The 57,671-nt window shown below is 51.7% G+C and carries 47 protein-coding genes (2 of these 47 cut by a window edge); 18 read left to right on the top strand and 29 right to left on the bottom strand.

Going from position 1 to position 57,671, the window contains the following annotated elements; translation table 11 throughout:
* The 9 genes from dam to hofM all read right to left on the bottom strand — a co-directional run.
* Positions 1–408 carry the beginning of an adenine-specific DNA-methyltransferase gene (dam, locus tag HEN33_RS04485; RefSeq protein WP_000742143.1) on the bottom strand. 429 nt of this gene lie to the left of the window's left edge, so 408 of the gene's 837 nt are visible here — the first part of the coding sequence; it begins with the start codon at positions 406–408; its stop codon lies off the left edge, out of view.
* Between the two features lie 106 nt (positions 409–514).
* Entirely contained in the window at positions 515–1,801 is a 1,287-nt protein-coding gene (damX, locus tag HEN33_RS04480) for a cell division protein DamX (RefSeq protein ID WP_176262944.1), read from the bottom strand.
* A 91-nt stretch (positions 1,802–1,892) separates the two neighbouring features.
* A complete protein-coding gene (aroB, locus tag HEN33_RS04475; RefSeq protein WP_000439850.1) occupies positions 1,893–2,981 on the bottom strand; it encodes a 3-dehydroquinate synthase in 1,089 nt (362 codons plus the stop codon).
* Positions 2,982–3,037: 56 nt separating this feature from the next.
* A complete protein-coding gene (aroK, locus tag HEN33_RS04470) occupies positions 3,038–3,559 on the bottom strand; it encodes a shikimate kinase AroK (RefSeq protein ID WP_000818618.1) in 522 nt (173 codons plus the stop codon).
* A gap of 400 nt (positions 3,560–3,959) precedes the next feature.
* Positions 3,960–5,198, bottom strand: a complete 1,239-nt coding sequence (gene hofQ, locus HEN33_RS04465; RefSeq protein ID WP_000815999.1) for a DNA uptake porin HofQ — start codon at positions 5,196–5,198, stop codon at positions 3,960–3,962.
* A complete protein-coding gene (gene hofP, locus HEN33_RS04460; RefSeq protein ID WP_001264139.1) occupies positions 5,110–5,514 on the bottom strand; it encodes a DNA utilization protein HofP in 405 nt (134 codons plus the stop codon). The genes hofQ and hofP overlap by 89 nt, the downstream gene beginning before the upstream one ends.
* Positions 5,504–5,944 (bottom strand): DNA utilization protein HofO, encoded by a 441-nt coding sequence (gene hofO / locus HEN33_RS04455; RefSeq protein ID WP_176262945.1) that lies wholly within the window; start codon positions 5,942–5,944, stop codon positions 5,504–5,506. Before hofO ends, hofP begins: the two co-directional genes overlap by 11 nt.
* Entirely contained in the window at positions 5,928–6,467 is a 540-nt protein-coding gene (locus tag HEN33_RS04450; RefSeq protein ID WP_176262946.1) for a PilN domain-containing protein, read from the bottom strand. The genes hofO and HEN33_RS04450 overlap by 17 nt, the downstream gene beginning before the upstream one ends.
* Complete coding sequence (gene hofM, locus HEN33_RS04445; protein WP_001353630.1) at positions 6,467–7,246, bottom strand: DNA utilization protein HofM; 780 nt, start codon at positions 7,244–7,246, stop codon at positions 6,467–6,469. The genes HEN33_RS04450 and hofM overlap by 1 nt, the downstream gene beginning before the upstream one ends.
* Before the next feature lie 119 nt (positions 7,247–7,365).
* On the opposite strand from hofM, the gene mrcA reads away from it, so the two are divergent.
* Positions 7,366–9,918, top strand: coding sequence for a peptidoglycan glycosyltransferase/peptidoglycan DD-transpeptidase MrcA (mrcA, locus tag HEN33_RS04440; protein ID WP_176262947.1), 2,553 nt, complete (start codon positions 7,366–7,368; stop codon positions 9,916–9,918).
* Positions 9,919–10,086: 168 nt separating this feature from the next.
* On the opposite strand, the gene nudE is transcribed toward mrcA, so the two are convergent.
* Positions 10,087–10,647: an ADP compounds hydrolase NudE gene (gene nudE, locus HEN33_RS04435; RefSeq protein ID WP_000045742.1), complete on the bottom strand. Its 561-nt coding sequence runs from the start codon at positions 10,645–10,647 to the stop codon at positions 10,087–10,089.
* 319 nt (positions 10,648–10,966) lie between these two features.
* Between nudE and igaA the strand changes: the two genes are divergently transcribed.
* From igaA to hslO, 4 genes are all read left to right on the top strand, one after another.
* The gene (gene igaA / locus HEN33_RS04430; RefSeq protein WP_176262948.1) at positions 10,967–13,102 is read left to right on the top strand and encodes an intracellular growth attenuator protein IgaA; all 2,136 of its coding nucleotides are present in this window, start codon (positions 10,967–10,969) and stop codon (positions 13,100–13,102) included.
* Between the two features lie 64 nt (positions 13,103–13,166).
* The gene (gene yrfG, locus HEN33_RS04425; RefSeq protein ID WP_001353628.1) at positions 13,167–13,835 is read left to right on the top strand and encodes a GMP/IMP nucleotidase; all 669 of its coding nucleotides are present in this window, start codon (positions 13,167–13,169) and stop codon (positions 13,833–13,835) included.
* 10 nt (positions 13,836–13,845) lie between these two features.
* Positions 13,846–14,247 (top strand): ribosome-associated heat shock protein Hsp15, encoded by a 402-nt coding sequence (gene hslR / locus HEN33_RS04420; protein WP_000660487.1) that lies wholly within the window; start codon positions 13,846–13,848, stop codon positions 14,245–14,247.
* Positions 14,248–14,271: 24 nt separating this feature from the next.
* Entirely contained in the window at positions 14,272–15,150 is an 879-nt protein-coding gene (hslO, locus tag HEN33_RS04415) for an Hsp33 family molecular chaperone HslO (protein ID WP_001135574.1), read from the top strand.
* Positions 15,151–15,294: 144 nt separating this feature from the next.
* Here hslO and HEN33_RS04410 read toward each other — a convergent pair whose 3' ends face one another.
* Positions 15,295–17,019, bottom strand: a complete 1,725-nt coding sequence (locus HEN33_RS04410) for a DUF4153 domain-containing protein (RefSeq protein ID WP_176262949.1) — start codon at positions 17,017–17,019, stop codon at positions 15,295–15,297.
* Positions 17,020–17,397: 378 nt separating this feature from the next.
* Between HEN33_RS04410 and pckA the strand changes: the two genes are divergently transcribed.
* Entirely contained in the window at positions 17,398–19,020 is a 1,623-nt protein-coding gene (gene pckA / locus HEN33_RS04405) for a phosphoenolpyruvate carboxykinase (ATP) (RefSeq protein ID WP_001298201.1), read from the top strand.
* Positions 19,021–19,072: 52 nt separating this feature from the next.
* Here the strand turns inward: pckA and HEN33_RS04400 are convergent, their stop codons facing one another.
* The 5 genes from HEN33_RS04400 to ompR form a co-directional block, all read right to left on the bottom strand.
* Entirely contained in the window at positions 19,073–19,645 is a 573-nt protein-coding gene (locus HEN33_RS04400; protein ID WP_241956675.1) for a hypothetical protein, read from the bottom strand.
* Between the two features lie 50 nt (positions 19,646–19,695).
* Entirely contained in the window at positions 19,696–20,226 is a 531-nt protein-coding gene (locus HEN33_RS04395) for a hypothetical protein (protein WP_000617565.1), read from the bottom strand.
* A 37-nt stretch (positions 20,227–20,263) separates the two neighbouring features.
* A complete protein-coding gene (locus HEN33_RS04390) occupies positions 20,264–21,547 on the bottom strand; it encodes an SMI1/KNR4 family protein (RefSeq protein ID WP_105288281.1) in 1,284 nt (427 codons plus the stop codon).
* Positions 21,548–21,710: 163 nt separating this feature from the next.
* Positions 21,711–23,063: a two-component system sensor histidine kinase EnvZ gene (envZ, locus tag HEN33_RS04385; RefSeq protein ID WP_001253705.1), complete on the bottom strand. Its 1,353-nt coding sequence runs from the start codon at positions 23,061–23,063 to the stop codon at positions 21,711–21,713.
* The gene (gene ompR / locus HEN33_RS04380) at positions 23,060–23,779 is read right to left on the bottom strand and encodes an osmolarity response regulator transcription factor OmpR (RefSeq protein WP_001157751.1); all 720 of its coding nucleotides are present in this window, start codon (positions 23,777–23,779) and stop codon (positions 23,060–23,062) included. Before ompR ends, envZ begins: the two co-directional genes overlap by 4 nt.
* Before the next feature lie 227 nt (positions 23,780–24,006).
* Between ompR and greB the strand changes: the two genes are divergently transcribed.
* From greB to rpnA, 6 genes are all read left to right on the top strand, one after another.
* Entirely contained in the window at positions 24,007–24,483 is a 477-nt protein-coding gene (greB, locus tag HEN33_RS04375) for a transcription elongation factor GreB (RefSeq protein WP_000856744.1), read from the top strand.
* A 96-nt stretch (positions 24,484–24,579) separates the two neighbouring features.
* On the top strand, positions 24,580–26,901 hold the full coding sequence (locus HEN33_RS04370) for a Tex family protein (RefSeq protein WP_105288280.1): 2,322 nt from the start codon (positions 24,580–24,582) through the stop codon (positions 26,899–26,901).
* 456 nt (positions 26,902–27,357) lie between these two features.
* Positions 27,358–27,585: a ferrous iron transporter A gene (feoA, locus tag HEN33_RS04365; protein WP_001200455.1), complete on the top strand. Its 228-nt coding sequence runs from the start codon at positions 27,358–27,360 to the stop codon at positions 27,583–27,585.
* 16 nt (positions 27,586–27,601) lie between these two features.
* Positions 27,602–29,923, top strand: a complete 2,322-nt coding sequence (gene feoB / locus HEN33_RS04360) for a Fe(2+) transporter permease subunit FeoB (RefSeq protein ID WP_000737014.1) — start codon at positions 27,602–27,604, stop codon at positions 29,921–29,923.
* A gap of 10 nt (positions 29,924–29,933) precedes the next feature.
* Positions 29,934–30,170: a [Fe-S]-dependent transcriptional repressor FeoC gene (gene feoC, locus HEN33_RS04355; protein ID WP_000157586.1), complete on the top strand. Its 237-nt coding sequence runs from the start codon at positions 29,934–29,936 to the stop codon at positions 30,168–30,170.
* A 201-nt stretch (positions 30,171–30,371) separates the two neighbouring features.
* Positions 30,372–31,250 carry a recombination-promoting nuclease RpnA gene (gene rpnA / locus HEN33_RS04350; RefSeq protein WP_069913701.1) on the top strand — a complete coding sequence of 293 codons (879 nt, stop codon included), beginning with the start codon at positions 30,372–30,374 and terminating at the stop codon, positions 31,248–31,250.
* Between the two features lie 28 nt (positions 31,251–31,278).
* Here the strand turns inward: rpnA and bioH are convergent, their stop codons facing one another.
* Positions 31,279–32,049: a pimeloyl-ACP methyl ester esterase BioH gene (bioH, locus tag HEN33_RS04345; protein ID WP_001060062.1), complete on the bottom strand. Its 771-nt coding sequence runs from the start codon at positions 32,047–32,049 to the stop codon at positions 31,279–31,281.
* Positions 32,050–32,086: 37 nt separating this feature from the next.
* Here bioH and gntX point away from each other — a divergent pair, with 37 nt between their 5' ends.
* The 3 genes from gntX to gntT all read left to right on the top strand — a co-directional run bounded on the left by gntX (position 32,087) and on the right by gntT (position 35,072).
* A complete protein-coding gene (gene gntX, locus HEN33_RS04340; protein ID WP_001355000.1) occupies positions 32,087–32,770 on the top strand; it encodes a DNA utilization protein GntX in 684 nt (227 codons plus the stop codon).
* Positions 32,771–32,828: 58 nt separating this feature from the next.
* Complete coding sequence (gene nfuA / locus HEN33_RS04335; RefSeq protein WP_000619389.1) at positions 32,829–33,404, top strand: Fe-S biogenesis protein NfuA; 576 nt, start codon at positions 32,829–32,831, stop codon at positions 33,402–33,404.
* A 351-nt stretch (positions 33,405–33,755) separates the two neighbouring features.
* Positions 33,756–35,072 (top strand): gluconate transporter, encoded by a 1,317-nt coding sequence (gene gntT, locus HEN33_RS04330; protein ID WP_001131758.1) that lies wholly within the window; start codon positions 33,756–33,758, stop codon positions 35,070–35,072.
* Positions 35,073–35,116: 44 nt separating this feature from the next.
* Here gntT and malQ read toward each other — a convergent pair whose 3' ends face one another.
* Both malQ and malP read right to left on the bottom strand, forming a co-directional pair.
* Positions 35,117–37,201: a 4-alpha-glucanotransferase gene (malQ, locus tag HEN33_RS04325; RefSeq protein ID WP_176262950.1), complete on the bottom strand. Its 2,085-nt coding sequence runs from the start codon at positions 37,199–37,201 to the stop codon at positions 35,117–35,119.
* 9 nt (positions 37,202–37,210) lie between these two features.
* Entirely contained in the window at positions 37,211–39,604 is a 2,394-nt protein-coding gene (malP, locus tag HEN33_RS04320; protein WP_000081880.1) for a maltodextrin phosphorylase, read from the bottom strand.
* A 624-nt stretch (positions 39,605–40,228) separates the two neighbouring features.
* Between malP and malT the strand changes: the two genes are divergently transcribed.
* The gene (malT, locus tag HEN33_RS04315; RefSeq protein WP_176262951.1) at positions 40,229–42,934 is read left to right on the top strand and encodes an HTH-type transcriptional regulator MalT; all 2,706 of its coding nucleotides are present in this window, start codon (positions 40,229–40,231) and stop codon (positions 42,932–42,934) included.
* Positions 42,935–42,976: 42 nt separating this feature from the next.
* On the opposite strand, the gene rtcA is transcribed toward malT, so the two are convergent.
* Positions 42,977–43,993, bottom strand: coding sequence for an RNA 3'-terminal phosphate cyclase (gene rtcA, locus HEN33_RS04310; RefSeq protein WP_105288277.1), 1,017 nt, complete (start codon positions 43,991–43,993; stop codon positions 42,977–42,979).
* A 3-nt stretch (positions 43,994–43,996) separates the two neighbouring features.
* Positions 43,997–45,223, bottom strand: coding sequence for an RNA-splicing ligase RtcB (rtcB, locus tag HEN33_RS04305; RefSeq protein WP_176262952.1), 1,227 nt, complete (start codon positions 45,221–45,223; stop codon positions 43,997–43,999).
* A 188-nt stretch (positions 45,224–45,411) separates the two neighbouring features.
* On the opposite strand from rtcB, the gene rtcR reads away from it, so the two are divergent.
* On the top strand, positions 45,412–47,010 hold the full coding sequence (gene rtcR / locus HEN33_RS04300) for a DNA-binding transcriptional regulator RtcR (RefSeq protein WP_176262953.1): 1,599 nt from the start codon (positions 45,412–45,414) through the stop codon (positions 47,008–47,010).
* Here rtcR and HEN33_RS04295 read toward each other — a convergent pair.
* From HEN33_RS04295 to glpE, 3 genes are read right to left on the bottom strand one after another with little or no spacing between them, the layout of a single operon-like run.
* Positions 46,992–47,750 carry a DeoR/GlpR family transcriptional regulator gene (locus HEN33_RS04295; protein WP_000815098.1) on the bottom strand — a complete coding sequence of 253 codons (759 nt, stop codon included), beginning with the start codon at positions 47,748–47,750 and terminating at the stop codon, positions 46,992–46,994. The genes rtcR and HEN33_RS04295 overlap by 19 nt on opposite strands.
* Before the next feature lie 16 nt (positions 47,751–47,766).
* Complete coding sequence (gene glpG / locus HEN33_RS04290) at positions 47,767–48,597, bottom strand: rhomboid family intramembrane serine protease GlpG (RefSeq protein ID WP_032185321.1); 831 nt, start codon at positions 48,595–48,597, stop codon at positions 47,767–47,769.
* A gap of 44 nt (positions 48,598–48,641) precedes the next feature.
* Positions 48,642–48,968, bottom strand: coding sequence for a thiosulfate sulfurtransferase GlpE (glpE, locus tag HEN33_RS04285; protein ID WP_000371928.1), 327 nt, complete (start codon positions 48,966–48,968; stop codon positions 48,642–48,644).
* Positions 48,969–49,157: 189 nt separating this feature from the next.
* Here glpE and glpD point away from each other — a divergent pair, with 189 nt between their 5' ends.
* Positions 49,158–50,663, top strand: a complete 1,506-nt coding sequence (glpD, locus tag HEN33_RS04280; RefSeq protein WP_088542085.1) for a glycerol-3-phosphate dehydrogenase — start codon at positions 49,158–49,160, stop codon at positions 50,661–50,663.
* 212 nt (positions 50,664–50,875) lie between these two features.
* Here the strand turns inward: glpD and HEN33_RS04275 are convergent, their stop codons facing one another.
* From HEN33_RS04275 to glgA, 5 genes are all read right to left on the bottom strand, one after another.
* On the bottom strand, positions 50,876–51,478 hold the full coding sequence (locus tag HEN33_RS04275; RefSeq protein WP_176262954.1) for a hypothetical protein: 603 nt from the start codon (positions 51,476–51,478) through the stop codon (positions 50,876–50,878).
* On the bottom strand, positions 51,478–52,470 hold the full coding sequence (locus tag HEN33_RS04270; protein ID WP_176262955.1) for a PstS family phosphate ABC transporter substrate-binding protein: 993 nt from the start codon (positions 52,468–52,470) through the stop codon (positions 51,478–51,480). Before HEN33_RS04270 ends, HEN33_RS04275 begins: the two co-directional genes overlap by 1 nt.
* 25 nt (positions 52,471–52,495) lie before the next feature.
* Positions 52,496–54,004, bottom strand: a complete 1,509-nt coding sequence (locus HEN33_RS04265; protein WP_140423077.1) for a PstS family phosphate ABC transporter substrate-binding protein — start codon at positions 54,002–54,004, stop codon at positions 52,496–52,498.
* A 126-nt stretch (positions 54,005–54,130) separates the two neighbouring features.
* A complete protein-coding gene (gene glgP / locus HEN33_RS04260; RefSeq protein ID WP_000993460.1) occupies positions 54,131–56,578 on the bottom strand; it encodes a glycogen phosphorylase in 2,448 nt (815 codons plus the stop codon).
* Between the two features lie 18 nt (positions 56,579–56,596).
* Positions 56,597–57,671, bottom strand: the 3' portion of a protein-coding gene (gene glgA / locus HEN33_RS04255) for a glycogen synthase GlgA (protein ID WP_001197646.1). Its footprint extends 359 nt past the window's final position; only the last 1,075 of its 1,434 coding nucleotides appear in the window; its start codon lies off the right edge, out of view; its stop codon occupies positions 56,597–56,599.

The following is a 57,671-nucleotide window of genomic DNA, read 5'->3' as shown; positions in this document are numbered from 1 at the left end:
GCCAAACGGCACGTTAAACTCACCGCGCAGATTGTAACGACACAGGCCGTTGTAACCGTAGCGGTTCAAATATAAAAACAGTACCGCCCGACGGAACGGATCCTGGCTTTTGTTGAACTCTTCGCGGAACTGATAGTAAACCTCGGCGCAATTTGTTTCGGGAACAAACAGCTCGCGTGCGGCCTGTACGTACTCATCAGTACGCATCTTCACAATGTTATAGAGACTGATCAGGTCGCTATTGATATCGGCAAGGATATAACGAGAAAAGTCGGTGTTGAGAAACACCGACCCGGCACCTACAAAAGGCTCAACCAGACATTCGCCCTTGGGCAAATGCCGTTTAATATCATCAAGCAGGGGATACTTGCCCCCTGCCCACTTCAAAAAAGCGCGATTTTTCTTCATGCTGACTAACTAATTACACCTTCTCCGGCTGTGGAGAAAGCTCCGACAGCATCCAGCGCTTCAGGCAACTCCCGCGATGATAAACCATTGCGGGAGATAACCTTGATTACTTCAGATCGGCCTGTACCTGACGCAGCGGTTTCGCCCACGGGTTTTTGGCCTGGACATCTGCTGGCAATGTAGATACCGCTTTTTTCGCCTCTTCTTTCGAAGCGTACACGCCAGAAACCAGGACATACCACGGCTGACCATTACGCGTCGTTTCATAGACAACGTAGTTTTTCAGATTCTCTTTCTTCGCCCAACCGTTCAGGTTGTCGTAGTTAGAGGAACTGCTCAGCTGCAGAGTGTAATGGCTGGACGGTGCCGATTTCAACGAACCAACATTACCTGCGGTCTTCCCTCCAGCGGCTGTTGTTGCCGTGGTTTGCGCCGGGGATGCCGTCTGTACTGGAGCCGTAGTTGCGTTCTCTTTTGGTGCTGGCGTAGAGGTCGCAGCCGGTGCCTTCGTGCTCGCCACAGGAGCAGCTGGTTCAGTACGCTTCGGCGTCTGTGCTACCGGCTTCGGTTCCGTTTTCACGGTTGCTTGCGGTTTTTTCGGTTCAATCACCACCTGCTGGCGAGCTGGACGCGTAGTGGCCGGACGTTCAGCGGTTTGCGTTTTCGCCGTGTCACGCGATGCATTGCCATTGCGAACAGGCGCGACCGTCGCGGGTTCTGTCGGCAACGTGGAATTGACCGCCACATTATTCAACTGTTGCTGATTTTGTGGCTGGGTCAGCGCATTGTTCAGGTCACCCTGCACTTCAACACGTTGTTGACCATCCGTTGCCGCCGGGGTTTGCCCTTGAGTCGGCGTAGAAGAGATCGGCGGCAGAGAAACATCCTGCTGAGTATTTTCCGCAGACGTGGTTCCCGGCGCTGGCTGCACGCCATTCGCCTGATCGGTCGCATTGCCAGCAAGATCAATACTCTTCTCGCCAGACGCGGTTTGATCGCTGGAAGAGGTCGAGGGGGCTTTTAGCGCAGAACCGATACCGATGATCAACAGCAGGAGAACCAGAATGCCGACGCCCATCATCATATACTGACGAGAAGCGGGTTTACTGGCTGCTTTTTTGCGCTTACGCGGACGACGCTCTACGCGCTCTTCATCCACGGTTTCATCTTCGGATTCGTCAATTTCTTCTTCGATTTCCGGTTCCTCATTGCGCTCTTTTTGCGCACGAGTCGGACGGCGATCGTCAGTGTCATCAAGTTCAATATCATCAAAATTGATCTGCGGTTCGCCACGTTCAGTACGCTCAGAACGTTCAGAAGATTGACGAGAACGACCAGTACGACGATCGCTGGGATCGGGTTTCAGCTCGTCTTCTGGTTTGAATTCATCCATTTAACACCCCACTAAAAGGTTAATGCTTACCACGTTGCAATTAACCTGAAGCTAATAGACCGCTTGATAAGCGGCCTGACCTTTCTTGTTGTTACGCTGATTGACAATCGGCAATGGCGTTAAGAACAAGCTCGTGCGAAACGCCGCTGCGAACTTCACTCTTACCAATTGCCAACGGAAGAATTAAGCGCATCTCTCCCGCAAGGACTTTCTTGTCACGCAGCATATGCGGTAAATACGCCTGCGCGGACATTTCGCGCGGCCCATTGACCGGTAACCCAGCCCGCGTGAGCAGGGTTATAATACGCTGCGTTTCGGCAGAACTAAACTGCCCGAGACGTTCCGACGTCCGCGCCGCCATCACCATACCCGCAGCAACCGCTTCACCGTGTAACCAATTGCCATACCCCATTTCAGCTTCAATGGCATGACCAAAGGTGTGTCCCAGATTCAGTAAAGCACGTAACCCGGTTTCGCGCTCGTCGGCGGCGACAACTTCTGCCTTCAGTTCACAACAACGGCGAATACAGTACGCCATTGCCGGACCGTCCAGACGCAACAACGCATCCAGATTCTCTTCCAGCCAGTTAAAAAACGCACCGTCAAGAATAATGCCGTATTTGATGACTTCTGCCAGCCCCGACGCTAACTCACGCGGGGGAAGCGTTTTCAGACAGTCGAGATCCACCACCACTGAAGCAGGCTGGTAGAACGCGCCAATCATGTTTTTACCGAGGGGATGGTTGACCGCGGTTTTGCCGCCAACGGAGGAATCGACCTGCGACAGTAACGTCGTCGGGACTTGAATGAAACGTACACCACGCTGATAACTCGCCGCCGCGAAGCCGGTCAGATCGCCCACTACGCCGCCGCCAAGCGCCACCAGCGTAGTATCGCGACCATGCGGCTTTTGTAACAACGCCGTAAAGACGGTATCGAGTACAGCCAGGCTTTTATACTGCTCGCCGTCAGGGAGGATAACGCTATCGACGTTAACACCCGCCTGTTCAAGTACGCCGCGGACCTTATCGAGATACAGAGGAGCCAGGGTTTCGTTGGTAACCAACATGACCTGCTCGCCCGATTTCAGCGGTAAGAATGAAGCTGGTTCATTAAACAAACCAGATGCGATGGTAATTGGGTAACTACGTTCCCCGAGAGTAACGACAATCCTCTCCATAACGCGACATCCACCTTAATTACTGTACCCGCAGACGAGTGTATATAAAGCCAGAATTAGTTGCTTTCCAGCATGTGAATAATCTGGTTTGCGACCACTTTAGCGCTTTGATCATCAGTACGAATGGTCACGTCGGCAATCTCTTCATACAGCGGATTGCGTTCATTGGCCAACGCTTCCAGAACTTCACGCGGCGGTGTTTCAACGTGCAGCAACGGGCGTTTTTTATCACGCTGCGTGCGTGCAAGTTGCTTTTCGATGGTCGTTTCAAGATAAACGACAACGCCACGAGCGGAAAGACGGTTACGCGTTTCGCGGGATTTCACAGAGCCGCCGCCAGTAGCCAGCACAATACCCTGTTTCTCGGTCAACTCATTGATGACCTTTTCTTCGCGATCGCGGAAGCCTTCTTCGCCTTCTAAATCGAAAACCCAGCCCACATCAGCTCCGGTTCGTTTCTCAATCTCTTGATCGGAATCGTAAAATTCCATATTGAGTTGTTGAGCTAACTGGCGCCCAATAGTGCTTTTTCCGGCACCCATAGGCCCAACCAGAAAGATATTGCGTTTCTCTGCCATTTTTTCGGTACTACTAAGACTATTCGTTAATGATAAACCCGCTTCGCTCAGAGAGCGCCGCAGGACATGAACTGAAACCTCATAAGATATTGCGAGAGTCAGACTGAAAATTATCTCAATACTCCAGCGGGTTTGGCAACTGAATAAATCACCCATCCCTCTGCATATCTGGTCGCTGCAAGCGCGCTGCCTTGCTACCACCGCTCTGGCGATAAATCACCGGGTAAGATTAGCGTAAAAAAGACAGCAAAATGCCGCCTGAATGATAAATCATCATCATGGAACGCAGGCAGCGAAGAGCACCAACTCTCAAATCGGTACTCCTTGTATGCTAAATACCTGCGCGCGTCAAATAGATGAAACACGTTCAGCGTAAAAACATTACCGCTTTTACGGCTGTTTACTCACTGGAAACCAGTCGTGGCGTGATAAACACCACTAACTCGCGTCGTTCATCTTCTTTTCCGTCATGACGAAATAATTGCCCGAACCAGGGAATGTCGCCAAGCAACGGTACGCTATCCTGACCCGATTTATTTTTACGGGTAAAAATGCCACCCAGCGCCAACGTTTCTCCGCTTTTGACCTCGACCTGCGTTTCGATCTCCTGCTTATCAATCGCCAGCACTTCGCCATCGGCCTGCTGTAGCACCTGCCCCGGAACGTTCTGGCTGATGTGTAATTTCAGCCGGATGCGACCTTTTTGTAACACCGTGGGCGTAACTTCCATCCCCAGGACGGCCTCTTTAAATTCCACCGACGTCGCGCCACTTTCCCCGCTGGAAACCTGATATGGAATTTCGCTCCCCTGTTTAATGCTGGCAGGCTGAAGATGTGAGGCCAGCAGACGCGGACTGGCGATAATATCCAGCTGCTGTTTTTGTTCGAGCGCGGAAAGCTCAAGATCCAGTAAACGTCCGTTGATGCGTCCAATGTTAAAACCGACATGCGTTGTCGCCGTCGCTACGGAGAGGTCGCTGCCAAGCGTGGTGACTTGCCCAACGCCACCAGCTTGTTGCGCATCAGCCAACGTCCATTTCACGCCTAACTCACGCAAACTTTTTTCATTAATGGTGACAATATGCGCCGACAGCTCAACCTGCCCGACCGGCAGATCCATTTGCGCTACCCACTGTTCAAGCGCGCTTAACGCCGCTTTGTTATCTCGCAGCAAAAGGCGATTGGTGCGTTTATCGACGGTCATACTCCCTTTGGCACTCAGTAGCTTCTCCCCCGCTTTCGCCAGTTCTCCCGCGTCGGCGTATTGCAGGGTTATACTGCGATTTTCCAGCGGCAGATTTGCCTGCGCCCGCGCCTGCTCCGCCTCCTGACGGGCGATATTGTCATTCTGCCAGGCAACGGAATGCACCGAGAGAATGTTGCCCTCCTGACGCGTTATCAGTCCGGCGCTTTTCACTACAGTTTGTAGTGCTTGCTTCCAGGGAACATCTGTTAGATGTAACGACACCGTACCGCTGACGTCTGGCGACACCACCAGGTTCAACTTCTCCTGTTCAGCCAGCGCCTGCAACACCTGAGCTACCGGAACGTCATCCACCATCAGCGTCACTTTTTGCGGCTTTGCCGCCTGTACGCCGGGTATCAGCATCAACAGTAGTGCGGCTATCCATTGCTTCATTTGTATCTCCTTGCCGTTGCCACAACCATTGTGGCGGTTCGCAGTTTGTCCCGGTTCCCAGCGTTAGTGCGTCTGGCGTTAGCTGTAAGATCGTCCAGCCGTTTTCCAGTACATCGTTTTGCTGCACCCGTCGCCATTTTTTTTGCCCATCTTTTATTACACCGATGATGCGCTCGCCTCGCCCTACCATCCCCTGATAGCGCCACTGGCTAAGTTCGCTAATCCGGCATAGATCTTCCGGCGGTTTAAAAGGGTCACGCATACCGGTTAAAAGGCACAATGCAATACCTGCCAACAACCAGCGTTTAACCCTCATTCGGCGTCTCCAGTTGTAGCGTGAACAAAAGGTCATCACCTTCCACGCTTAACGAAAAACGGCTCACGCTTACGTTGCGCTCTGCCAGCCGTGTAAATGCCGACGGCACTGCTTCCCACAGCGTTTTCAACGCCAACTCACCTCCCTGCGCGGATGGATGCCAGTAAACCAGTTGCGCGCCGGATAACTGAAAATCCAGTGGCGAAAAGGGCTGCGTTTTTTCCTCGCTGAAGGGAGTGGTGTTTACCAGGCGATACAGTGCGGCCCACTGCTGGTAATGACTTGCCCGTAGTCGAATTAATGCGTCGCTCTCTTCCTGGTGTGTCGATGACAGAAAAATGAGCGTAACTAACATCATCAACCAGAATGCCCAGCAAAGCTGGCGGAGGCGGGGTGATGTGGCGAACCACCAGTCAAAGAGCATGTCCATCGCTAACCTTCCTTGTTAACTGATACTCAAATTGCCAGCGTCCCTGCGCATCCTGCTGCGTGGCCCCCCGCTGATTGAGATGAAAAGAAGCATCCTGGCGGAGTGACGTTTCCAGCGCGTTTAACGCGGTAATGCTTGTTGTTAGCCCCTTGATCTCCAGCGTTCCCTGCTGCCAGCTTATCGTTGTCAGCCAGGCGTGTTCGGGTAAAAGCGCCGCCAGTGCTTCCAGCACAGATTGCCAGTCACGGGTAAATTGTCGCTGGCGCTGCCTTTGCAAACGCTGCTCACGAATTTGTTGGCGCTCCAGCAAACGTGGTTTCGTTATTTGTAAGCTGTGGGCGAGTTGTTGTTCCGCCTGAAGCAAAACGGCATCTACGCGAGCTTCGGCGTTGCTTGTCAGACGCAATATTAGCGTTATCCCGACGGTCAGCAGCAGAGGCGCAACGAACATCAGCAACCAGAAACGAAGAAAAGCGGTCCGGCGTTGCTGTCGCCAGGGCAAAAAATTAATTGGCGGGTTCATCAGTACGCCTTCCCTAGCGCCAGCCCCAGCGCGATGGCAAAGTCTCCACCTGGCGGCGGTAGCGGCGGCTGACGAACAGAAACCGCCTCCCACGGGTCAAATCCGCCTTCGCCACATAGCGCGACGCTTTCGGGATCAACGGATAACGCTGCCGCCAGCTCCTTCGCGCTAGTCATCCCCACCGCCAGTTTGCGCCCCCAGCTATAGCGCGTCGCCCACAGCCACTGTTCGTTATCACGCCAGGCCAGACATTGCTGATGAGAAGGTAAAAAAGGCAGGAATCGCTGTAATGCACTGGCATCCGGGGTGATCGCACTAACATGAACACGCAACCTTTCTGCCAAAGTAAGCAGCGTTGCCAGCTCTTTGCTTTGCGCGGCAGTCACGTTATAGGCGGGACTGAGTGAGTCTTCGCTGTAATCGAAGCGCAGGGAGTCCGGATCCATATCCAGCTCGCGGGCCATCGTCCCGGACAGCCAGGCCGTTTGCTCCCGCTCACCAAGGGACATCGACGGGCGCGGAAATGACCGCTGTAATGTGCGACTGGCGGGAAACGCCAACATAATGTGATGACGCTGCGGCAGTTCGCGACTCCACGGTAACAACGTTTTAGCCAGCCGCTGTGCATCGACAATCCGCCCATCTTTGATTATGTCGTTCTCCAGCGGCAACCGCCACCAGCGTTGCAAAAAGCATTCTTTTGCGCCCCGCACGATCGCAACCGCTACCGCTTCTTGCTGTTGTAAATGCAAACCAATTTGCCAGATCTTAAATGCCATCGTGATGATCTCCTTATCACCCGTCACTCTGACGGGTATATCAATGCGTCTGGCTTGCCTTTATACTACCGCGCGTTTGTTTATAAACTGCCCAAATGAAACTAAATGGGAAATTTCCAGTGAAGTTCGTAAAGTATTTTTTGATCCTTGCAGTCTGTTGCATTCTGCTGGGAGCAGGCTCGATTTATGGCCTATACCGCTACATCGAGCCACAACTGCCGGATGTGGCGACATTAAAAGATGTTCGCCTGCAAATTCCGATGCAGATTTACAGCGCCGATGGCGAGCTGATTGCTCAATACGGTGAGAAACGTCGTATTCCGGTTACGTTGGATCAAATCCCGCCGGAGATGGTGAAAGCCTTTATCGCGACGGAAGACAGCCGCTTCTACGAGCATCACGGCGTTGACCCGGTGGGGATCTTCCGTGCGGCAAGTGTGGCGCTGTTCTCCGGCCACGCGTCACAAGGGGCGAGTACCATTACCCAGCAGCTGGCGAGAAACTTCTTCCTCAGTCCAGAACGCACGCTGATGCGTAAGATTAAGGAGGTCTTCCTCGCGATTCGCATTGAACAGTTGCTGACGAAAGACGAGATCCTCGAGCTTTATCTGAACAAGATTTACCTCGGTTACCGCGCCTATGGTGTCGGTGCTGCGGCACAAGTCTATTTCGGTAAAACGGTCGACCAACTGACGCTGAACGAAATGGCGGTGATAGCCGGGCTGCCGAAAGCGCCTTCCACCTTTAATCCGCTCTACTCAATGGATCGTGCCGTCGCGCGGCGTAACGTCGTACTGTCGCGGATGCTGGATGAAGGGTATATCACCCAACAACAGTTCGATCAGACACGCACTGAGGCGATTAACGCTAACTATCACGCGCCGGAGATTGCTTTCTCTGCGCCGTACCTGAGCGAAATGGTGCGCCAGGAGATGTATAACCGTTATGGCGAAAGTGCCTATGAAGACGGTTATCGCATTTACACCACCATCACCCGCAAAGTACAGCAGGCCGCACAGCAGGCAGTACGTAATAACGTGCTGGACTACGACATGCGCCACGGCTATCGCGGCCCGGCAAATGTGCTGTGGAAAGTGGGCGAATCGGCGTGGGATAACAACAAGATTACCGATACGCTGAAGGCGCTGCCGACCTATGGTCCGCTGCTGCCTGCCGCAGTCACCAGCGCCAATCCTCAGGAAGCGACGGCGATGCTGGCGGACGGGTCGACCGTCGCATTGAGTATGGAAGGCGTTCGCTGGGCGCGTCCTTACCGTTCGGATACTCAGCAGGGACCGACGCCGCGTAAAGTGACCGATGTTCTGCAAACGGGTCAGCAAATCTGGGTTCGTCAGGTTGGCGATGCATGGTGGCTGGCACAAGTGCCGGAAGTGAACTCGGCGCTGGTGTCGATCAATCCGCAAAACGGTGCCGTTATGGCGCTGGTCGGTGGCTTTGATTTCAATCAGAGCAAGTTTAACCGCGCCACCCAGGCACTGCGTCAGGTAGGTTCCAACATCAAACCGTTCCTCTACACCGCGGCGATGGATAAAGGTCTGACGCTGGCAAGTATGTTGAACGATGTGCCAATTTCCCGCTGGGATGCAGGTGCCGGTTCTGACTGGCAGCCGAAGAACTCACCACCGCAGTATGCCGGTCCAATTCGCTTACGTCAGGGACTGGGCCAGTCGAAAAACGTGGTGATGGTACGCGCAATGCGGGCGATGGGCGTCGACTACGCTGCAGAATATCTGCAACGCTTCGGCTTCCCGGCGCAAAACATTGTCCACACCGAATCGCTGGCGCTGGGTTCAGCTTCCTTCACCCCAATGCAGGTGGCGCGCGGCTACGCGGTCATGGCGAACGGCGGCTTCCTGGTGGACCCGTGGTTTATCAGCAAAATTGAAAACGATCAGGGCGGCGTGATTTTCGAAGCGAAACCGAAAGTAGCCTGCCCGGAATGCGATATTCCGGTGATTTACGGTGATACGCAGAAATCGAGCGTGCTGGAAAATAACGATGTTGAAGATGTCGCTATCTCCCGCGAGCAGCAGAATGTTTCTGTACCAATGCCGCAGCTGGAGCAGGCGAATCAGGCGTTAGTCGCGAAGACTGGCGCGCAGGAGTACGCACCGCACGTCATCAACACTCCGCTGGCATTCCTGATTAAGAGTGCTTTGAACACCAATATCTTTGGTGAGCCAGGCTGGCAGGGTACCGGCTGGCGTGCAGGTCGTGATTTGCAGCGTCGCGATATCGGCGGGAAAACCGGTACCACTAACAGTTCGAAAGATGCGTGGTTTTCGGGTTACGGTCCGGGCGTTGTGACCTCGGTCTGGATTGGCTTTGATGATCACCGTCGTAATCTCGGTCATACAACGGCTTCCGGAGCGATTAAAGATCAGATCTCAGGTTACGAAGGCGGTGCCAAGAGTGCCCAGCCTGCATGGGACGCTTATATGAAAGCCGTTCTTGAAGGCGTGCCGGAACAGCCGCTGACGCCGCCGCCGGGTATTGTGACGGTGAATATCGATCGCAGCACCGGGCAGTTAGCTAATGGTGGCAACAGCCGCGAAGAGTATTTCATCGAAGGTACACAGCCGACACAACAGGCGGTGCACGAGGTGGGAACGACCATTATCGATAATGGCGAGGCACAGGAATTGTTCTGATTAAAAAGGCGCTTCGGCGCCTTTTTCTGTTTGCTGACAAAGTGTCACTTTATTTATACCGGATACGGCGTGAACACGTTATCCGTCTGGCAACATCGAGAAAAATCAATATATTGCAGGAGCCGCGCGGGCCTGATAAGCATTGTGCATCAGGCAAAGTTCACGCATTTACACTCGCCCCTGCTCCTTCAACCACTCGCGCACGAGGAACAGTGCGCTGACATTACGCGCTTCGTTGAAGTCAGGGTCTTCCAGCAAATCCATCATATGCGCTAGCGGCCAGCGCACCTGTGGTAGCGGCTCTGGCTCATCGCCTTCCAGCGATTCCGGGTAGAGATCTTGCGCTACCACGATATTCATTTTGCTGGAAAAGTAAGACGGCGCCATGCTGAGCTTCTTCAAAAAAGTCAGATCGTTCGCACCAAATCCCACTTCTTCTTTTAGCTCGCGGTTAGCGGCTTCGTAGACGCTTTCACCCGGATCAATTAATCCTTTCGAAAAACCTAATTCGTAGGATTCCGTTCCCACTGCGTATTCGCGGATCAGGATCAGGTGATCGTCCACAATCGGCACAATCATCACCGCTTCCCGGTTGGTTGGACGCATTCGTTCATAAACACGCCGCACGCCATTGCTGAACTCCAGATCCACGCTTTCGACGGTAAACAGTCGTGAACGGGCTACAGTTTCAACATTCAGAATGGTGGGTTTTTGTAATGATTTGCTCATCGTGGGATCTATGCTGTGAAATCAGCGGTTATTGTGCGATATCGGACACGCTTTCGGCAATGTGAATTGCATGTTATTTACATTTATGTAACTTATTAAATAATCATCCTCAAATCAAATTAAAAGTCAATAGGTTGAAATAACTCCAGGAATTTGCTGATATTCCGCCTTCAGAGGGTTTGCTATGATCAGCGGTTACTGTGATGTGCTTAATGATGCTCAAGTTAAACTCCACGCTTGCCGATAGCCAACCGCAGAATCATGTATTGTGTCCGGTGCGACTGACCACGCCTGACAGACTAAGTAAGATGGGGAAAGCATGAGCACCATTGTGATTTTTTTAGCTGCTTTGCTGGCCTGCTCACTACTTGCGGGATGGCTGATAAAAGTGCGATCCAGACGGCGTCAGCTGCCCTGGACCAACGCCTTCGCGGATGCGCAAACGCGTAAACTCACACCTGAAGAACGTAGCGCCGTTGAAAATTATCTTGAGAGCCTGACGCAGGTATTACAGGTGCCGGGCCCAACGGGAGCCAGCGCGGCACCGATCTCTCTGGCGCTGAATGCCGAAAGCAACAACGTCATGATGCTGACACACGCTATCACGCGTTACGGCATCTCTACCGACGATCCGAATAAATGGCGTTACTACCTCGATTCGGTAGAAGTCCACCTGCCCCCTTTCTGGGAGCAGTACATCAACGATGAGAATACCGTTGAACTGATTCATACCGATTCGCTGCCGCTGGTTATTTCACTCAACGGTCATACGCTGCAGGAGTACATGCAGGAAACTCGCGGCTATGCCTTGCAACCTGTTCCGTCAACACAGGCGTCTATTCGCGGGGAAGAGAGTGAGCAAATCGAGCTACTCAATATTCGCAAAGAAACGCACGAAGAGTATGCGCTAAGTCGTCCGCGCGGGCTGCGCGAAGCGTTGCTGATTGTCGCCTCCTTCCTGATGTTCTTTTTCTGCCTGATTACCCCGGATGTATTTGTTCCGTGGCTGGCAGGCGGCGCGTTACTGCTGCTGGGCGCAGGACTGTGGGGGCTATTCGCGCCCCCGGCAAAATCCTCCCTGCGGGAAATTCATTGTCTGCGCGGTACACCCCGTCGTTGGGGATTGTTTGGCGAAAACGATCAGGAACAGATCAACAATATTTCACTCGGTATTATCGACCTGGTCTATCCCGCACACTGGCAGCCCTACATTGCTCAGGATCTCGGCCAACAAACCGATATCGATATCTATCTCGACCGCCACGTAGTGCGTCAGGGGCGATATCTTTCGCTGCATGATGAAGTAAAAAACTTTCCGTTACAGCACTGGCTGCGCAGTACGATTATCGCTGCGGGCTCGCTACTGGTGCTGTTTATGCTGTTATTCTGGATCCCGCTGGATATGCCGCTGAAATTCACCCTCTCGTGGATGAAAGGCGCGCAGACCATTGAAGCCACCAGCGTGAAACAACTGGCTGACGCTGGCGTGCGGGTTGGCGATACATTGCGTATTAGCGGTACGGGGATGTGTAATATTCGCACTTCCGGTACCTGGAGCGCGAAAACCAATTCACCTTTTTTACCGTTTGACTGCTCGCAGATCATCTGGAATGACGCCCGTTCATTACCATTACCGGAATCTGAACTGGTCAACAAAGCGACGGCATTGACCGAAGCAGTTAACCGCCAGTTACATCCAAAGCCGGAAGATGAATCTCGCGTCAGCGCCTCATTACGCTCAGCGATTCAAAAGTCCGGCATGGTATTGCTTGATGATTTTGGCGATATCGTACTGAAGACAGCGGATCTTTGTTCTGCCAAAGATGACTGTGTGCGACTGAAAAATGCGCTGGTCAATCTCGGCAACAGTAAAGACTGGGACGCGCTGGTTAAACGCGCTAACGCCGGGAAACTCGATGGCGTGAATGTGTTATTACGCCCAGTGAGTGCGGAATCGCTGGATAACCTGGTGGCGACCTCCACCGCACCGTTCATCACGCATGAAACAGCGCGAGCGGCACAGTCACTTAACAGTCCGGCCCCCGGCGGATTCCTGATTGTCAGCGACGAAGGCAGCGATTTTGTTGATCAACCCTGGCCTTCAACATCACTTTACGACTACCCGCCGCAAGAACAGTGGAACGCTTTCCAGAAACTGGCGCAAATGTTAATGCATACGCCGTTTAACGCCGAAGGCATCGTCACAAAAATCTTCACCGACGCCAATGGTACGCAGCATATAGGCCTTCATCCGATCCCGGATCGTTCCGGCCTGTGGCGCTATCTCAGCACCACACTGCTGCTACTGACGATGCTGGGCAGCACTATCTATAATGGCGTACAGGCATGGCGTCGTTACCAGCGTCATCGCACTCGCATGATGGAGATTCAGGCCTATTATGAAAACTGCCTGAATCCGCAACTGATCACGCCTTCAGAAAGCCTTATTGAATAACACGTTTGCGCGGCAGGTTATGCTACCCTGTCGCGCAAATTGCTTCACTCTGGAGATTTCCCTCATGCATATCAACATTGCCTGGCAGGACGTAGATACCGTTCTGCTGGATATGGACGGCACGTTGCTCGACCTCGCCTTCGATAACTATTTCTGGCAAAAGCTGGTGCCTGAAACATGGGGGGCGAAAAACGGGGTCACACCACAGGAAGCGATGGACTATATGCGCCAGCAATATCACGACGTGCAGCATACGCTAAACTGGTACTGTCTTGATTACTGGAGTGAGCAACTGGGTCTGGATATCTGTGCGATGACCACCGAGATGGGACCGCGTGCCGTACTGCGTGAAGATACCATTCCGTTTCTTGAGGCACTGAAAGCCAGTGGTAAGCAACGAATTTTGCTCACCAATGCTCATCCGCATAACCTGGCGGTAAAACTTGAGCATACCGGTCTGGACGCACACCTTGATTTATTACTTTCCACCCACACATTTGGTTATCCGAAAGAGGATCAGCGGTTATGGCATGCGGTGGCCGAAGCTACGGGTCTGAAAGCTGAAAGAACGCTGTTTATTGATGACAGCGAAGCGATTCTCGATGCTGCCGCACAATTTGGTATTCGTTACTGCCTCGGCGTGACTAATCCTGACTCCGGGATTGCCGAGAAACAGTATCAGCACCATCCGTCACTGAATGACTACCGCCGCCTGATCCCCTCGCTAATGTGAAGGAGACGCCATGAAAGAAAAACCTGCTGTTGAGGTTCGACTGGATAAATGGCTATGGGCCGCCCGTTTTTATAAAACCCGCGCGCTGGCCCGCGAAATGATCGAAGGCGGTAAGGTGCACTACAACGGGCAGCGCAGCAAGCCAAGCAAAATCGTCGAGCTGAATGCCACGCTCACTCTGCGCCAGGGAAATGACGAACGAACGGTGATTGTAAAGGCGATTACTGAACAGCGTCGCCCCGCCAGCGAGGCAGTCTTGCTGTATGAAGAGACTGCAGAAAGTGTAGAGAAACGCGAAAAAATGGCGCTGGCACGTAAACTTAATGCCTTAACCATGCCGCACCCGGACCGACGCCCGGACAAAAAAGAGCGCCGCGACCTGTTACGATTTAAACACGGCGACAGTGAATAACTGTCACCTGCAAGAGAGATGATTATGCCGCAACATGACCAATTACATCGCTATCTGTTTGAAAACTTTGCCGTACGCGGCGAACTGGTAACCGTTTCGGAAACCCTGCAACAGATCCTTGAGAATCACGATTATCCGCAGCCCGTTAAAAACGTGCTGGCAGAACTGCTGGTTGCGACCAGCCTGTTAACCGCTACGCTGAAGTTTGATGGTGATATCACCGTACAACTGCAAGGCGACGGACCGATGAATCTGGCGGTTATTAATGGTAACAACAACCAGCAGATGCGCGGTGTGGCGCGCGTGCAGGGCGAAATTCCAGAAAATGCCGACCTGAAAACGCTAGTGGGCAATGGTTACGTGGTGATCACCATCACCCCGAGCGAAGGTGAACGCTATCAGGGCGTGGTGGGTCTGGAAGGTGATACCCTGGCGGCCTGCCTGGAAGATTACTTTATGCGTTCTGAACAGCTGCCGACGCGCCTGTTTATTCGCACCGGCGACGTAGACGGCAAACCGGCTGCAGGCGGTATGTTGTTGCAGGTAATGCCTGCGCAAAATGCCCAGCAGGACGACTTTGACCACCTGGCAACGCTAACCGAAACCATCAAAACCGAAGAACTGCTGACCTTACCGGCAAACGAAGTGTTGTGGCGTTTGTATCACGAAGAAGAGGTGACAGTTTACGATCCGCAGGATGTGGAGTTCAAATGCACCTGTTCGCGTGAACGTTGCGCCGACGCGCTAAAAACGCTGCCGGATGAAGAAGTCGATAGTATCCTGGCGGAAGATGGCGAAATTGACATGCATTGTGATTACTGCGGTAACCACTATCTGTTCAATGCGATGGATATTGCTGAAATCCGCAACAACGCGTCTCCGGCAGATCCGCAAGTTCATTAATGAGTATGTCCGGCAGAGAGGGCTCTGCCGGATTTTACGACGTAATGGCCTGATGCGCTGCGCTTACCAGGCCTACGCAATAATTCGCAAGTTATTGTTGGTAAGATAAAGCGTCGTATCCGATAAAAAATCAAATACGCATTGTCACTTACTTAGGTTTATTTCCAGCGTTTCACCATCTACCGTCAGATCACACCATGCTTTAGGCTTCGTCCCCAGTTTTCCATCCTTCGCAGCAGCGAGTAATTTTTCTTTCGTTATTTGGCGCGGAAGTAAACTCATATCAAGCGCGTCCCATTCTTTTCTATCTGAGTCAAAGCCATAGACAATGACTCTGTCATCATTAAAAGCAAACAGGATCCGCTCCGCCTGACCATCACTATTCAGATCTTGCTCGACCAGTACGCAGGCGTCTTTTTCAATACAGGTCATCACGTTATAGCGATCCTGGATTAAGGCCGACCAGAATGCCGTATCCGGTTTGCCAGAGCCTGGGGCAATTAACACATTTTCGGCTAATACTTTTTCCGATACCTGTTCCTGAAGATGTTGCTCTCCATCTAACGTCATCAGCAGATCCCGTGCGCGTTTCGGGTCTTTCATATACTCGGCATCGCTTTTCAGCGACTCAAGCGCCGCACGTCCATAGCGACCGTTCTGTTCGAGCATGTAGAGACTTACCTGATCTGGCGTGTTCTTGCCGCTCTGATAACGTGCCATATGACTGTTCACACTAATGCGCATACTATCCAGCACCGGCGAATTAAGAAGCACCAGTATTACCAACACCAATAACGAAACCGCAAGGTTCACTTTGCCCTGAAGAACAAGAGGGGTTTGCCCTTTACGCCAGACGATACTGACAAAATACCCCAGCGACCATACCAGTAACACCAGCACCGCCAGCGCGCCCTGCAAGCGGTCGACAGTCCAGCCGTACTGAGCGACCCGCAGCCATAACGCCCAGGCGGCGACGAACACATACAGCGGAGCAGCCAGCAGAGCGGTTTTAATCAGGCAACGCAACGGCCCCGTCCAGGGAAGTGACGCTTTTTGCGGATCGCGGACAATAGCCATTAAAATCAATTGCAAAAAGACCAGCGTCAACAGCAACCCGGCGGCGGAGATGTGGCGAGAAATCGCGCTCAGGCCCGTAAACGGCAGGGTGATGATAAACATCAGGGTTAGCAATGATACTAACGGCAGCAACCCCGTGGCGATTAACGTGAACAACTTTTGAATAGAGTCGATTAAACGTGACTGTGTACGCGCGAGGATCACCGCCAGTGCGGTAACCAGACCTAACGTGAGATAAATAAACCAGTCGGTTGCAAAAAAGAGCGTTTTGAAAAACGTGATGCCAACAAGTTTAAACAACTCGCCCCACAGTAAAAGTACCAGCCACGTCAGGCCATTGGCGAGAAAAATCACCAGTAATATAAGTACGTTATGCCATACTGACTGGTAAAAATAGCGATAGCGGCTACTGTCATTGCGGATGCGAAGGCTTTGTTGTATCCACGGTAGCAACAACATTGCCATCAGCAGCAGATAGCAACCAAAATCCCAAAGCGCCTTTTCAGCTCTCCAGGGGTTCATGCCATCAGTTTGCCACTTCAGCCAGCCGCTCATTCCCAGCGTGGCAATAAACACCAGCGCCAGCCATCCCCAAAGGCGCTTCTGTTTAAAGGAGATCACGGAGAAGAGTAAAACGGATGAAAACGCGACGGTCGCAGGCACGCCATAAACAATCCAACTGAGATTTTTTCCGGCAAGCCAGGCGATCAGCAGGTAACAAACCAGTCCCTGAAGTAATCCGGTAGCAATCATTCCCCAGCGTGTTGCGGGTGAAAGTTCAACGTTATCCATGTTAGTTATCCAGAATCAAAAGGTGGATTAATTATCGCATCCGGGCCGTAGTATTTTGCTTTTTTCAGAAAATAATCAAAAAAAGTTAGCGTGGTGAATCGATACTTTACTGATTGAATTTGCATCAATTTCATTCAGGAATGCGATTCCACTCACAATATTCCCGCCATATAAACCAAGATTTAACCTTTTAAGAACATTTTCCACACCTAAAATGCTATTTCTGCGATAATAGCAACCGTTTCGTGACAGGAATCACGGAGTTTTTTGTCAAATATGAATTTCTCCAGATACGTAAATCTATGAGCCTTGTCGCGGTTAACACCCCCAAAAAGACTTTACTATTCAGGCAATACATATTGGCTAAGGAGCAGTGAAATGCGCGTTAACAATGGTTTGACCCCGCAAGAACTCGAGGCTTATGGTATCAGTGACGTACATGATATCGTTTACAACCCAAGCTACGACCTGCTGTATCAGGAAGAGCTCGATCCGAGCCTGACAGGTTATGAGCGCGGGGTGTTAACTAATCTGGGTGCCGTTGCCGTCGATACCGGTATATTCACCGGTCGCTCACCAAAAGATAAATATATCGTCCGTGACGATACCACTCGCGATACCTTCTGGTGGGCTGATAAAGGCAAAGGTAAGAACGACAACAAACCTCTCTCTCCGGAAACCTGGCAGCATCTGAAGGGCCTGGTGACCAAACAGCTTTCCGGTAAACGTCTGTTCGTTGTCGACGCTTTCTGTGGTGCGAACCCAGACACGCGTCTTTCCGTCCGTTTCATCACCGAAGTGGCCTGGCAGGCGCATTTTGTCAAAAACATGTTTATTCGCCCGAGCGATGAAGAGCTGGCTGGTTTTAAACCTGACTTTATCGTTATGAACGGCGCAAAATGCACTAACCCGCAGTGGAAAGAACAGGGTCTGAACTCCGAAAACTTCGTGGCGTTTAACCTGACCGAGCGCATGCAGCTGATTGGTGGCACCTGGTACGGCGGCGAAATGAAGAAAGGGATGTTCTCAATGATGAACTACCTGCTGCCGCTGAAAGGCATCGCTTCTATGCACTGCTCCGCCAACGTTGGCGAGAAAGGCGATGTTGCGGTGTTCTTTGGTCTTTCCGGCACCGGTAAAACCACCCTTTCCACCGACCCGAAACGTCGCCTGATTGGCGATGACGAGCACGGCTGGGATGACGATGGCGTGTTTAACTTCGAAGGCGGCTGCTACGCGAAAACCATCAAGCTGTCGAAAGAAGCGGAACCTGAAATCTACAACGCTATCCGTCGCGATGCGCTGCTGGAAAACGTCACCGTACGTGAAGATGGCACTATCGATTTTGACGATGGTTCAAAAACCGAGAACACCCGCGTTTCTTATCCGATCTATCACATCGATAACATCGTTAAACCGGTTTCCAAAGCGGGCCACGCAACTAAAGTTATCTTCCTGACCGCAGACGCCTTTGGTGTGCTGCCGCCGGTTTCTCGCCTGACTGCCGATCAAACTCAGTACCACTTCCTCTCTGGCTTCACCGCCAAACTGGCCGGTACTGAACGTGGCATCACCGAACCGACGCCAACCTTCTCCGCTTGCTTCGGCGCGGCGTTCCTGTCGCTGCACCCAACTCAGTACGCAGAAGTGCTGGTGAAACGTATGCAAGCGGCGGGTGCGCAGGCATATCTGGTTAACACTGGCTGGAACGGTACTGGCAAACGTATCTCCATTAAAGATACCCGCGCCATTATCGACGCTATCCTCAACGGTTCGCTGGATAACGCAGAAACCTTCACTCTGCCGATGTTTAACCTGGCGATCCCGACTGAACTGCCGGGCGTAGACACTAAGATCCTCGATCCGCGTAACACCTACGCTTCTCCGGAACAGTGGCAGGAAAAAGCTGAAACGCTGGCGAAACTGTTTATCGACAACTTCGATAAATACACCGACACCCCTGCGGGTGCCGCGCTGGTAGCGGCTGGTCCAAAACTGTAATCCGATAAGTTAAGCGACGAAATCCCCCGTTTCACCAGATACGGGGGATTTTTTATTTTCTGTCAGAATTAAACGGGACAAACAGATAATCCAGCGAGTGGCGTGTTTCACGAAAAAACGTATCCAGTTCAGGCTGCGCTTTTATCGCGCTGGTGGGAATGAAAATATCGCAAAACGCTTTCGTCGCTTCTCTGGGCCAACTCTTCGGTAAATGCAGAAAAAGCCACAAATAATCTTCTTCATACTCAATGCTATAAAAATCTTCCCAGCGAAGTATGCCCTGCTGATGAGATTCATAAAAAACAATCCCCTCGAAATAAAACGCATAACGCACGGGTTTCGTAAAAGTAACTTGCTTTGTTTTTGACTTAAAATCGTTAATTCTTCTGCTGATTAACAGGAACATTGATAAGAGGAGTGGCAACATTAATAGAAGAATTAACGTACTGATTGCGTTGAGTTTAAAGTCATGAGAAGGTTTCAACCATTGTGGGATCATGGGCAATATAGCCAATAAGCCAGCGGTACCAATTCCCCATTTAACCCCTTTAAAACGCTTTTTAATGTAACAGGTATAATGCTTAACGGCAGCGTTGAAGGTGGTTGAGGTGTAGTGGATTTGCACTGTACCGAGGTAATGTGCGGTTTGTGGATCAAAGGGGCAAGGGGGGCTATTCATTCTACTCGCCAGGAGCGCTCACAGGCGCTTACGTCATCATTAATATATGCATTCAGGTAATCATTAAGATCTTTATAACGTGATTCCCCATTGCAGTCATAAACCCAGACCTCTGGCTCAACGGTACTATCTAGCCAAAGGAGAAAAACCATCTCATAACTGTAATCACTACCGGCAAAAAGTGACAGGCGATGAGAACGAAATAGTCCCAAGGCATGGTTATCCCAATTATCACTTGAAGCTACAGCATTCATTTTGATTTCATCAAGAAACGTATCTTCTATGTGTTCCTGCCAAAGCGTTTCCATGTCACTTATACTTAGCCAGCTTCCATGTGTAGCGCTTAACCAACGTCCACAATGTGCAAAACGCGCCTGCAACATAGGGCTGGCCTTCTGCCAGACACCGTTTTTCAATGTCGGGATCCGGCTATCAAACGCAGTGCTTGCAGGTTCAGGAACAACATTGAATGGGCCATCAAATGCTAACCTATTATTTATCGCTTGCTGAATATGTTCCCTGATCATATTTTTCTCCGCGTTAGATCATTTCTGAACCATTAATTTATGGCTTATGTCCCCACGTCCTGAGATAGTAGTTTTCTCGTAAAATGGTCAGTTCAGGGAAACGAGTTGCAGCTTCATCAACCAATGGTGGAATACGATTATCTTTAACTTCAATGAGCAACAAAATAGCCTTCCTTACATTCTCCATCTTTGATGATGCAAAAAGCGGTAATACCAACTCAACGAATCCTCGGCTTTCATTGAAATCAGGCACCTTACTCATCGCCCACAATAATGTTTGCTGACGGTCATCAGTGATACGTTCGAGAAGCGGCAGAAAAGTATCATATTTATTATACTCTGTTTCTCGTATAGCAAAGACAGCTGAGGATAGAGTGTCATCGTCAAGTTCAGGCATTATTATTAACAGTGAATGAATATAATCCTCAATATTCACCACACTATCTCTACAGGCAAAACGGAGATCTTTAATAGCAATATCACGTAATTCATCTGGCATTGTAAAATAGAGTCGAAAAATATCTGCAGCACAAGAAACTTTTTTTTGGCGTAATCTTATGAATGCCTCTTCACACAATTCTTTATCATTCTCTGTGCGGCAAACATGTTCCCAAAGGGCAAAAGTTTCGGGTTCTATCTGTGGAAAACGGCATAGCGAGAATAAAATGGATCTACGTAAATCCGGGATTTTCTCAGTTAAAAACCACTCACGCAGTTGAATTTGCGTTCCTGGCAAACTTCTATCGAAACCCTTCATACTCATGCCAGCAATAAAATCGTCCAGCCAGCGTTCATACCAGTTGAGGAAATTTTTATCATATATAAAATCAAACGGATAATCTTCATCACCATCAGTCAGCATTAACCTTCCGCGATACTGCCCCGTCACCACCAGGCAAATATCATAAGTACATCCCAGGGTGAGAATGGTCAATGCGCCGTCAAAAAAACTATATTCTTCATCATCTTCTGTACGGCCAGCATTCAACACATCAACATCCTGCTGCGTCATATAAAGCGGTACAGGGCTTTCTTTTGTTATATCGCCATAAATATCTGTACCGCCTAAAGATTCAAGACCGTAGGCATGTGCCGGACCGCCATTAGCGATATAGCGAAGAAAAATTCGATATTCCCGTGGCAAAGTGACGCTATGTTTTTTCTCCCAGGAAGCTATTTCCGCCTCGCTGGCAGGCTTCGGCCATTGATATTTCCAACCTTCAGAACCGAATAACTTACATTCAGGATCCAGTGCGGCAATGCGTGGGATTTTTTCTTTTATACGAGCAATCTGTACTTGTTCTTCGTTGGTAAGTTGCATCAAGCTATTCCTTTAGTGTGCTTTTACTAATCAGGATACGCTAGCCTGCAATCAGCTTACAGTACACTTTACTTCGTATGGTGCCGATGTCTGAAACCGTATTCATTCAGTAGATACTGAGTGCACAAAATAAAGCGGGAGGCACCTTCGCCTCCTGTTTTATTTACCCTTCTTTTGTCGTGCCCTGCGCCCGCGTTACCGGCATTGGCAGCCAGGCGCGAATGGAAAGCCCACCCCGTTCGCTGGTGCCAAGCTCCAGCATGCCGTTATGGTTATCCACGATACGCTGCACAATCGCCAGGCCTAGCCCAGTGCCGCTAATGGTGCGCGCACTGTCGCCGCGGACAAACGGCTGGAACAGGTGCTTACGCTGTTCCGGCGCAATTCCCGGACCGTCGTCTTCTACCTGGAACCAGGCGCGATTCGGCTCCGTGCCGCTGCTGACTTTAATCCAGCCGTTGCCGTAACGAGCAGCGTTCACCACCATATTCGCCACTGCACGTTTGATCGACAGCGGGTGCATTTTCACTTCAATGCTGCCGGGGTAAAGCGCAGTTTCAATTTCCCGCTCATAGCCACTTTCGGCAGCTATCACCTCACCGAGCACTGCGTTGAGATCCGCCATTTCCATCGGCATCTCCTGCCCGGTGCGCAGGTAGTCGATAAACTGTTCAATGATGGCATTGCACTCTTCGATATCTTTATTGATCGATTCTGCCAGGTAGCCATCCTGCTCGCTCATCATCTCGGTCGCCAGACGAATACGTGTCAGCGGCGTGCGCAAGTCGTGGCTTACCCCTGCCATCAGCAACGTGCGGTCATCCGCCAGTTGCTTAACACCAGCCGCCATATGGTTAAAGGCGCGGGTAACGGAACGCACCTCCGAAGCGCCATACTCACGCAGCGGCGGCGGAATAATCCCCTTACCCACCTGCAAGGCAGCGTGTTCGAGATCGACCAACGGTCGGTTCTGAATACGAATAAACAGCCACGCCCCGCCTATCGCCAATAGCATAATCGCCAACGTATAGCGGAACAGCGGGGAGAAATCGCCCTGATGAATTTCGGTCAGCGGCACGCGTACCCAAATATTGGGCGACAGCCAGGTTTTCAGCCAGACGACAGGCGAACTTTTGTTGACCTCAACGCGTACTTCCGTCGGGCCGCCCAGTTGCTGCGCCATCTGATGGCTTAAGAATTCATAGTGTTGTGCCCAACGCAGGCCTGCCTCTTCGGCAGCTTCGTTGGAATAGAGAGAGATCCCCAGCTCACGGTAGATCTCCCGACGGAAAGCGGGAGGCACAACCAACTGCGTGCCGTCCTCCAGTTGCAGTTTGTCGGTCATCAACATACGCACTTCGTACGCGAGGACTTTATTAAACTGCTGGAGGCTCGGCAAAATCGCGAAGTTCAGCACCACCAGATAAGTCGTCACCAGGCTGACGAACAGCAAGGTGACGATGAGCAATAACGTACGGGCAAATGAACTTCGTGGCGAGAAGCGCAATCGCCTCATGCTTTAGAACCGTCCGGCACGAAAACGTAGCCCAGACCCCAAACGGTCTGAATGTAACGCGGATGCGCCGGATCTTCTTCCACCATGCGGCGCAGACGCGAGATCTGCACGTCGATGGAACGTTCCATTGCGGAATATTCACGGCCACGGGCAAGGTTCATCAGCTTATCGCGGGAGAGCGGCTCACGCGGATGGCTGACCAGTGCCTTCAGTACCGCAAACTCACCGCTGGTGAGCGGCATCGGCTCATCTTCGCGGAACATTTCACGCGTCCCGAGGTTAAGTTTGAACTTACCGAAAGCAATTACCGCCTCTTCCTGTGACGGCGCGCCCGGCAGTTCGTTGGCCTGACGACGCAGTACCGCACGGATACGGGCCAGCAGTTCACGCGGGTTAAACGGTTTTGGAATGTAGTCGTCAGCACCAATCTCCAGGCCAACAATACGATCCACTTCTTCCCCTTTCGCCGTCACCATAATGATCGGCATCGGGTTGCTCTGGCTACGAAGACGTCGGCAAATCGACAAGCCATCTTCACCAGGTAACATCAAATCCAGTACCATAAGATGGAAAGATTCACGAGTCAGCAGGCGATCCATCTGTTCTGCATTAGCGACGCTTCGAACCTGGAAGCCTTGTTCGGTGAGATAACGTTCCAGCAGCGCACGCAGGCGCATGTCGTCATCGACCACCAGAATCTTGTAGTTCTCTTGCATTCTTTGTACTCCCAAAGGTTCGCAACAATTTGTAAGCGTGTATTCTTAAAAAAGCTTACGTTCGTCACCAGCTAAATCTGGTATGAATTTCAGCCTAAATTGTTACAAAGCATATTAAACAGCAGCTTAAGTATACAATTTATTCGGCGAAACATTATTGATTCTGTTGATATGATCACGTTATACCCAATGTGCGCATTATCAAACAGACAAAGGGAATCAACGAGATGAAAACGCCCCTGGTTACCCGGGAAGGGTATGAAAAACTCAAACAAGAGCTAAATTATCTCTGGCGTGAAGAGCGCCCGGAGGTCACAAAAAAAGTGACCTGGGCTGCAAGTCTGGGCGACCGCAGCGAAAATGCTGACTATCAGTATAATAAAAAGCGTCTGCGTGAAATCGACCGTCGCGTGCGCTATCTCACTAAATGCATGGAAAATCTCAAAATCGTCGATTACTCCCCGCAACAGGAAGGCAAAGTCTTTTTTGGCGCATGGGTGGAGATTGAAAACGACGATGGCGTGACTCACCGTTTTCGTATTGTCGGCTACGATGAAATTTTTGGCCGTAAAGATTACATCTCTATCGATTCCCCAATGGCCCGCGCATTGCTGAAAAAAGAGGTGGGCGATCTGGCGGTGGTCAATACCCCTGCCGGGGAAGCGAGCTGGTATGTTAATGCTATCGAGTACGTGAAACCGTAAGGAAGAGTCTTAACCTCCTGCCGATGGCTGGCATTTTTGCCAGCCAGTCCGTATAACTATCCCCTGATTTTTGATCCGAAAAGATGAACTCAAACCATGATGAATGATTCGTTCTGCCGCATTATTGCGGGTGAAATTCAGGCGCGCCCGGAACAGGTTGACGCTGCCGTTCGCCTGCTTGACGAAGGGAATACCGTGCCGTTTATCGCACGTTATCGTAAGGAAATCACCGGCGGTCTGGATGACACGCAGTTGCGTAATCTGGAAACGCGTCTGAGCTATCTGCGCGAGCTGGAAGAGAGACGTCAGGCAATCCTCAAGTCCATTTCCGAGCAAGGTAAACTCACCGACGAACTGGCGAATGCTATCAACGCCACCTTAAGTAAAACCGAACTCGAAGACCTCTACCTGCCCTACAAACCTAAACGCCGCACCCGCGGGCAAATTGCTATTGAAGCAGGGCTTGAGCCGTTGGCCGACCTGCTGTGGAACGATCCGTCGCACACGCCAGAAGTCGCCGCTGCACAATATGTTGATGCCGATAAAGGCGTAGCAGATACCAAAGCCGCGCTGGACGGCGCGCGCTATATCCTGATGGAACGGTTTGCCGAAGATGCCGCGCTGCTGGCGAAAGTGCGTGATTATCTGTGGAAGAACGCGCATTTGGTTTCTACGGTGGTGAACGGTAAAGAAGAGGAAGGGGCGAAATTCCGCGACTATTTCGATCATCACGAACCGCTGTCAACGGTGCCTTCTCACCGCGCGCTGGCGATGTTCCGTGGGCGTAACGAAGGCGTACTCCAGCTTTCGCTAAATGCCGATCCGCAGTTCGACGAACCGCCAAAAGAGAGCTATTGCGAGCAAATCATCATGGATCACCTCGGTCTGCGCCTGAACAATGCCCCGGCGGATAGCTGGCGCAAAGGCGTGGTGAGCTGGACCTGGCGCATCAAGGTGCTGATGCACCTGGAAACCGAACTGATGGGTACCGTGCGCGAACGCGCGGAAGATGAAGCAATCAACGTCTTTGCCCGTAACCTGCACGATCTTCTGATGGCGGCTCCTGCCGGACTGCGTGCAACGATGGGCCTCGATCCGGGTCTGCGTACTGGGGTAAAAGTGGCGGTAGTCGATGCGACGGGTAAACTGGTGGCCACCGACACCATTTATCCGCACACCGGACAAGCCGCAAAAGCAGCGATGACCGTTGCTGCCTTGTGTGAAAAACATAACGTTGAACTGGTGGCAATCGGTAACGGTACGGCTTCCCGCGAAACCGAGCGTTTCTATCTCGACGTTCAGAAGCAGTTTCCGAAAGTGACCGCACAGAAAGTGATCGTCAGCGAAGCAGGCGCGTCGGTTTACTCGGCTTCCGAACTGGCGGCGCAGGAGTTCCCGGATCTCGATGTTTCGCTGCGTGGCGCAGTGTCTATCGCCCGCCGTTTGCAGGATCCGCTGGCGGAGCTGGTGAAAATCGATCCGAAATCTATCGGCGTAGGTCAGTATCAGCATGATGTCAGCCAGACGCAACTGGCCCGCAAACTGGATGCAGTAGTAGAAGACTGCGTAAACGCCGTTGGCGTCGATCTCAACACCGCTTCCGTTCCGCTGTTAACCCGCGTGGCGGGCCTGACGCGCATGATGGCGCAAAACATCGTGGCCTGGCGCGATGAGAACGGTCAGTTCCAGAACCGTCAGCAACTGCTGAAAGTGAGCCGTGTGGGGCCGAAAGCCTTCGAGCAGTGCGCAGGTTTCTTGCGCATTAACCACGGTGACAACCCGCTGGACGCCTCTACTGTTCACCCGGAAGCCTATCCGGTGGTGGAACGCATTCTGGCAGCAACACAGCAGGCACTGAAAGATCTGATGGGTAACAGCAGCGAACTGCGTAACCTGAAAGCGTCTGACTTTACTGATGAGAAATTCGGTGTGCCGACAGTAACTGACATCATCAAAGAGCTGGAAAAACCGGGTCGCGATCCGCGTCCGGAATTTAAAACCGCTCAGTTTGCCGATGGCGTCGAGACAATGAACGACCTGCAACCGGGTATGATCCTCGAAGGTGCGGTGACCAACGTCACCAACTTTGGCGCGTTTGTCGATATTGGCGTGCATCAGGACGGCCTGGTTCACATCTCTTCATTGTCGAACAAGTTTGTGGAAGATCCGCATACCGTGGTGAAAGCGGGCGACATTGTGAAGGTGAAAGTGCTGGAAGTGGATCTTCAGCGTAAACGTATCGCCCTGACTATGCGTCTGGACGAGCAGCCTGGCGAAACCAACGCCCGTCGCGGCGGCGGTAATGAACGTCCGCAAAACAACCGCCCGGCAGCCAAACCACGCGGTCGTGAAGCGCAGCCTGCCGGTAACAGCGCGATGATGGATGCGCTGGCGGCGGCAATGGGCAAAAAACGTTAAACCTCCTGATTGGCCTACGGTTCGAATTTGCACAAGATCGTAGGCCAGATCAGGCGTTCACGCCGCATCTGGCAATAAACGCCATGCCTGACATAAAAATGCCGGAGAATATCTCCGGCATTTTTATTCCACAACCAAACTCACACTATATTTCGTCAATATTTATCACTTCATTAACAACTGAAACCTTAATTAAACATTAACCCGCCCTGATAATTCGCCATTCGAATTATATTTTCGCTGCGATATAACCTTGAGCCACATCAACATTCACGCAGATTATTATCTAAACCAACATTCGCACACATTTTAAGTATTGCTGATAGAAACCATTCTCATTATCATTGTGTTGTTGATTATTTAATCTCTCCTTCGTTGGCAAATCATCTGGTCTCATGTCGCTGTCAAACGCCCCATGAGGTAGTTATCCAGTTAATGAGAAACAAGTAGGCACCTATGCAATACACTCCAGATACTGCGTGGAAAATCACTGGCTTTTCCCGTGAAATCAGCCCGGCATATCGCCAAAAACTGCTTTCTCTTGGCATGTTACCTGGCTCCTCTTTTAATGTGGTGCGCGTCGCTCCACTTGGCGACCCCATTCATATCGAAACCCGTCGAGTGAGCCTGGTATTACGCAAAAAAGATCTGGCCTTATTAGAAGTGGAAGCGGTTTCCTGTTAATACGGTGATAACAACAATGAAAAAATTAACCATTGGCTTAATTGGTAATCCAAATTCTGGCAAGACAACCTTATTTAACCAGCTCACTGGCGCACGTCAGCGTGTAGGTAACTGGGCTGGCGTTACCGTCGAACGTAAAGAAGGGCAATTCTCCACCACCGATCATCAGGTCACGCTGGTGGACCTGCCCGGCACCTATTCTCTGACCACCATCTCATCGCAGACCTCGCTCGATGAGCAAATCGCCTGTCACTACATTTTGAGTGGCGACGCTGACCTGCTGATTAACGTGGTGGATGCGTCTAACCTTGAGCGTAACCTGTACCTGACGCTACAACTGCTGGAACTCGGCATTCCCTGCATCGTGGCGCTGAACATGCTAGACATTGCCGAGAAGCAAAATATTCGCATTGAAATTGATGCTCTGTCGGCGCGTCTTGGCTGCCCGGTGATCCCGCTGGTTTCAACTCGTGGTCGCGGTATTGAAGCGCTCAAGCTGGCGATTGATCGCTATAAAGCTAACGAGAATGTGGAACTGGTGCATTACGCACAGCCGCTGCTCAACGAAGCAGATTCACTGGCAAAAGTGATGCCTTCCGACATCCCGCTGAAACAACGTCGCTGGCTGGGCCTGCAAATGCTGGAAGGCGATATCTACAGCCGCGCCTACGCCGGTGAAGCGTCGCAGCATCTTGATGCCGCCCTCGCCCGTCTGCGTAATGAGATGGACGATCCGGCGCTGCACATTGCCGATGCGCGTTACCAGTGCATTGCTGCCATCTGTGATGTGGTAAGCAACACCCTGACGGCAGAACCCAGCCGTTTCACCACTGCGGTAGATAAAATCGTGCTCAACCGTTTCCTCGGTCTGCCGATTTTCCTCTTTGTGATGTACCTGATGTTCCTGCTAGCTATCAACATCGGCGGGGCGTTACAGCCGTTGTTTGACGTCGGCTCCGTGGCGCTATTTGTGCATGGTATTCAGTGGATTGGCTACACGCTCCACTTCCCGGACTGGCTGACTATCTTCCTCGCCCAGGGCTTGGGTGGCGGTATTAACACCGTTCTGCCACTGGTGCCACAGATCGGCATGATGTACCTGTTCCTCTCCTTCCTCGAGGACTCCGGCTATATGGCGCGTGCGGCGTTTGTGATGGACCGTCTGATGCAGGCGCTGGGCTTGCCCGGGAAATCCTTTGTACCGCTGATCGTTGGTTTCGGTTGTAACGTACCGTCGGTAATGGGCGCACGTACGCTTGATGCACCGCGTGAACGTCTGATGACCATCATGATGGCACCGTTTATGTCCTGCGGCGCGCGTCTGGCTATCTTCGCCGTATTCGCGGCTGCCTTCTTCGGGCAGAACGGTGCGCTGGCGGTCTTCTCGCTGTATATGCTCGGTATTGTGATGGCGGTGCTGACTGGCCTGATGCTCAAGTACACCATCATGCGCGGTGAAGCGACGCCGTTTGTCATGGAGCTACCGGTCTACCATGTACCACACGTTAAAAGCCTGATTATCCAGACCTGGCAGCGTCTGAAAGGTTTCGTTCTGCGTGCTGGTAAAGTGATTATCATCGTCAGCATTTTCCTGAGCGCTTTCAACAGCTTCTCTCTGAGCGGGAAAATCGTCGATAACATCAACGACTCGGCGCTGGCTTCCGTCAGCCGGGTGATCACCCCGGTCTTCAAGCCGATTGGCGTACATGAAGATAACTGGCAGGCAACTGTTGGCCTGTTTACAGGCGCAATGGCGAAAGAAGTGGTGGTGGGTACGCTCAACACCCTCTACACCGCAGAAAATATTCAGGACGAAGAGTTCAATCCGGCGGAATTTAACCTCGGTGAAGAGCTATTCAGCGCGGTAGATGAAACCTGGCAGAGCCTGAAAGACACCTTCAGTCTTAGCGTACTGATGAACCCCATTGAAGCGAGCAAAGGCGACGGTGAAATGGGTACCGGAGCGATGGGCGTGATGGATCAGAAATTTGGAAGCGCAGCAGCTGCTTACAGCTACCTGATTTTCGTTCTGCTGTATGTACCGTGTATCTCGGTGATGGGTGCTATCGCGCGTGAATCCAGCCGTGGCTGGATGGGCTTCTCCATCCTGTGGGGGCTAAATATCGCTTACTCGTTGGCAACATTGTTCTACCAGGTCGCCAGCTACAGCCAGCATCCAACCTACAGCCTGGTATGCATTCTGGCGGTTATCCTGTTTAACATCGTGGTTATCGGTTTGCTGCGTCGCGCGCGTAGCCGGGTCGATATCGAACTGCTGGCAACACGCAAATCGGTAAGCAGTTGCTGTGCAGCCAGCACCACTGGCGATTGCCACTAAGGATACAGCAATGGCTTCGCTCATTCAGGTGCGTGATTTGCTGGCATTACGGGGCCGTATGGAAGCGGCCCAGATAAGCCAGACATTGAACACTCCGCAACCCATGATTAACGCCATGCTGCAACAGCTGGAAAGTATGGGCAAAGCCGTGCGGATTCAGGAAGAACCTGACGGCTGCCTCTCTGGCAGTTGTAAAAGCTGCCCGGAAGGCAAAGCCTGTCTGCGTGAGTGGTGGGCGTTACGTTAACCTTGTTTTACTGCCTGTTTTGAAAGCCCGGTATGCGTTTGCAACCGGGCTTTTTTGCGTGCGGCTTTCCATAATAATGCAACTCTTGCAGTACAACGTAAGTTCCTCTGAAAGCGTCTCGCAGGGATGAAAACTCGCTAATGCACAGGTGTGGAGTGGCGCGTAGAGTCGCGGCATTCAAACAACAGGTGAAGGAACGCCATGAGCAAAAAGCAGAGTTCCACCCCACACGATGCGCTGTTCAAACTCTTTTTACGCCAACCGGACACGGCACGCGATTTTCTTGCGTTCCATTTACCGGCACCTATTCACGCGCTCTGTGATATGAAAACCCTCAAGCTGGAGTCGAGCAGCTTTATTGATGACGATCTGCGTGAAAGCTATTCCGACGTGCTGTGGTCGGTGAAAACGGAACAAGGACCGGGATATATCTATTGTCTGATTGAACATCAAAGCACCTCAAACAAACTGATCGCATTTCGCATGATGCGTTACGCCATTGCCGCAATGCAAAATCACCTGGATGCCGGATACAAAACGTTGCCGATGGTGGTGCCATTGTTGTTTTACCACGGCATTGAAAGCCCATATCCCTATTCACTGTGTTGGCTGGATTGTTTCGCCGATCCCAAACTGGCCAGACAGCTTTATGCCTCTGCATTCCCGCTGATTGATGTCACTGTCATGCCTGATGATGAAATCATGCAGCACCGACGCATGGCGCTGCTGGAGTTAATTCAAAAACATATTCGTCAACGCGATCTGATGGGACTGGTAGAGCAAATGGCCTGCTTATTAAGTAGTGGATACGCTAATGACAGACAAATCAAAGGGCTGTTTAATTACATACTGCAAACTGGCGATGCAGTACGTTTTAATGATTTTATCGATGGTGTGGCCGAACGTTCACCGAAACACAAGGAGAGTTTAATGACTATTGCGGAAAGATTGCGGCAAGAGGGGGAACAATCCAAAGCCTTGCATATAGCAAAAATAATGCTTGAATCCGGAGTCCCTCTTGCGGACATCATGCGTTTTACCGGGGTGTCAGAAGAGGAGTTGGCTGCGGCGAGCCAGTAAAGTTCTGTCTCGCCATTTCAACAGCTGTCTACACCCTCTGCTTCAACGCCACCAGCAGGTGACAAAACTCGTCCGGATGAGAAATAAACGGCGCATGGGCCGCTTTGGCGAAGATGTACGACTCGCTGTGTGGCCAGAGTTTATCCAGCATCGGCACCACTTTGCGCGGCACCAGACCATCGAGATAGCCATACAATCGCAAAAACGGCATGGACACGTTTTGCAGCGGCTGGCGGAGATCGACCGTTTTCAGTATTTCCAGCCCACCATTGAGCACGTCAACCTTCGGCATCGGCAGCGCCAGAACGGTTTTCTTCAGCGCTCGCGCATCCTGGCGTGCCGTTTCTGTACCCATGGTTTGTAACGCAAGGAACCGTTCTACCGTGCGCTGAAAATCTTCACTGAGTTGCTGCTGGAAACCTGCCAGCACGTCCGGTTTGATCCCCGGCCAATCGTCACGAGCACTAAAACATGGCGACGACGCCACGGTGACCAGCGCCTGAACCCGCTCGGGATGGGTTAACGCAATCTGGCTTGCCACCAGTCCGCCCAAACTCCAGCCTAACCAGATAGCTTTGTCCGGCGCTTGTCGCAGCACGACTTCAGCCATATCAGCAAGTGACATCGCACCAAATCCCTGGCTGCGCCCGAAGCCGGGCAGATCAACGAGATGCAGCGTAAAATGCGAGCTAAGTTCCTCATCAATGCAACGCCACACTTCGGCATTCAGTCCCCATCCGTGCAGCAGCACAAGATGAACATTCCCCTGACCTTTGGTCTGCCACCAGATGTTATTCATCCGCTATTGTTCTCTTTTTACTTACAAGGATGAACATATGCTAACAGTACCGGGATTATGCTGGCTATGCCGAATGCCCCTGGCGTTAGGTCATTGGGGGATTTGTTCGGTATGCTCTCGCGCCACCCGTACAGATAAAACGTTATGCCCACAATGTGGATTACCCGCAACACACTCCCATCTTCCCTGTGGTCGCTGCCTGCAAAAACCACCGCCGTGGCAAAGACTGGTCACGGTTGCCGACTATGCACCGCCGTTAAGTCCGCTCATCCACCAGCTTAAGTTTTCCCGGCGTTGCGAAATCGCCAGCGCCCTGTCACGTCTGTTACTATTGGAAGTCTTACACGCTCGTCGCGCCACCGGTTTGCAATTGCCGGACCGCATCATCAGCGTGCCGTTATGGCAGCGGCGTCACTGGCGTCGGGGATTTAATCAGAGCGATTTGCTGTGTCAGCCGTTATCACGCTGGTTGCACTGCCAATGGGATAGCGAAGCCGTCACACGTACACGGGCCACTGCGACCCAGCATTTTCTTAGCGCCCGGCTGCGCAAACGCAACCTGAAAAATGCCTTTCGCCTTGAATTGCCTGTGCAAGGTCGCCATATGGTGATAGTGGATGATGTCGTTACCACCGGAAGTACCGTCGCAGAGATTGCGCAGTTGCTTTTACGCAATGGTGCGGCGACTGTCCAGGTCTGGTGCCTTTGTCGAACCTTGTAGAGCCTCGATGATGGGCGTATTATAACCAACTAAAATAGTCAACTATTAGGCCATTACTATGATCCGTATTTCCGATGCTGCACAAGCGCACTTTGCCAAACTGCTGGCAAATCAGGAAGAAGGGACACAAATCCGCGTATTTGTGATTAACCCTGGCACGCCTAACGCTGAATGTGGTGTTTCTTATTGTCCGCCGGACGCTGTGGAAGCCACCGACACTGCCCTGAAATTTGACCTGCTGACCGCGTATGTTGATGAGTTAAGCGCGCCTTACCTGGAAGATGCAGAGATCGACTTTGTTACTGACCAGTTGGGTTCTCAGCTGACGCTGAAAGCCCCAAACGCCAAAATGCGCAAAGTAGCTGACGATGCGCCGCTGATGGAGCGCGTGGAGTATATGCTGCAGTCGCAGATCAACCCACAGCTTGCCGGTCACGGTGGTCGCGTTTCGCTGATGGAAATCACCGAAGACGGTTACGCCATTCTGCAATTTGGCGGCGGTTGTAACGGTTGTTCAATGGTCGATGTGACGCTGAAAGAAGGGATCGAAAAGCAGCTGCTGAACGAATTCCCGGAGCTGAAAGGTGTACGCGATCTCACCGAACACCAGCGCGGCGAACACTCTTACTACTAAGTTATCCTCTCTTTTATAGATTGCCCGATGCGACGCTAAAGCGTCTTATCGGGCCGTCTGCCAGGCGTTGGCGCTACATTGCCTCGGCAAATCCAGTCCCTACGTTTCCCCGCGATAATATGACCAACCTCTCATAATTTAAATTTACCCCGCTCTGGTGATTCTCAAACGCCAGATGTTACCCGTATCATTCACGCGGGTACCAAACATACTCCTGACATCTGACTACAATAATTAGTTTTAGTGGGTATCAGTCGTGGTGCCGCAATATCTCTGTTCCCGATTGGGATAATTAGAGTTTGTCGTCAGAAAATTGACGTTACCCATAACAAATGAAAGGCCAGGTAAATCATGCCATTAGTCATTGTTGCTATCGGTGTAATCTTGTTGTTGCTCCTGATGATCCGCTTCAAAATGAACGGATTCATCGCTCTCGTCCTCGTGGCGCTTGCTGTTGGATTAATGCAGGGAATGCCGCTGGATAAAGTTATTGGCTCCATCAAAGCTGGTGTCGGCGGGACGCTCGGTAGCCTTGCCCTGATCATGGGTTTTGGCGCGATGCTGGGCAAAATGCTGGCAGACTGCGGTGGTGCACAACGTATCGCCACCACGCTGATTGCCAAATTTGGTAAAAAACACATCCAATGGGCGGTAGTGTTAACCGGTTTTACTGTCGGTTTTGCCCTGTTCTATGAAGTGGGCTTCGTGCTAATGCTGCCGCTGGTGTTTACCATCGCGGCTTCCGCGAATATTCCGCTGCTGTATGTTGGTGTACCAATGGCGGCTGCGCTGTCTGTGACCCACGGCTTCCTGCCGCCACATCCGGGCCCAACTGCGATTGCCACCATTTTCAATGCCGATATGGGTAAAACCCTGCTGTACGGGACTATTCTGGCAATCCCGACCGTTATTCTCGCGGGTCCGGTTTACGCTCGCGTGCTGAAAGGTATCGATAAGCCAATCCCGGAAGGTCTGTACAGCGCGAAAACCTTCAGCGAAGAAGAGATGCCAAGCTTTGGCGTCAGCGTCTGGACTTCTCTGGTGCCGGTTGTGCTGATGGCGATGCGTGCAATTGCCGAAATGATCCTGCCGAAAGGTCACGCTTTCCTGCCGGTGGCGGAGTTCCTCGGTGACCCGGTAATGGCAACGCTGATTGCCGTGCTGATTGCGATGTTCACCTTTGGTCTGAACCGTGGTCGTTCAATGGATCAGATTAACGACACGCTGGTTTCTTCCATCAAAATCATCGCGATGATGCTGTTGATCATCGGTGGTGGCGGTGCGTTCAAGCAGGTGCTGGTAGACAGCGGCGTAGACAAATACATTGCTTCCATGATGCACGAAACCAACATTTCTCCGCTGCTGATGGCCTGGTCGATTGCTGCCGTACTGCGTATCGCGCTGGGTTCCGCAACCGTTGCGGCAATCACTGCGGGGGGTATCGCGGCACCACTGATTGCAACGACAGGCGTTAGCCCGGAACTGATGGTTATTGCGGTTGGTTCCGGTAGTGTGATTTTCTCTCACGTGAACGATCCGGGCTTCTGGCTGTTCAAAGAGTACTTTAACCTGACTATCGGCGAGACCATCAAGTCCTGGTCGATGCTGGAAACCATTATCTCGGTGTGCGGTCTGGTAGGCTGTCTGCTGCTGAATATGGTGATTTGATAACACTGACTGCCGGATGCATCGCATCCGGCATCAATCGCACTCTATTTCTTCTTCCCTACCGCCCTGCGCCGCTTGTCCAGATCCTTAATCAACTTGTTCACGCCATCATCGGCAAACATCGTCTCAAGCGTTGCAGAAAGCTTACGTCGCCAGTTTTTATACTGGTAACTGGTGCCGGGGATATTCACCGGGTCCGCCATATCCAGCCAGTCTTCTGGCTGTAGCCCTAACAGGGCGCTGTTGCTGTCAGCGATATAACGTTGCAAACCACGATTCAGCGTCGGCGTCATCGACATCAACGATGCCTTATGCCCGGCACGTTTTGGCAGACAGCCATATTTATGCAGCGCATCCAGCAGCCCTTGCTTCGCCAGTTCGCGATCTTCATACAAACCTTGCAGCACGTCTTCATCCGGGTACAGCCCCAGCGTTTTGCCCAGTGTTAAATCCCCGCTCTCCCAGTAGCCACGCAGTGTAGGCAGGTCGTGTGTCGCCGCAACCGCCATCGACTGCTCCGGATACGCTTTCGGCGCGCGGAATGTCTTCTCGTGGTCGCTTTCGAAATAGAGCACTTTGTAGGAGTACACACCGCTGCTGCGCAGTTTACCGACAATCTCTACCGGTACAGTGCCGAGGTCTTCACCAATCACCATGCAGCGATGGCGCTTACTTTCGAGTGCCAGAATCGAGAGCAGATCATCTACCGGATAGTGAACATACGCGCCCTGATCTGCCGTCTCGCCATACGGTATCCACCACAAACGCAGCATCGACATCACATGGTCAATTCGCAACGCGCCGCAGTTTTGCATATTGGCACGCAACAGCTCGATAAACGGTTCATAGGCACGCGCGGTGATGATATGCGGATCCATCGGCGGCAATCCCCAGTTCTGCCCCAGCGGGCCGAGGATATCCGGCGGTGCGCCCACCGACGCTTTCAGGCAATACAACTCCCGGTCGCACCAGGTTTCTGCTCCACCCTCTGCTACGCCAACCGCCAGATCACGGTACAAGCCAATCGGCATTTCATGGCCCTGGCTTATCTCCCAGCAGGCGGCAAACTGGCTGTAAGCCAGCCACTGCAACCAGAGATAAAAATCGACGTCATCACGATGTTCTTCGCAGAACTGACGCACTTCTGGTGAATCCACGCTCTGATACATCTTTGGCCATGCAGGCCAGCCCCAGCGCATTTCGTCTTCTTTCACTTGCTGGGCATGTAACGCGTCAAACGCCGCCTGCCAGAACAGGCTGTCGCCCTGCTCTGCAACAAACTGGCGAAACGCGGCCATCTGCTCATCATCACGTTGCGCAAAACCTTTCCACGCCATCCGCAATGCTGTCATTTTCAGCGCAGTGACGGTGGAGTAATCGACCCAGTCGGCATCCCGTGCCTGTTGCAGCGTCTGTTGCGTGGTCGGTAACTGCCACCAGGTCTGAGCCTCTTCGCTAAGATGGAAATCTTCGACGGCGTTAACGTCGATATAAACCACATTTAGCCAGCGACGAGAAGACGGGCTATACGGACTGGCACTTTCCGGATTTGCCGGATAGAGCGCATGAATCGGGTTCAGACCGATGAAAGCCCCGCCACGTTTTGCCACATCCACCAGCATCACTTTGAGATCGCCAAAATCCCCAATACCCCAGTTTTTTTCCGATCGCAGCGTATAAAGCTGGACGCAGGCGCCCCACAGCTTTTGTTTATTCAGCAACGCCTGCGGTTCGTAACAGCGTTTCGGGGCGACAATCACCCGACAATGCGCGCGCTGGTCGTCCTGGGTGAGTGTCAACGTGTGATAACCTTCCGGCAACTTCGTCGGTAAATTGAACGCTTTGCCCCCCGTTACATGGCCTTTGTACTGCGTTCCTTCTTCGGTGGTCAGCAGCCAGCTATATTCGCCGCTGCCCTCCACCGCCATCGGCATTTTTTTGCCGCTGGTATAGACCATGACATTCGGGACTGGCGTTACCGCCACTTTCGTGGCGATACGTTGATGCATCGCGTCAAGCAAACGCCGTTTGGTTTCGGCGCTAATCGACTGCGGTTTACCGTGGGCATTGATGTAATTGGGGCTGATCCCCGCCGCCAGCGCGGCATTATCCAGACGTTTGCTTTCCATCGAGCTTCCTTAGCGTTTTGCCTGCCAGATACGAGCCTGATAATCGCGAATAGAGCGATCCGAGCTAAACATACCGCAGCGGGCGGTATTGAGGATCGCCGCGCGAGTCCAGGCCTCCTGGTCGCGGTACAGCACATCCACCTGCTTTTGTGCCTCTACATAGGCTGCGAAATCCGCCATTACCAGATACGGATCGCCGCCCTGTTTGCCGATACTGTGCAGCATCTGGTCGAAGGCATGCTTATCGCCGTCGCTGTATTTACCGCTTTCCAGCTCTTTCAATACTGCATCCAGCACCTTATCTTTCTTCCGCCATTTCACCGGGTCGTAGCCTTTGGCCAGAATTGCCTTCACTTGTTCCACGGTATGACCAAAAATAAAGATATTTTCTTCACCAACTTTTTCGGCGATTTCGACGTTAGCACCATCCAGCGTACCGACAGTAAGCGCACCATTGAGCGCCAGTTTCATATTGCCGGTACCGGAAGCTTCTTTACCTGCAGTCGAAATTTGTTCGGAGATATCCGCCGCCGGGATCAGTTTTTCCGCCGCCGAAACGCAATAATCCGGCAGGAACACCACCTTCAACTTATCGCCAACCTGTGGATCGTTGTTGATCACATCAGCCACTTTGTTGATCGCAAAGATAATATTCTTCGCCAGGTAGTAGCCCGGTGCGGCTTTCGCGCCGAAGAGGAAGACGCGCGGTACGCGGTCAGCCTGCGGGTTTTCACGAATTTCTTTATACAACGCCAGAATATGCAGCAAATTCAGGTGTTGGCGTTTGTACTCGTGCAGTCGTTTGATCTGAATATCGAAAATCGCCTGAGGATTGATTTCAATACCGGTACGAACTTTCACAAACTCCGCCAGACGGACTTTATTCGCCTGCTTGATCTCGCGATATTGCTGGCGGAATTTCGCATCATCAGCGAATTTTTCCAGATTGATCAGTTGATCGAGATCGTTAGCCCACTCTTTTTCCAGTGATTTATCCAACAGAGCCGCAAGTGCCGGGTTGCACTGTTTGATCCAGCGACGAGGGGTAATACCATTGGTGACGTTATGGAATTTGTTCGGCCACAGCTGGTGATATTCCGGGAACAGATCTTTCACCACCAGATCTGAATGCAGCGCCGCTACACCGTTCACCGCGAAACCGCCAACTACACACAGGTTCGCCATATGCACCTGTTTGTCGTGCACCACCGCCAGTTTGGCCCACACTTTGTCATCGCCCGGCCAGGTTTTCTCCACCAGAGTTTTAAAGCGAGTATTGATTTCGTTAATAATCTGCATGTGGCGCGGCAGTAAGCCTTTCACTAGCTTCACATCCCAGCGTTCCAGCGCTTCTGGCATCAGGGTATGGTTGGTGTAAGCAAAAGTTTTGCTGGTGATGGCCCAGGCGTCATCCCAGCTCATCTGATGCTCATCAATCAGCACGCGCAGCAGCTCTGGAATGGCAATAGTCGGGTGGGTATCGTTCAGTTGAATAACTTCGTAATCTGCCAGCTCGTGCAGTTTACGCCCCGCCAAATGATGGCGACGCAGAATATCCGCTACCGAACAAGCACACTGGAAGTATTGCTGCATCAGGCGCAGCTTTTTACCGGCAGTATGGTTGTCGTTTGGATAGAGAACTTTGGTCAGTTTTTCCGCGTTGATGCCCTGTTGTTCGGCACGCAGGAAATCACCGTCGTTAAATTTTGTCAGATCAAACGGATGCGCATGCGTCGCCTGCCACAGACGCAGCGGCTGCGCCACGCCATTACGATAACCGACAACGGGAAGATCCCACGCTTGACCGGTAATGGTAAATTCCGGCTCCCAGCGTCCGTCTTTCGTCACTTTACCGCCAATTCCTACCTGCACATCCAGTGCTTCGTTGTGGCGGAACCACGGGTAGTTACCGCGATGCCAGTCATCCGGCGCTTCAACCTGTTTGCCATCGACAAAAGACTGGCGGAACAAGCCATATTGATAGTTAAGACCATAACCCGTCGCAGACTGACCGACAGTTGCCATTGAGTCGAGGAAGCACGCAGCCAGACGTCCCAGACCACCGTTACCCAGCGCCGGGTCGATCTCTTCTTCCAGCAGGTCAGTCAGGTTGATGTCATAAGCCTTCAACGAATCCTGTACATCCTGATACCAGCCGAGATTCAACAGGTTGTTGCCCGTCAGGCGACCAATCAAAAACTCCATTGAGATGTAGTTAACATGTCGCTGATTGGCCACCGGTTTAGCGAATGGCTGGGCACGTAGCATTTCCGCCAGGGCTTCACTCACTGCCAGCCACCACTGGCGAGGGGTCATTTCAGCCGCAGAATTTAAGCCATAACGCTGCCACTGACGTGAAAGCGCTTCCTGAAATTGCTTATCGTTAAAAATAGGTTGTGACATAGGAGTTCCACTTTTCTTAGATTTTCAACACAACGTTATCGCTAGTTTGCCAGGCTCGATGTTGACCTTCCTCATCCTGCGGGGGATTAGGCAGGGAGGAGTTGCGGGGATGAGCAAGGAAATGTGATCTCGACCACTTAAACCTAGTGCAATCCACAGGATTAGCAGCAAATCAATGCCATACAGCGCAGAAAATCTGTATCTAAGTGCAAAAAATGGCCGTTGTGTATTTTCAAAAGGCGGAAGGTAACTCTATAAATTAAGTAAAGGAGTGAAACAGTTTCATAAGTAAAACATCCAGTTTGCTCCATCTCATTCTTAATAGGTTTATTAAGATCCTCTTTTTAGATGGCTCTTTCATCAGGAATTGAGAAGACTCCCTTGCTTAAATGAAACTGATGAACATGAGGAAAATACCGTAAAACCCAGTATTCACGCTGCATCAGCGTCGTTATTAGGTGAGTTGTTAATAAACATTTGGAATTGTGACACAGTGCAAATTCAGACACATAAAAAAACGTCATCGCTTGCATTAGAAGGGTTTCTGGCCGACCTTATAACCATTAATTACGAAGCGCAAAAAAAAATAATATTTCCTCATTTTCCACAGTGAAGTGATTAACTATGCTGATTCCGTCAAAATTAAGTCGTCCGGTTCGACTCGACCATACCGTGGTTCGTGAGCGCCTGCTGGCTAAACTTTCCGGCGCGAACAACTTCCGGCTGGCGCTGATCACGAGTCCTGCGGGCTACGGAAAAACCACACTCATTTCTCAATGGGCGGCAGGCAAAAACGATTTGGGCTGGTACTCGCTGGATGAGGGCGATAACCAGCAAGAGCGTTTCGCCAGCTATTTCATTGCCGCCGTGCAACAGGCAACCAACGGTCACTGTGCGATTTGTGAGACGATGGCGCAAAAACGGCAATATGCCAGCCTGACGTCACTCTTTGCCCAGCTTTTCATTGAGCTGGCGGAATGGCATAGCCCACTTTATCTGGTCATCGATGACTACCATCTGATCACTAATCCGGTGATCCACGAGTCAATGCGCTTCTTTATTCGCCATCAACCAGAAAATCTCACCCTGGTGGTGCTGTCACGCAATCTTCCGCAACTGGGCATTGCCAATCTGCGTGTTCGCGACCAACTGCTGGAAATTGGCAGTCAGCAACTGGCGTTTACCCACCAGGAAGCGAAGCAGTTTTTTGATTGCCGCCTGTCATCGCCGATTGAAGCCGCAGAAAGCAGTCGGATTTGCGATGACGTTTCCGGTTGGGCGACTGCGCTACAGTTAATTGCCCTCTCCGCCCGGCAGAATACCCACTCAGCCCATAAGTCGGCACGTCGCCTGGCGGGAATCAATGCCAGTCATCTTTCGGATTATCTGGTCGATGAGGTTTTGAACAACGTCGATCTCGCAACGCGCCATTTTCTGTTGAAAAGCGCCATTTTGCGCTCAATGAACGATGCACTCATCACTCGTGTGACCGGCGAAGAAAACGGGCAAATGCGCCTCGAAGAGATTGAGCGTCAGGGGCTGTTTTTGCAGCGGATGGATGATAGCGGCGAGTGGTTCTGCTATCACCCGCTGTTTGGCAACTTCCTGCGCCAGCGCTGCCAGTGGGAACTGGCGGCTGAGCTGCCGAAAATCCACAGTGCCGCCGCAGAAAGCTGGATGGCCCAGGGATTCCCCAGCGAAGCGATTCATCATGCGCTGGCGGCAGGCGATGCGCTGATGCTGCGCGATATTCTGCTTAATCACGCCTGGAGTTTGTTCAACCACAGCGAACTTTCGCTACTTGAAGAGTCACTTAAAGCCCTGCCATGGGAGAGTTTGCTGGAAAATCCGCAGTTGGTGTTATTACAAGCGTGGCTGATGCAAAGCCAGCATCGCTACGGCGAAGTAAACACCCTGCTGGCTCGTGCTGAACATGAAATCAAAGACATCAGAGAAGGCACCATGCACGCAGAATTTAATGCTCTGCGCGCCCAGGTGGCGATTAACGATGGTAACCCGGATGAAGCTGAACGGCTGGCAAAACTGGCACTGGAAGAACTGCCTCCCGGCTGGTTCTACAGCCGCATTGTAGCAACTTCGGTGTTGGGTGAAGTATTGCACTGCAAAGGGGAACTGACCCGCTCACTGGCGTTAATGCAGCAAACCGAACAGATGGAACGCCAGCACGATGTCTGGCACTACGCTTTGTGGAGTTTAATCCAGCAAAGCGAAATTCTGTTTGCTCAGGGTTTCCTGCAAACCGCGTGGGAAACGCAGGAAAAAGCATTCCAGCTGATCAACGAGCAGCATCTGGAACAGCTGCCAATGCATGAATTTCTGGTACGTATCCGAGCACAACTGTTATGGGCCTGGGCACGGCTGGACGAAGCCGAAGCATCGGCACGCAGCGGGATTGAAGTTTTGTCGTCTTATCAGCCACAGCAACAGCTCCAGTGCCTGGCAATGTTGATTCAATGCTCGCTGGCCCGAGGTGATTTGGATAACGCCCGTAGCCAACTGAATCGTCTGGAAAACCTGCTGGGAAATGGCAAATATCACAGCGACTGGATCTCTAACGCCAACAAAGTCCGGGTCATTTACTGGCAAATGACCGGCGACAAAGCTGCCGCCGCCAACTGGTTGCGTCACACAGCCAAACCGGAGTTTGCGAATAACCACTTCCTGCAAGGTCAATGGCGCAACATCGCCCGTGCACAAATATTGCTGGGCGAGTTTGAACCGGCAGAAATTGTTCTTGAAGAACTCAATGAAAACGCCCGCAGTCTGCGGTTAATGAGCGATCTCAACCGTAACCTGTTGCTGCTTAATCAACTATACTGGCAGGCCGGTCGCAAAAATGATGCCCAGCGCGTGTTGCTGGAGGCATTAAAACTGGCGAATCGCACCGGATTTATCAGTCACTTTGTCATCGAAGGCGAAGCGATGGCGCAACAGTTACGCCAACTGATTCAACTCAATACGTTGCCTGAGCTGGAACAGCATCGTGCACAGCGTATTCTGCGGGAAATAAATCAACATCATCGGCATAAATTCGCCCATTTTGATGAGAATTTCGTTGAACGTCTGCTAAATCATCCGGAAGTACCAGAATTGATCCGTACCAGCCCGCTGACCCAACGCGAATGGCAGGTTTTGGGGCTGATTTACTCCGGTTACAGCAATGAACAAATTGCAGGCGAGCTGGAAGTGGCGGCAACCACCATCAAAACGCATATCCGCAATCTGTACCAAAAACTCGGTGTCGCCCACCGTCAGGCCGCGGTACAACACGCGCAGAAACTGCTGAAGATGATGGGATATGGGGTGTGAGTTTAGCCGGATAATACGTCGGATCCGGCTTACATCTTTATATCATTCAATGCTCACCCGCGTTACGCCATCCGCCTCCACCAGACTAAACCGCACTGGCAAGAAACGCTCCACCACCGCGATATTGGTCAGCAGATGGCATGAGGGATGGGCGACCGTAAATTCTCCCGCGCCCGCCAGCGCCATCGGTAGCACCAACTGGTCGGCGAGATATTCCCCCACCGCCGCCGGGCTCGCCAGGTAACGTTTCACCTCTTGCACTAACTGCGCAGCCACCACTTCGGCACTGACGCGCTTTTCACCGACGACAAAAAAGCGTTCAGTGATATTTTCACTTTCAACTTCCAGCGAGACGGTATTACCCGGCCCCTGGTCGCGCGGCAGGTTATGAATATTCTGCTCATGCAGGGAAAAACTACCCGCCATCGTAGCGATTTCACGCTCAGCGACATGGCGTGGCACACCAGCCAGTAGCACCTCTCCACGTATCTGCACAATGTTCCCGCGCTCGCCAAGTTGCAAGGTGTTAAACGATGCCACGGGCGAGACTTCCGTCGCCACCACGCCGCCTCCGGCAGGATAAAAACCGTGACGTAACAGCGTGGTTTGCTGATGAATTCCTATTTTTGCCAGCAGCGGCTCCAGCACCCGGCGGATAAAATCTGCAGGCGGGGCCGACGGGTTATCGGTACCTCCGCTCACTTCAACACGAGAAGGACCATCGGCAAACCACAGCGCGGGCAGTACCGTTTGTAGTACCAGCGTGCAACTTCCGGCGCTACCAATAGCAAAGCGGTAGTCGCCACCGCGCACGGTACCGGGCCGGAAGACCAGACGCTGCGACCCCAGCTCCGCGCCCTCCACCGTTGCTCCGCAAATTTCCGTCGCCGCCTTTACAGCCGTCAGATGCTGGCGCAACAGCCCCGGTTTCGCCCGCCCGGCGCGAATGCCGGTGATGGTAAATGGCTGGCCGGTTATCATCGACAGACTCAGCGCCGAGCGCAGGATCTGCCCGCCGCCTTCGCCCTGTGCGCCATCCAGCGCAATCATCCTTTTCATCATTTATCCTTTTACACACACCACCTGACGCAGGGTGTAGATAACTTCCACCAGATCGCTTTGTGCCGCCATCACCGCGTCGATATCTTTATACGCCATCGGGATTTCGTCGATCACTTCGGCATCTTTACGGCATTCCACATGCGCGGTGGCACGAATTTGATCTTCCACGCTGAACAGTTTTTTCGCTTTAGTACGGCTCATTACCCGCCCCGCACCGTGGCTGCACGAACAGAACGACTCTTCATTTCCCAGCCCACGGACAATAAAGCTTTTCGCCCCCATCGAACCGGGAATAATTCCATATTGACCAGCACGCGCAGACACCGCGCCTTTACGCGTCACATAGATCTCTTCGCCAAAGTGCTGTTCTTTTTGCACATAGTTGTGGTGACAGTTGATCTCTTCCATCGCCAGCGTTTGTGGCTGTCTTACCGTTTTCTGCGTAACGCTCTGCAACGCCGTTACCACGTTTTCCATCATCGCATCGCGGTTAAGGCTGGCAAAAAGCTGCGCCCAGACCACCGCTTTCAGGTAATCGTCAAAATATTCCGTACCTTCCATAAAGTACGCCAGGTCACGCGATGGCAACGTTTCAAGCGTTTCCTGCATCTCTTTTTGCGCCAGATCGATAAAGTAAGTCCCGATGGCATTACCAATTCCGCGTGAACCGGAGTGCAGCATAATCCACACCTGGTCCGACTCATCAAGACAGATTTCAATAAAGTGGTTTCCCGTTCCCAGTGTTCCCAGGTGTTTATAGTTATTGGTATTAAGGAAACGCGGATATTTTTGCGTTAACCACTGATAACCGGCTTCAAGCTCAGCCCATTTCGCATCGACGTTAAAAGGCGGATTATCCCATGCGCCTTTATCACGACGGCTACGATTATTGGAACGTCCGTGCGGCACGGCAGCTTCAATCGCCTGACGCAACTCCGCCAGGTTTTCAGGCAGGTCAGCCGCCGTTAACGCAGTTCGCAGTGCGTTCATTCCACAACCGATATCTACCCCCACCGCCGCCGGAATAATCGCTCCTTTGGTTGGGATCACGCTACCAATGGTGGAACCTTTACCCAGATGTACATCAGGCATTACCGCAATATGTTTGAAAATAAACGGCATCTTCGCCGTATTAATAAGTTGCTGACGCGCATCGTCTTCTACCGGTACGCCTTTGGTCCACATTTTTACCGGGACATTTTCAGTGGTCAGTAATTCGTAATTCATTTTGTTTTTCTCTTTTCGTTGTTTGCTGTCCAGATAATTGCAACCGTCGTGCCAGAAAATTAAATAAGCAGATTAATTTTTTAATTCATTGTTTTTAAATAGATAAAATCTTCCAGTCCGTAAACGGAGATTTTCCACGAAGCCAATTTACCGATAATGAAATATCGTCTTTTATAAGGATATCTAAGATGCGTAAAACAGTGGCTTTTGGCTTTGTCGGCACCGTACTGGATTATGCCGGGCGCGGCAGTCAGCGCTGGTCGAAATGGCGTCCGTCACTCTGTCTATGCCAGCAAGAATCGTTAGTCATCAATCGACTGGAATTGTTGCACGACGCCCGCTCGCGCTCGCTGTTTGAAACGCTTAAACGCGATATCGCCAATGTTTCGCCAGAAACAGAAGTGGTGAGCGTTGAGATTGAACTGCATAATCCGTGGGATTTCGAGGAGGTTTACGCCTGCCTGCATGATTTCGCCCGTGGTTACGCGTTCGAACCTGATAAAGAAGACTATTTAATTCACATCACCACCGGTACCCACGTCGCGCAAATTTGCTGGTTTCTACTGGCAGAAGCGCGTTACCTGCCCGCCAGGTTAATACAATCTTCGCCACCGCGTAAAAAAGAACAGCCCAACAGCCCTGGTGCGGTGACGATTATCGATCTCGATTTAAGCCGTTATAACGCTATTGCCAGCCGCTTTGCCGAAGAACGCCAGCAAACCCTCGATTTCCTCAAATCCGGCATTGCCACGCGTAACGCCCACTTCAACCGCATGATTGAGCAGATCGAAAAAGTGGCGATCAAATCCCGCGCACCGATCCTACTTAACGGCCCGACCGGTGCGGGTAAGTCATTTCTGGCACGACGCATCTTCGAGTTAAAACAGGCGCGGCATCAGTTTAGCGGCGAGTTTGTGGAAGTGAACTGCGCCACTCTGCGTGGCGATACCGCCATGTCCGCGCTGTTTGGTCATGTGAAAGGCGCGTTTACCGGGGCGCGGGAATCTCGTGAAGGGTTATTACGCAGCGCCAACGGCGGCATGTTGTTTCTTGATGAGATTGGCGAACTGGGCGCAGACGAACAGGCAATGTTGCTAAAAGCCATTGAAGAGAAAACCTTTTACCCGTTTGGTAGCGATCGCCAGGTGAGCAGTGATTTTCAGCTGATCGCCGGAACGGTGCGCGATTTGCGTCAGCTGGTTGCCGAAGGCAAATTTCGCGAAGACCTGTACGCGCGGATCAATCTCTGGACCTTCACCCTGCCGGGTCTACGCCAGCGCCAGGAAGATATTGAACCGAACCTGGATTATGAAGTGGAGCGCCACGCCTCACTCACCGGCGACAGCGTACGTTTTAACACCGAAGCGAGGCGCGCCTGGCTGGCCTTTGCGACATCTCCCCAGGCAACATGGCGCGGTAACTTTCGCGAGCTTTCTGCCAGCGTCACACGCATGGCGACGTTTGCCGATAGTGGGCGTATCACCCTTGAAACCGTAGAAGATGAGATAAACCGTCTACGCTACAACTGGCAGGATAGCCGCTCTTCTGCGCTTAAGCAGCTACTGGGCGCTGAAGCGGAAAACATCGACCTCTTTGATCGGCTGCAACTGGAACACGTTATCGCTATCTGCCGTCAGGCAAAATCGCTTTCCGCTGCCGGGCGTGAACTCTTTGATGTTTCGCGCCAGGGCAAAGCCAGCGTCAACGACGCGGATCGGCTACGCAAATACCTGGCGCGTTTTGGTCTGACGTGGGAAGCCGTGCAGGATCAGCACAGCTCCAGCTGAATATGATGGTCTGTCAGCACCTGCATCACGCTCGCTGGTGGCGGGGCGTCGGTGTAGACGGCATCGACCATGCTGATGCTGCCCATATTGACCATCGCATTACGGCCAAATTTCGAGTGATCGACAACCAGCATAACGTGGCGCGAGTTCTCAATAATAGCGCGTTTGGTGCGAACTTCGTGGTAATCGAACTCCAGCAGCGAGCCGTCGCTATCGATGCCGCTGATCCCCAGAATCCCGAAATCAAGGCGGAACTGGGAGATAAAATCGAGCGTCGCTTCGCCAATGATCCCACCATCGCGGCTGCGTAATTCGCCACCTGCAAGAATGATGCGAAAATCTTCTTTTACCATCAGCGTGTTAGCGACGTTGAGATTGTTGGTCACAATGCGCAAATTGCTGTGATTAAGCAGCGCGTGCGCCACCGCTTCCGGCGTGGTGCCGATATCAATAAATAGCGTCGAGCCGTTAGGAATTTGCTCCGCCACTTTGCGGGCAATACGCTCTTTTTCTTCGGTCTGGGTGGCCTTACGATCGTGCCACGGCGTGTTAACCGAACTGGAAGGCAGTGCCGCGCCGCCATGGTGACGCAGGATCAGGTTTTGCTCCGCCAGCTCGTTGAGGTCACGACGAATAGTCTGCGGACTGACAGAGAAGTGTTCCACCAGTTCTTCGGTGCTGACATAACCCTGCTGTTTAACCAGTTCAATAATACCGTTGTGACGTTGTGTTTGTTTCATTTATAAATCCCTGGAATTATTTTCGTTTTCGCGCATTAAGCGAATCAACAAAAGCCATCGCTAAACCCACGGCTAACCCGGCGATGTGTGCTCCGTTCGCCATCGACATCCCAAACAAATCAAACCATCCGGCGACAATCCAGATCAGTGCAAAGATGATTAACCCACGTTGCAGGTAAATGCCACTTTGCGGATCGCGTTCGCCGCGTAGCCAGACGTACCCCATCAGTGCATACACCACGCCAGAAAGCCCGCCAAACCACGGCCCGCTGAATTTTTGCTGCACATAGCCGCTTAACAGGGCGCTAATCAGAGTAATGACAATTAGCTTACCGCTACCGAGACGTTTTTCCACCGCGCCGCCGAGATACCACCACCAGAGCAGGTTAAAGAGGATATGCATCAGCGAGAAGTGCATTAATGCATGAGTGAAGTAACGCCAGAACTCAAATTTCAGTGTCGGATCGAATGGCCAGGCCAGCCATAACATCACTTCCTGATCACCGAGAATTTGCATGGCGATAAACACCACCACGCAGGCGATCATCATCACCCAGGTCACCGGACCTGCGCGTTCACGCAAGGCAGCAAAGAAGGGATAACGGCGATAATGCAGGCCACTGCCGGTATGGCCTGCCTGCCAGCTCGCCGCCAGATAACGCGGATCTGCCGGGTTTTCGAGAAAACGCGCCAGCTCCACCCGCACGCGTTCGGCCTGGGACTCATCCGCCAGCCAGACATCGCTTTGGTTATGTTGTTGAATCGTGAGGATAACACCCTGCGTCGCCATGTAATCAACAAACGCCTGCGCCACGCGGGGGTTAGCAAAAGAGGTAATCATCAACATCGTTGCTGTCGCTTATTCCACACAAAAGGGGACAGTATAAAGCGTTACGCGCCGTACGCCACCTCTGCGGGAAACTGACGTTGCCAGGCTTCAAAGCCGCCATCAATGCTATAGACCACATCGTAGCCCTGTTGCAGCAGATACTGCGCCGCGCCTTTGCTGCTATTACCGTGGTAACACATCACCATCACCGGAGTGTCAAAGTCGTTATCACGCATAAACGCGCCCAGCGTGTCGTTGGTTAAATGGAAAGCCTGCACCGCATGCCCCATAGCGAAACTCTGTGGATCGCGAATATCGACCAGCACCGCCTCTTTTTCCTGCAACTTCTGGTGCGCGTCGGCAACGTTAATACATTCGAACTGATCCATGCGTCTCTCTTTCTTTACAAACAAGTGGGCAAATTTACCGCACAGTTTACGTCGAAGCGGCAGATAAACGCCATAATGTTATACATATCACTCTAAAATGTTTTTTCAATGTTACCCAAAGCGCGATTCTTTGCTAATATGTTCGATAACGAACATTTATGAGCTTTAACGAAAGTGAATGAGGGCAGCATGGAAACCAAAGATCTGATTGTGATAGGTGGCGGCATCAATGGTGCTGGTATCGCGGCAGACGCCGCTGGACGCGGTTTATCCGTGCTGATGCTGGAGGCGCAGGATCTCGCTTGTGCGACCTCTTCCGCCAGTTCAAAACTCATTCACGGTGGCCTGCGCTACCTTGAGCACTATGAATTCCGCCTGGTCAGCGAGGCGCTGGCTGAACGTGAAGTGCTACTGAAAATGGCTCCGCATATCGCCTTCCCGATGCGTTTTCGCCTGCCGCATCGTCCGCATCTGCGCCCGGCGTGGATGATTCGCATTGGTCTGTTTATGTACGATCATCTGGGTAAACGCACCAGCCTGCCGGGATCAACCGGTTTGCGTTTTGGCGCAAATTCAGTGTTAAAACCGGAAATTAAGCGCGGATTCGAATATTCCGACTGTTGGGTAGACGACGCCCGTCTGGTACTCGCCAACGCCCAGATGGTGGTGCGTAAAGGCGGTGAAGTGCTTACCCGGACTCGTGCCACTTCTGCTCGCCGCGAAAACGGCCTGTGGATTGTAGAAGCAGAAGATATTGATACCGGTAAAAAATACAGCTGGCAGGCACGCGGTCTGGTGAACGCCACCGGCCCGTGGGTGAAACAGTTCTTCGACGACGGGATGCATCTGCCTTCGCCTTATGGCATTCGCCTGATCAAAGGCAGCCATATTGTGGTGCCGCGCGTGCATACCCAAAAGCAGGCCTACATTCTGCAAAACGAAGATAAGCGTATTGTGTTCGTGATCCCGTGGATGGACGAGTTTTCCATTATCGGTACCACCGATGTGGAGTATAAAGGCGATCCGAAAGCGGTGAAGATTGAAGAGAGTGAAATCAATTACCTGCTGAAAGTGTATAACACGCACTTTAAAAAGCAGTTAAGCCGGGACGATATCGTCTGGACCTACTCCGGTGTGCGTCCGCTGTGTGATGATGAATCTGATTCGCCGCAGGCCATTACCCGTGATTACACCCTTGATATCCATGATGAAAACGGCAAAGCTCCGCTGTTATCGGTATTCGGCGGTAAGCTGACCACCTACCGCAAACTGGCGGAACACGCGCTGGAAAAACTGACGCCGTATTATCAGGGCATTGGCCCGGCGTGGACGAAAGAGAGCGTGCTGCCGGGTGGTGCCATTGAAGGCGATCGCGACGATTATGCCGCCCGCCTGCGCCGCCGTTACCCGTTCCTGACTGAATCGCTGGCACGTCACTACGCGCGCACTTACGGCAGCAACAGCGAGCTGCTGCTCGGCAATGCGGGGGCGATAGGCGATCTTGGGGAGGATTTCGGGCATGAGTTTTACGAAGCAGAGCTGAAATATCTGGTCGACCACGAATGGGTCCGCCGCGCCGACGATGCCCTGTGGCGTCGCACAAAACAAGGCATGTGGCTGAATGCGCAGCAACAATCCCGTGTGAGTCAGTGGCTAGGGGAATATACGCAGCAGAGGTTGTCGCTGGCGTCGTAAATTAACGTAATGTGGCCAGGTCAGATTTCAATCTGACCTGAGACTGATGATAAACAAAAAACTGCCTGATGCGCTACGCTTATCAGGCCTACGTGGCTTATGCAATATATTGAATTTGCATGGTCTTGTAGGCCAATAAGACGTTCACGTCGCATCTGGCATGAACAAAGCGCACTTTGTCAACAATCTGACCTACTTTTTGAGTCAGGGAATTACCGCAAAGCCCACGCCATCATACCCAACGTAACAAAACTCAGGCACGTTCCCCACTCACTCCACTTCCGTATCTGGCTTCTATTTTTGCTACGCCACTGGCAATAATATCCCAACGCAAAACCAAGCTGTGCGCTTATTGGACCGACAAAGTCAATCCACGGTTGAGACCAAAATGGCGAAAAATTCAGTGGGAGCCAGACAACTGTCAGAAAGAAACTGCGCATATTCTCCAGCAACGCAATATTCGCTGGCGCGACATAGAAAATGATATTCCACAGGAGCAACCAGAAATAAACTGGTGCAAATACCAGCCAACAATGCAGTCTGCTTTTCGATTCAGATTGAGTTATACGAGCAAATTGCCAACCAACGCCCACCATTGCACAGCAGAAAAGCGCATATTCAGCCGATAACCATAGTTGTAATTGCAGAAGTGAAATACGCCTGATCATGAGCGGGATAGAGAACAGTATCTCTCCCAGAAAACTCAGCGTGATAACAGAAGCAGCCAGCGCAACCAGCGTCGGCCACACCAACAACGGCACAATAACAAAACCAAGAATTAACGGAGGAATATAAAGTCTGATTTTATTCATCATTATTGCACTGATGATTCGGATGATGCGTCATGAATCGGCACATAGCCCACATCCTCTACCAATTGCTGTCCCTGCGGGCTTAAAAACCAGTCGACGAATTTCTGCGTTTCCAGCGTAGGGTTTTCGTGCGTCACCATATAAGCATCAATTATGTACGGATAAGTGCCGTTACGGATATTTTCCTCTGTAGGTGCAACGCCATTTATAGCCAGCAGTTTGATCTGTTTGCGCATTTTGAGCATATTGTCGTTCATACGTGTGACGTAATAGTGGAAGGTGTATCCAATAGAAGATGGTGTGTTTTGGTAGTCGGCGACTTCGGTAATTAAACCGCCCATAAGATCGATAACAGTGGATTTTTTGGCTGGCAGCATTGGAGTATCTTGCATAACCAGTCCCTTCATAACCGTTTGGCTTCCAGAATCTTCTGGCCGCTGCCAGACTTTTATACTTTCGTCACCGCCGCCCACTTTATTCCAGCGACTCACTTTACCGCTAAAAATGTCTTTGACTTGCTGTTCGCTAAGTGAATTAACCGGGTTTTTGATATCAACGATAAAGACAAAGGCTTCGCGGGCAAACGCGGTATATTTCAGTTTAACGCCTGCTTCTTCTGCACGTTTTTTCTGTCCTTCCGACGGTTGTGCAACAAAAATAACCGTCGCGGTACCCTTGATCAGACTATCGTAGGCTTCAGCTGTTCGGGTTTGTTGCAAACCATACGCCTGCCAGGCCAGCGAGGTTCGATCCTTATCTTTTGGCTCGGGTACTAATTCATAATACGCGGAAGCATACAGCGGGTATAAGGCTGTAGCGCCGTACACTCTCGGCCATCTTGACCAATCATCGTTGTAACGTAATTCAGGTTGCCCCCGCAGAGACGTCAGTCCATGACTCTCTTCTTCCCTGACGCTGTTATAGTACCCTTCCCGGTCGACACATCCCGCCAGTAACGCCGTACCTAATAGTAAAACACCGGTGAATTTATTCATTGCGCTGATTCCTTTCTCTCGAGCGTTATTTCATTGTTGGATACAGCGGCACATAACCCACATCTTCCACCAGACTCTGCCCCTGCGGCGTTAAAAACCATTCGACCAGTTTTTGTGTTTCTGACGTAGTATTTTCCCGCGTTACCATAAAGGCATCGACGATATACGGATATTTGCCGTTACGAATATTTTCCGCAGTCGGTGCAATACCGTTAATAGCTAGCAGTTTTATATTTTTATCGGCATTCATTTGTGTTGCGTAATAGCGGAAGGTGTAGCCTATTGAGTTGTTTGTATTACGGTATTCGGCAACAACTTTAATCATTCCCTCCATCATGCTTGCCACTTCGGTTTCCTGCGGCGAGATCATGCGGACATTTTTCATGACCTGCGATTGCATCACTGTCTGGCTGCCAGAGTCTTCCGGGCGTTGCCAGGTCTGGATCTCCTGATCGTTACCGCCAACAGTACGCCAGTTGGTAATTGCGCCACTGAAGATGTCACGCACCTGTTGGTCAGTCAGGGAATTAACCGGGTTATCCGCATTGACGATGAAAACGAATGCTTCACGGGCGAAAGGAGTGTAGTTCAAAGTGACGCCCGATTCCTCTGCGCGTTTTTTCTGCCCACCGGAAGGTTGCGCCACAAAAATAATATCGGCATCACCTTTAACAATCCTGTTATATGCATCGGGGGTACGAGAGTTCTCCAGATATTCCCAGGTGTGGAAATCTTCCGGTATAACGCTCAACGCATAAAAGGCAGAAGCATAAATTGGGTACGCCGCCGTAGCACCATCGAGTCGCGGCCAGTTTTGTGTAAACTGAATTTGCGGTTTACCACGCAGTGGCGTCAGTTGATTATTGAGTTTATCGGGTCGCCAGGCCCAGGTATCAATATTTTCACGCACACCGACGCCGGGATTAAGCTGTTTATATAAATAAGCCTGATAACCAGCGACAAAAACCAGCATGAGAAGGATAAACAGGAGGGAATTACGGCAACGTAACCCGTACGTGCCGGTTAAAGGATGTCTGGTTGGCCAGCCATACCCCAGCGAAAAACTGATATGCGCACCAACGGGTATAATGACTATCCACCAGAACTCACCTCCGACTAATGAGACTAACAATACGCCCAGCCAGGGGAGAATCAGATCTGCCAACCAACCCGCTCCCAGCTGGCGAAATTGATAATCTGCCAGATGTAGCGTGATTATCCAGCCAACCAGAGTTAACAGTGCAGGTAAAAGAAAAAAGCATTGCCGCCAGACGGCTATTTCTCTGTTTTCTGGTGCGCTATCACCGGCCCACACGCGACCAGAGAAAAATAGGATTATCGCCCCCAGCGTCAGCATAAAGACGTTGAGTAGAAGATAAATTGTTGGCGTAAAGAGTAAATTGCAAGCCTCAAGAATAGCGGCAAGCCCGGCCCCCAGCATGGCAATAACCGCTGCCAAAAATTGCGCCAGTATGGGGATGCCGAAAAAAGTCATTATCAGCGAGGTCAAAATCCATTTTCTGTTTTGCATTATTCTTTCCATTCTTTCTGAATGGCGAAATTATACTCCCCCGAGTCCCCTTGCCCCTCTGGACACTTCTCCGAAATAAAGGCGAAAAAAAACGGGACCGATTTGGCCCCGTTCTATTTTTTAGTGAACTTACAATCTCACTGGATCAATATGCCAGATATGATCAGCGTACTCTTTGATTGTACGATCAGAAGAGAAGTAGCCCATATTGGCAATGTTCAGCATCGCTTTTGCGGTCCACTCTTCCTGAAGCTCGTAAAGTTCGTCGACTTTATCCTGACAATCGACATAGCTGCGATAATCCGCCAGTACCTGGTAGTGATCGCCGAAGTTGATCAGCGAATCAACCAGATCGCGATAGCGTCCCGGATCTTCCGGACTGAATACACCGCTGCCGATTTGCGTCAGCACCTGATGCAGCTCCTCATCTTTCTCGTAGTATTCACGCGGTTTGTAGCCCTGACGACGCAGTTCTTCCACTTCTTCCGCAGTGTTACCAAAGATAAAGATATTGTCAGCACCGACATGATCCAGCATCTCGACGTTCGCACCGTCCAGCGTACCGATAGTCAGCGCGCCGTTAAGTGCAAACTTCATATTACTGGTGCCGGAAGCTTCCGTCCCTGCCAGAGAAATCTGTTCAGATAGATCGGCCGCCGGAATGATCAACTGTGCCAGGCTAACGCTGTAGTTCGGGATGAACACCACTTTCAGCTTGTCGCCAATCTGCGGATCGTTGTTGATCACTTTCGCTACGTCATTGATCAAATGGATAATGTGCTTCGCCATGTAATAGGCTGAAGCCGCCTTACCGCCAAAAATATTCACGCGCGGTACCCACTTCGCATCCGGGTCGGCCTTGATGCGGTTATAGCGGGTGATCACGTGCAACACATTCATCAATTGACGTTTGTATTCGTGAATACGTTTGATTTGCACATCGAACAGCGCTTTCGGATTTACCACCACATTCAGCTGCTGGGCGATATACTCCGCCAGACGCTTTTTGTTCTCCAGCTTCGCCTGATGCACTGCATGGTTGACCATCGGAAAATCACAGTGCTGTTGCAGCTCACTCAGCAAACTAAGGTCGGTGCGCCAGTTACGGCCCAGGTGTTCGTCCAGAACGGCTGAAAGCGATGGGTTCGCTACCGCTAACCAGCGACGCGGGGTCACACCATTGGTGACATTGGTAAAACGTCCCGGGAAGATTTTCGCAAAATCAGCAAATAGCGACTGCACCATCAGGTTAGAGTGTAATTCTGATACACCGTTAACCTTGTGGCTCACCACAACCGCCAGCCAGGCCATACGCACGCGACGACCGTTGGATTCATCAATGATCGACGCCCGTCCCAGCAGGTCGGTATCGTTCGGATACTGTTCCTGTAAGGTTTTCAGGAAATAGTCGTTAATTTCAAAGATGATCTGCAGGTGACGCGGCAGAATTTTACCCAGCATATCAACCGGCCAGGTTTCCAGCGCCTCGCTCATTAGCGTGTGGTTGGTGTAGGAGAAGACCTGACAACACACTTCAAATGCGTCGTCCCAGCTAAATTGATGCTCATCAATCAGCAGACGCATCATCTCAGGAATCGACAACACCGGGTGGGTGTCGTTGAGGTGAATCGCGATTTTATCCGCCAGGTTATCGTAGGTTTTATGCAACTGATAATGGCGACTTAAAATGTCCTGGATGGTCGAAGAAACCAGGAAATATTCCTGACGCAGACGCAGTTCACGCCCGGAGTAGGTGGAGTCGTCCGGATACAGTACGCGGGATACGTTTTCGGAGTGGTTTTTATCTTCCACTGCCGCGAAGTAGTCACCCTGGTTGAATTTACCGAGGTTAATTTCGCTACTGGCTTGCGCACTCCACAAACGCAGCGTGTTGGTCGCGTCGGTGTCGTAACCTGGGATAATCTGATCGTAAGCCACTCCCAGAATCTCTTCGGTTTCGATCCAGCGCGTTTTTTTACCTTCCTGCTGAATGCGACCACCAAAACGGACTTTATAGCGCGTGTTGTGGCGTTTGAATTCCCACGGGTTACCGTATTCCAGCCAGTAGTCTGGCGACTCTTTCTGGCTACCGTTAACGATGTTCTGCTTAAACATACCGTAATCATAACGGATACCGTAACCACGCCCCGGCAACCCTAACGTCGCCAGAGAATCGAGGAAGCAAGCCGCCAGACGTCCCAGACCACCGTTACCGAGGCCCGGGTCATTTTCTTCATCAATCAGCTCTTCGAGATTTAATCCCATCGCTTCCAGTGCGCCCTGTACATCTTCGTAAATTCCTAGCGACAACATGGCGTTGGAAAGCGTACGGCCAATCAAAAATTCCATCGACAGGTAGTAAACCTGACGCGTTTCTTGCGACAACTGGGCACGGTTTGAACGTAACCAGCGCTCCACGAGACGATCGCGCACAGCAAATAATGTTGCGTTCAGCCATTCATGTTTATTGGCGACGACCGGGTCCTTGCCAATCGTAAACATCAGCTTGTAAGCGATAGAATGCTTAAGAGCTTCTACGCTAAGCGTGGGCGATGAATATGTAAACGGAGCATTCATATAGGCGTTTCCTGAAAACTATTTCAAGCGATAGTAAAGCTCACGGTACGACTTCGCCGCGACCTGCCAGCTAAAATCCATTGCCATAGCCTGACGTTGCACAAACCGCCACAGTGAAGGACGGGACCACAGTACAAAAGCACGTCGAATAGCCCGTAACAGCGACCAGGCATTACTATCTTCAAAGACAAACCCACTGGCGACGCCATCTGCAAGGTTCTCAAGAGAACAGTCAGAAACCGTATCAGCAAGCCCACCGGTGCGCCGCACTAACGGCAGCGTACCGTACTTCAATCCATAAAGTTGCGTTAAGCCGCACGGTTCAAAACGGCTGGGCACCAGAATGACGTCCGCGCCGCCCATAATGCGATGCGAAAATGCTTCGTGATAGCCAATCTGAACGCCCACTTGTCCGGGATATTCCGCGGCCGCGGCAAGGAAACCTTCCTGCAGCACCGGATCACCCGCGCCGAGTAGCGCCAGCTGTCCGCCCTGCTCCAGAAGGCCTGGTAAGGCTTCCAGCACCAGGTCGAGACCTTTCTGGCTGGTCAGACGGCTCACCACTGCAAAAAGCGGCACTTTATCGTCAACCTTAAGCCCCATTGCGATTTGTAACTGGCGCTTATTCTCCGCTTTATCTTCCAACGTATCGCGGGTGTAACGCGAGGCCAACAGTAAGTCCGTCTCTGGACTCCAGATTTTTTCATCCACGCCGTTTAGTACGCCGGAAAGACGCCCTTCACGGTGACGCTGTTGCAACAGACCTTCCATACCGTAGGCAAACTGCGGTTCGGTGATCTCGCGAGCGTAGGTCGGGCTGACCGCCGTAATATGATCGGCATAGTACAGACCAGCCTTCAGGAAAGAGATTTGTCCGTTGAATTCCAGCCCATGAATATTAAAGAATGACCATGGCAATTGAATGTCATTCATGTGATGTGCATAAAACATGCCTTGATAGGCCAGGTTGTGCACAGTAAACACCGACTTCGCCGGACGCCCACGCGCCGCCAGATACGCAGGCGCAAGGCCCGCATGCCAGTCGTGCGCATGCACCACATCAGGGCGCCAGAATGGGTCAAGCCCGCTGGCC

Origin of the sequence: Escherichia sp. 94.0001 (assembly GCF_013369155.2) — a bacterium.
Taxonomy (GTDB): Bacteria; Pseudomonadota; Gammaproteobacteria; order Enterobacterales; family Enterobacteriaceae; genus Escherichia; species Escherichia coli_F.
The sequence above is the reverse complement of the archived record's forward strand: the minus strand, read 5'-3'. Positions and strand labels throughout refer to the sequence as shown.

Bases quoted from the DNA above. Each gene is read 5' to 3' on its own strand.
- damX (WP_176262944.1), bottom strand. From the start codon at position 1,801: ATGGATGAATTCAAACCAGAAGACGAGCTGAAACCCGATCCCAGCGAT.
- aroB (WP_000439850.1), bottom strand. From the start codon at position 2,981: ATGGAGAGGATTGTCGTTACTCTCGGGGAACGTAGTTACCCAATTACC.
- aroK (WP_000818618.1), bottom strand. From the start codon at position 3,559: ATGGCAGAGAAACGCAATATCTTTCTGGTTGGGCCTATGGGTGCCGGA.
- hofQ (WP_000815999.1), bottom strand. From the start codon at position 5,198: ATGAAGCAATGGATAGCCGCACTACTGTTGATGCTGATACCCGGCGTA.
- hofP (WP_001264139.1), bottom strand. From the start codon at position 5,514: ATGAGGGTTAAACGCTGGTTGTTGGCAGGTATTGCATTGTGCCTTTTA.
- hofO (WP_176262945.1), bottom strand. From the start codon at position 5,944: ATGGACATGCTCTTTGACTGGTGGTTCGCCACATCACCCCGCCTCCGC.
- HEN33_RS04450 (WP_176262946.1), bottom strand. From the start codon at position 6,467: ATGAACCCGCCAATTAATTTTTTGCCCTGGCGACAGCAACGCCGGACC.
- hofM (WP_001353630.1), bottom strand. From the start codon at position 7,246: ATGGCATTTAAGATCTGGCAAATTGGTTTGCATTTACAACAGCAAGAA.
- nudE (WP_000045742.1), bottom strand. From the start codon at position 10,647: ATGAGCAAATCATTACAAAAACCCACCATTCTGAATGTTGAAACTGTA.
- igaA (WP_176262948.1), top strand. From the start codon at position 10,967: ATGAGCACCATTGTGATTTTTTTAGCTGCTTTGCTGGCCTGCTCACTA.
- yrfG (WP_001353628.1), top strand. From the start codon at position 13,167: ATGCATATCAACATTGCCTGGCAGGACGTAGATACCGTTCTGCTGGAT.
- hslR (WP_000660487.1), top strand. From the start codon at position 13,846: ATGAAAGAAAAACCTGCTGTTGAGGTTCGACTGGATAAATGGCTATGG.
- hslO (WP_001135574.1), top strand. From the start codon at position 14,272: ATGCCGCAACATGACCAATTACATCGCTATCTGTTTGAAAACTTTGCC.
- HEN33_RS04410 (WP_176262949.1), bottom strand. From the start codon at position 17,019: ATGGATAACGTTGAACTTTCACCCGCAACACGCTGGGGAATGATTGCT.
- pckA (WP_001298201.1), top strand. From the start codon at position 17,398: ATGCGCGTTAACAATGGTTTGACCCCGCAAGAACTCGAGGCTTATGGT.
- HEN33_RS04395 (WP_000617565.1), bottom strand. From the start codon at position 20,226: ATGATCAGGGAACATATTCAGCAAGCGATAAATAATAGGTTAGCATTT.
- HEN33_RS04390 (WP_105288281.1), bottom strand. From the start codon at position 21,547: ATGCAACTTACCAACGAAGAACAAGTACAGATTGCTCGTATAAAAGAA.
- envZ (WP_001253705.1), bottom strand. From the start codon at position 23,063: ATGAGGCGATTGCGCTTCTCGCCACGAAGTTCATTTGCCCGTACGTTA.
- ompR (WP_001157751.1), bottom strand. From the start codon at position 23,779: ATGCAAGAGAACTACAAGATTCTGGTGGTCGATGACGACATGCGCCTG.
- greB (WP_000856744.1), top strand. From the start codon at position 24,007: ATGAAAACGCCCCTGGTTACCCGGGAAGGGTATGAAAAACTCAAACAA.
- HEN33_RS04370 (WP_105288280.1), top strand. From the start codon at position 24,580: ATGATGAATGATTCGTTCTGCCGCATTATTGCGGGTGAAATTCAGGCG.
- feoA (WP_001200455.1), top strand. From the start codon at position 27,358: ATGCAATACACTCCAGATACTGCGTGGAAAATCACTGGCTTTTCCCGT.
- feoB (WP_000737014.1), top strand. From the start codon at position 27,602: ATGAAAAAATTAACCATTGGCTTAATTGGTAATCCAAATTCTGGCAAG.
- feoC (WP_000157586.1), top strand. From the start codon at position 29,934: ATGGCTTCGCTCATTCAGGTGCGTGATTTGCTGGCATTACGGGGCCGT.
- rpnA (WP_069913701.1), top strand. From the start codon at position 30,372: ATGAGCAAAAAGCAGAGTTCCACCCCACACGATGCGCTGTTCAAACTC.
- bioH (WP_001060062.1), bottom strand. From the start codon at position 32,049: ATGAATAACATCTGGTGGCAGACCAAAGGTCAGGGGAATGTTCATCTT.
- gntX (WP_001355000.1), top strand. From the start codon at position 32,087: ATGCTAACAGTACCGGGATTATGCTGGCTATGCCGAATGCCCCTGGCG.
- nfuA (WP_000619389.1), top strand. From the start codon at position 32,829: ATGATCCGTATTTCCGATGCTGCACAAGCGCACTTTGCCAAACTGCTG.
- gntT (WP_001131758.1), top strand. From the start codon at position 33,756: ATGCCATTAGTCATTGTTGCTATCGGTGTAATCTTGTTGTTGCTCCTG.
- malQ (WP_176262950.1), bottom strand. From the start codon at position 37,201: ATGGAAAGCAAACGTCTGGATAATGCCGCGCTGGCGGCGGGGATCAGC.
- malP (WP_000081880.1), bottom strand. From the start codon at position 39,604: ATGTCACAACCTATTTTTAACGATAAGCAATTTCAGGAAGCGCTTTCA.
- malT (WP_176262951.1), top strand. From the start codon at position 40,229: ATGCTGATTCCGTCAAAATTAAGTCGTCCGGTTCGACTCGACCATACC.
- rtcA (WP_105288277.1), bottom strand. From the start codon at position 43,993: ATGAAAAGGATGATTGCGCTGGATGGCGCACAGGGCGAAGGCGGCGGG.
- rtcB (WP_176262952.1), bottom strand. From the start codon at position 45,223: ATGAATTACGAATTACTGACCACTGAAAATGTCCCGGTAAAAATGTGG.
- rtcR (WP_176262953.1), top strand. From the start codon at position 45,412: ATGCGTAAAACAGTGGCTTTTGGCTTTGTCGGCACCGTACTGGATTAT.
- HEN33_RS04295 (WP_000815098.1), bottom strand. From the start codon at position 47,750: ATGAAACAAACACAACGTCACAACGGTATTATTGAACTGGTTAAACAG.
- glpG (WP_032185321.1), bottom strand. From the start codon at position 48,597: ATGTTGATGATTACCTCTTTTGCTAACCCCCGCGTGGCGCAGGCGTTT.
- glpE (WP_000371928.1), bottom strand. From the start codon at position 48,968: ATGGATCAGTTCGAATGTATTAACGTTGCCGACGCGCACCAGAAGTTG.
- glpD (WP_088542085.1), top strand. From the start codon at position 49,158: ATGGAAACCAAAGATCTGATTGTGATAGGTGGCGGCATCAATGGTGCT.
- HEN33_RS04275 (WP_176262954.1), bottom strand. From the start codon at position 51,478: ATGATGAATAAAATCAGACTTTATATTCCTCCGTTAATTCTTGGTTTT.
- HEN33_RS04270 (WP_176262955.1), bottom strand. From the start codon at position 52,470: ATGAATAAATTCACCGGTGTTTTACTATTAGGTACGGCGTTACTGGCG.
- glgP (WP_000993460.1), bottom strand. From the start codon at position 56,578: ATGAATGCTCCGTTTACATATTCATCGCCCACGCTTAGCGTAGAAGCT.